The organism is Bacteroidota bacterium (assembly GCA_016718825.1).
Taxonomy (GTDB): domain Bacteria; phylum Bacteroidota; class Bacteroidia; order J057; family JADKCL01; genus JADKCL01.
On the sequence record JADKCL010000067.1, the window covers coordinates 1 to 57671 of the forward strand.

Here is a 57671-nt window from a genome sequence, read left to right on the forward strand (position 1 = left end):
TCGCGAAACGTGCCAATGCCCGTCGGGAAACCAAGATCCCCGTCTTCGACGCGAATGCCATCCAACCTTCATATTTCCAAACGAACTCTTGGTGCATCCGATCCCCGCAGATACCCAAAATCATATTTCAATCGCGTCCTTTGACCATAGAAATTGCATCAATTCCCTGATAAATGCCTTCGTAGCGAATTTCTCCATAAATCCCGACGGCTCCGGCCCATTTGGAAGGATCGTCGCCGATGAAGTAATTGTTGTATTGCGGATGTTTTTCTGATGGCGAAATGACGGGATTTGCGCTTGCACCTTCGAAGACCAATTGAAATGCATGACCACGGTAGTTGATCGGGGTGAGGTCACGGTTGGTCGGGCAACGAAAATAGTCGTCGTGCAAATGGCTGAGGTCCTGGCAAGTTGTAGGTCAATTTGCCATCCTCAAAACACCTTTCCCCGGAATGCCGGTTTCATAGCGAATATAGGAATCCCATTGGCCCTTGTTTTCAACGAAATTGACAATGGAAGGCAATTCAGGCGCAACTGCCGGAGTTTTGTACTTGGCTTGAAGGGCGGAAAGTTGGCACGACAACAAAGCAGGCTCAGGAACCAATGGCGAACAGTCATTTCTTGAATTCAGCAGTAAGAAAACCCAAATGGGAAGGTAGCGGATTTTGATGCCAAAATGTAGCATTCCAGCGCTGAGCGGTCAAAATCGAGGCCTGAGCGGACTTTTGGAATGCAATGGGTGGGTGAACTTGTGCACTGCGGCAGCTGTATCAAACCCATCCGGCCCGACTAAACTTGCATCATCAGTCTGGCATTCCCCAAAATAAAACACACTTTGGCGCGATGTCGAAAAACGCGCATTGGAGACGATACAAGCGCCCATCGCCGAGGAATTGGTACAATTTGAAAAGTACTTCCGGGGAGCGATGAAAAGCCGCGTGATGCTGCTCGACCAGATCATGCAGTATCTCATCAAGCGCAAAGGCAAGCAGATGCGTCCGATGTTTGTTTTGCTCAGTGCCAATCTCGCTAGGCGGCATCACTCCGAGCACCTATCGCGGTGCAGCCCTCATCGAATTGCTCCACACCGCCACACTCGTCCATGACGATGTGGTCGATGATGCCGACGAACGCCGCGGCTTCTTCAGCATCAACGCGCTTTGGAAAAACAAGATTGCCGTGTTGATCGGGGACTTCCTCCTGAGCAAGGGCCTGCTCATGTCGATGGAGCACGACGATTTTCAGCTCTTGAAAATCACCAGCAATGCCGTCAAACTCATGGCTGAAGGCGAATTGCTGCAAATCGAGAAGGCCAGAAAGCTCAATGTCGATGAGGCGGTGTATTTTGATATCATCCGGCAGAAGACCGCGTCGTTGATTGCGAGTTGCTGCGAAGTCGGAGCTGCAAGCGCGCGGCCTGACGATGCGCCATTCATCGAGCAGATGCGCCTCATGGGCGAAAAAATCGGCATGGCCTTCCAAATTCGTGACGATCTCTTTGACTACGGAACGGCGGATGTCGGCAAGCCTCTGGGCATCGACATCAAGGAAAAAGATGACCCTGCCGCTGATCCACGTGCGCCGAACAAGGCAAGCTGGGCGCAGCGCCGCAAGATCATCAACGTCGTCAAACGCCACAACACCGACAAAGCTGCGGTCGACTGGGTCATTCAATACGTGATCGACCATGGCGGTATCACCTACAGCGAGCAAGTCATGAACAACTTCTCAAAGAAGCCATGGACATCCTCGACACCTCCCCGAGTCACCCAGCAAAACAAGCCTCCGCGCCTTGGTGGATTATTCCGTGGCGAGGGAGAAGTAGGGATGAGGCGAGGCGGCGGCCTCTGGCCGCACGTCGCCCGAACGACTGGCCTCTGGCCAGAATAGACGGAAATACAGAATCGAACCACCCCCGCCGAGATTGCATTTCTACAACTGAAGTTGAATTTTAGGAGAATCAGGCTTGCGGTTCCATGGTGTCAAAACGTTTGCACCTGATACATGTTCCCTAAATTGTTGCGAGCTTTCCGGTGAATAGAATCCGAATCTTCTTCAATTTCAATTGATGAACCCATGACACCCTTCGCCAAAGCACTTCTTTTCGGCTTGTTTCTCCTTACGTTTTTAATACCACCGCGCGCTGGTCTTGCACAAAAATGCCACCTGGATATTGCAATCGAATCCGGGGTTGTGGTACCAAACGGCCAATTCCGAAAGCTGAATTTGTTGAAGGCAGGACCTTATGCCGGAATCGGGGTTGATGTTTCGTATCCGATAGGAAGTAGATTCGGCTTGTTGTTTTCCATCGTCCCGACGATCTCATCTGCCACCAAAAACAATTTCAGGATGGCCTCGGATTGCCTTTCCGAACCCTGCGTGACCTATCTCACGACCCAGGATTCAGTGCGGGGAAGGGATATGCGTTTTTGGGACATTGCCGTGAGTGCCGGTGGGTCATTCTCTTTCGCAAAAACGTGGAAAGTAAAATTGTCTGCTGGATTTAGTTGGAATCCAGTGGCCTGGGTGGAATCAGGTGGATTTGTCGAAGATGTTCCAAAATATCGATTTATCAAGTACAAGCCCGATCCCTCGGTGACCTACAAGCGCACGACGGGCATCTTGCGGCTCTCCCTCGTCAAGTATTTGCAGGTTCACGAAAAGGACAGGCTGTTTTTGGAATTGGCCAGCCAAATTGGAATGAGTCCCAAAATGCGTATTCCAGGCCAGAAAATGTGGAAGGGGGATTTTCAATTCAGGCCATCCTTGATTGGAATTGGTTTTGGTATACAGCTGTAGGTCCCAATACGAATGGATGGTAGGTGACACTACGTCGGTTCCTGACTTGAAACGAAACCGATTCGACTCAAAACTCAAATTCCAAACTTTCCCATTCCCTGCCTACCTTTGCACCTCGGATGGAAGTTCAGAAAATCATTGAGGCGCTCATTTTTGCCGCCGACGGCCCCTATGAAGCCGACACAGTTCCTGGAGATTTTCCAGAATGAGGATTTTTTTGGGATCAAATTCGATGAGGATGTCCTCAACGACGCGCTCGCAGCGCTCTTGGCCAAGTATCAGAGCGACGAATTTGTCTTCGAACTCAAGCAGATCGACGGCGGCTACCAGTTTTATACCAAAAAGGACTATTATCCTTTTGTAAAGCATGCCGTTTTGGCCAAAAGCACCCGGCGGATGTCACGGGCGAGCTTGGAAACCCTGTCGATCATTGCCTACAAGCAGCCCATCACCAAAACTGAAATCGAATTCATCCGCGGGGTGAATTGCGACTACGCCGTGAGCAAGCTGTTGGAAAAGAACCTGATCGAGATTCGCGGTCGCGCCGAATTTGCAGGCAGACCTTTATTATATGGTACGACGCCGTTTTTCATGGAGTACTTCGCGTTGAATGACCTCCGTGACTTGCCCAAACTCGACGAATTGAATTCGGAGGAGAAGGATTTTCAGGCGCAGTTCAAGGTGTATGTAAATGACGACGAAGCCGAAGGTGATGGAGAAGATCTTGTGGAGCAAATGGAAGCCGCGGATGAATTGCATCAAATGACGGTCGAAGAAGACGAGCCAACCGATACAATAGACGAAGAAGCCACCTTCCAACGCCTGGAAGGGGAATTTAGAATCAAGGATTTGGAGGAAGAATAATCCGTGGAAGAGAAAACAAAAAGACAGCAGCTGCCAAGACATCTACCAAGAAAGTCGAAGCCGTGAGCCCCAAAGAAAAGCCGACCGCCGCCAAGGCCGTGAAAGCCGCCGCAACCGAGAAGTCGGTCGCAGCTACAAAAGCAGCACCCAAGGCCAAAGCCGTCTCCAAAGCCAAACCTGTTGACCCTCCTGTCGCTGCTGAAAAACCAGCCGCCAAGAAGGCCTCGGCTTCTAAAGCTAAACCTGCTGATGCGCCCGTCGCTGCTGAAAAACCAGTCGCCAAGAAGGCCGCCGCCTCCAAAGCCAAATCCGCTGATGCGCCTGTCGCTGCTGAAAAGCCAGCCGCCAAAAAGGCCGCCGCCTCCAAAGCAAAATCCGCTGATGCGCCCGTCGCTGCTGAAAAACCAGCCGCGAAAAAGGCCGCCGCCTCCAAAGCCAAGCCTGTTGTCGCGCCCGTCGCTGCTGAAAAGCCTGCTGCCAAAAAGGCCGCCGCCTCCAAAGCCAAATCCGCTGACGCGCCCGTCGCTGCTGAAAAGCCAGCCGCCAAAAAGGCCGCCGCCTCCAAAGCCAAATCCGCTGATGCGCCCGTCGCTGCGGAAAAACCTGCTGCTAAAAAGGCCGCCGGCAAATCCAAGGCAATAGCCGCAGAGCCGACAATCGCTGAAACGAAAACGCCATCCGGCGATGAAGCGTCTTCTAAAGTTCGCTCAAAGCCGCGCCGCCGCGAATTGAAGCGACTGGGATTGCTCAAACCAAAGGAAAACAAAAAGCAAAAACGCTTCGATGACGCCCAAAAGGCACGATTGGAAGCCAAAGAGGCCCCAAAGGCAAAGGGAAAAGACAATAAAAAGCCTGCTGAAATTCGACAAGAGACAGCAGCATCCGAAAAATCGGTCGCCGCGCCGCAGATTGTCAAAGGAAATTCCGCCAACAAGTCAGCGCAGGCGTCTGAAGGCAAGTCCAAGCGCGACCACAAAGCTGAGGATCGCGATGAACCGAAGGCAAAGGTCAAAGGCAAAGACAGCAAGTCCAAGCCCAAATTGATGCCCGAGGAGTTTGGCGGCTTCCAAAAACAGATCAGCCCCAAGGCTGAACGTAAAAACGAGCGCCGCAAGGAGCGGCAGGAAAAAGCCGAGCGGGAACAAGACCAAAGCCATGGTTTGTTTGAAGAGCCGATTCGCCTCAACCGTTTTGTCGCCCTCTCCGGAATTTGCTCACGCCGCGATGCCGACGGACTCATCAGCGACGGAAAAGTCAAGGTAAATGGCAAAGTTGTCAAGGAAATGGGCTTCAAAGTGCAGCCCGGCAAGGACAAGGTTGTCTTCAAAGACCACGAGTTGCGGATCAAGGTGTTTGTCTACCTGTTGATGAACAAGCCCAAAAACAAGCTTGCAACAACAGAAGACGATCTTGGTCGCGATACGGTCATGGAAATTGCCGAGCGTTATACCAAGGCACGCGTTTATCCTGTTGGCAGGCTCGACCGCAATGCAACCGGCCTGCTTTTGTTGACCAACGACGGCGACTTGACGAAAAAGCTGACGCAGGCGGGAAGTAAATTCACCAAGATCTACCATGTACGCCTCGACAAAGAAGTTTCCGAGACCCAAATTTTGGCGATGAGAAAAGGAATTTCACTTGAGGAAGGCGTCGTGAAGGCCGACAAAGTTGAATATCTTTCCAACGGCGGACTCAATGAGCTCGCCATTCAAATTCAAAGCGGTGCCAACCATGTGGTCAAGCGGATGGTGGAACAGCTTGGTTTTGAGATCGTAACGTTGGATCGTGTGCAATTTGGCCCGCTTGACAAAAGAGGCTTGCCGCGCGGCACATGCAGGTTGCTGAGCGAAAAGGAAGTCGGATTCCTCAAAATGCTCTAAAAAAGGGTAAAGAAAATTGCACTGCTCAGGTAATCTGAAGGTGCCCTTTCTGAAACATCAGGCATTGTTTTTTACCCTTTGGCCCATGGTTTGTCCGCCTTACTGTGTAATGCACGCATCAAATTGCGCGTGCAGAGTTTGGGGGATCGCCGTTTTATTGTAACAAGTTTGCTGCTGGAAGACATGTGGGGCCAATTTTTTCAAAAATCTTTGCGATTAAAAAAGATCAAGCTAACTTGAGCGTTCATTTCAAGAAATTCATTGTATTCACTTTTCTTCCTTAGCAAAAGATTACTGGATTCATCCAAAAACTTTGAATTAGTAAAAGCGTGATATGAAAACTGTAGGTACCGGTGCTGGCGATAACGGCCGCACAATCAAAAAATCTAATCCTTTGAAGTCTTGGTTCCCTGCCCTGGTCATCGTGCTGGCATTGGTGGTAGCCTTTGTGGTGTTCAAATATGTCTTCGGTTCACCAGACAACTTCGAGGGCGGCAAAGAAGCTGCTGCACAAATGGATGCTTGGAAAGCGGCTGGATCAGTCGGTGAAGCTCCAAAGCACTGGACAGACGGTCACCCCTTGGATGGCAACATGCAAGGCACCATCTACAAAGGTGGTATCATCGTTCCGATTGGTATGTCTCTCTTCTTGATGGTATGGGTGTTTTTCATCGAGCGCCTCATCTCTGTCGTATTCATGGCCAAGGGCTCCGGCTCCGTGGACGTGTTTGTACAACGTGTGCGCCTTGCCTTGCGTGATGGTGACATCGACGGTGCGATTCAGGCTTGTGACAAACAGCGCGGCTCTGTCGCAAATGTGGTCAAGGCTGGTCTTACCAAGTACAAGGAGGTCGAAGCCAATCCAGTGCACGACAAGGAAACCAACCGTGAGGCCATCCAGAAAGAACTGGAAGAAGCCACCACCTTGGAACTTCCTATGCTTGAGCGCAACCTGCCGATCATTGCAACCATCGCATCCATCGGGGTGTTGGTCGGTTTGTTTGGTACGGTTTTGGGTATGATCAAGGCCTTCTCCGCACTCGCCGTCACCGGAACATCCGACTCGACCGAGCTTGCAACAGGTATTTCCGAGGCACTTGTGAATACCGCTATCGGTATCGGAACTTCCGCTTTGGCAATTATCTTCTACAACTTCTTTACGGTTCAAATCGACTCCTTGACTTATCAGATCGATGAGGCCGGTTACAGCATCGTGCAGACGTACGAAACGACGACGACGCACAAGTGATTTTTCCGCTGACCCCTACAATAAATAGGTGTCAAAAGGAGTTGTAACCTTAAAAGGAGGGTATTATGCCTAAGGTAAAACCAAAGAGGAAAAATCCGTCAATTGACATGACCGCGATGGTGGACGTTGCGTTCCTGCTGCTGACCTTTTTCATCATGTCTGCAAAGTTCAAGGCTTCTGACAAGGTGCTTGTCGATACCCCGACTTCGATCTCGACCTCGGAATTGAAAGACAAAAACTTGTTTATCATTACCGTGGACAAGAGTGGAATGGTGGTAGTCGGCGTTTCGCAGGAAACCCGGAAGGGCATGCTCGAGAAGATGATCGAAACCTACAGTCTGCCAGTATCCGAGGAAGGGATGACCTTCTTTGCCAATCAGCCAAGTTTTGGCGTGCCATTGGCCGAGTTCGGAAATTGGCTGGGCACAAAGGATCTCGACAAAATCAAGGAGTATCCCTACCATGGTATTCCCGTGAATACCGAGCGTGGACAGGTCAATGAGCTCAAAGAATGGATCAACGCTGCAAGGCGTACCAATTATGAGCTTCGCTTTGCCATCAAAGGCGACAGGGATGTGGCCTTTGAGAAAATGGACAAAGTGATTGCCACCCTGCAAGAAGTGAACATCAATCGTTTTAACCTGATCACGGGCTTGGAGGCTGACCCCAATGCTCCCCAAAAGAAAGCTGCTGAAGCCGAAAGTGCCGAAGCTCCTGCCGAAAAGTGATCATTTCATCTAGGAGGATTATAAAATGGCTGAAGTAGATACCGGCGGAGGTGGGGGGAAACACAAAGGTGGTGCCCCCAAGCAAAAGAAAAAATCCACACGCATCGACATGACCGCGATGGTGGACGTAGCCTTTTTGCTCTTGACGTTTTTTATCTTGACCACCACCTTGGCCACACCCAAGGCGATGGAATTGATCAAGCCGCCCAAATTGGATAAGCCCGAAGATCAGCTTGAAGTAGCTGAATCGAAGGTGATGACCATTCTCTTGGGTGAAAACGACAAGGTGCACTACTACGTTTATCTGAACGGGAGCAAGGAGCCAACGATTGAAACCACTGACTTCTCGGCAACGGGAGCAAGGGAGGCGATTCAAAAGCACCTTAACCGATTCCCCACGAGATGTCCAAAAGGGGCCAAGATTGAAGAAATCAAGGCCAGCAAATGTTGGGATCCGATCATCGTTTTGAAACCCACCAAAGTATGCAAATACAAAAACGTGGTGGATATTCTTGACGAAATGCGCATCAACAGTGTGCCTAAATACGCACTCGGCGAAGTGTCGCCAGACGACTCCTTGTTGATGGTGAAAAATAATTTGAAATAATCTCATACGAAATCTGTTGTCCCTATCGTTCAACAGAAAAAGCGCATCAAGAATATGAGTGAAACAATCTACGCTGACCTCGATGAAATTGTCTTCGAGGGACGCTCAAAGGAGTACGGGGCTTATGAAATGCGCAAGAAATACAATCGTTTCTTGGAACGATCTGCGTTGATTGCCTTTCTGCTGTTTGTTTTCTTTACCGGATGGCCTAAAATCAGTGGATGGATTTTCCCGGAAAGCGAAGAGGTCGTAGAGGAATTTGAGTCGATCACGGTCGACCTTTCCAACCTGCCACCTCCTCCTCCCTTGGATGAGACACCACCGCCACCTCCTGTAGAGGCACCGCCACCCGTCCGCGCGCAAATCGAGTTCAGGGTACCTACCCCAAAACCCGATGATGAGGTCGAAGAGGAAACCATTGAAGAAATGGACAAACTCGAGGAGACCGAAGCCGATATCGGTACCGAAACCGTCGAAGGCACCACTGGGGCCTATGACTTCGGCGACATCGAAGGCACAGGTGTAGAAGAGGTTGTCGTCAAGGATGATAAGGAAGTGGGTCCCAACGAGTTTGTGCTCTTGGAAAAGGAACCCGCTCCGGTCAACCTGGATCAGCTCAAAGGGTTGGTCGGATATCCTCCGATGGCCAAGGAAGCTGAGATTGAAGGCAAGGTGATCGTGCGTGTGCAGGTCGACAAGAATGGTGATTATGTCAAGCACTTGGTGATCAAGGATCCTCACCCGATCCTCACGAAGGCGGTAACCGACAAGATCAATATGCTCAAATTCACCCCCGGTATTCAAGCCGGCAAACCGATCAAGGTTTGGGTGACAATTCCATTCGACTTCAAGCTGCTCAAGTAAGCGCTCGAAATGAAATAGAAAACGGCGATTCGGAAACGGGTCGCCGTTTTTGCGTTTGGTAAAATATTCTTTTGCTAGTCAATACTTTATGTGCATCTGCGGCCGTTTTGATGGAAACACCAAAGAAAACAAGATATGGCAGAAATCGAATCCGGCGGAGGCAAGCACCAAGGTGGAGCCCGCCGACAAAGAAAGAAATCCACCCGCATCGACATGACCGCAATGGTGGATGTCGCCTTCTTGCTCCTGACATTTTTTATCTTGACCACCGCCTTGGCTTCCCCCAAGGCAATGTTGCTCACGCAGCCTGAAAACGCGGAGGTTGAGGTCGCACAGACCAAGTTAATGTCGATTTTGCTCGGCGCAGATGACAAGATTCTCTACGTGACCTACGAGAATGGCTTGGAGGCTCCTACGGCAAATTCCACGGATTTCTCCGCTGAGGGTATTCGTGCTGCGATACAGACCCACCTGAATCGACGCGCCGACCGCTGCCCGCCCAATTCCAGTGCCGAGCAAATTCGGGCAAGCCAATGCTGGGATCCGATGTTTGTGATCAAACCTTCGAAGGGAAGCAAATACAAAAATGTGATTGACATTCTGGACGAAATCAAGATCAACGATGCCTTGAAGTATGCACTTGCCCCATTGACGACCGAGGATTCGCTGCTGATGGCGCTGCATGCTATGAAGTAGCAATCGTATTCAAAGAAAGCCAGGGCGTTGCATCCCATTTGGTCGCGACCTTTTGTGGTCGCGATCTCTTTTTGGGAGGAAGTGATAAGTCTCATCTAAAATATGCTCAGGATTCGGCCTTTCTGTCGTTTTGGAGATTGGTCAGGCAAGTTTCGGTTGCTATCTTTGATGCAGGTAATCGTTTCTGTATGAAAAAGCTGCTTCTCGTTTTGGTTTGCGCACTTCCGTTTTTCGCTGCTGCGCAGAGCCCAATTACAATCACCAACAACGACATGCCGGAGCCGGGGGATACCCTGCGCGTGAGCAATACGGATGCGATGTTCATCGATGTGAGCAGTACCGGCGCCAACCATGTTTGGGATTATCGCAACCTGCAGCCCTTTTCCCAAGATCGCAGCGACTATGTTTACTCCTTGCAGACCGTCTATGCCTTCTATTTTTTGGGCGTGAATCAGTACGGAACCAAGATTGCCGACTCCCTCGGAGGCGGTCCCTTTCAGTTTACGGATGTTTACAATTTCTACCGCAGTGCCACCAATGACTTTCGGGCAGAAGGTGTCGGATTTCGGAACCAAGGAATCCCGTTGGCTGCTTATTACAGCGACGAAGACGAACTCTTCCAATTTCCTTTGGATTATTTGGACAGGGATACCACGACCTATCGCTTCAGCGTAGACCTGGGCACGGGGCTTTCGTTTTCACAACAAGGAACGCGTTACAACGAGGTCGATGGCTGGGGCGTGATCATGACCCCCTATGACAGCATCGAATGTTTGCGGGTTGTCAGCGAGACCGATGGGGTGGACAGTGTTTCATTCAACGGATTTCAATTTGGCATTGCCAACGTGCAGCGTTCGATCAAATTCCTCGCCAATGGCGTGCACATTCCGATTCTGGAGATTACGGGCCGTGTGCAAATGGGCAATTTCCAGCCACAGCGCGCCAAGTACCGCGATGAATACCGGAATTTGGTTGCAACTGCCGAGCCCCGCTCCACGGGTATCCGGTTTTATCCCAATCCGGCCCAAAACTTCCTCACCATTGAAAGTGAATTGCAGGAGTCATTGTTGCTTACGGTGACCGATATGCAAGGAAAAACCATCGCTTCGCAGTCTTTGGAAGGTTCCGTTTTTGTCCATTCCGTCGCGGAATATCCCAATGGCGTTTACCTCATGCGCATTACGACCCTCGATGGTGCTGTGATTGAGACGGCCAAGATTGTCGTAGGCGGTCGCTGATCACAAGTAGTTTGGATCGTTGATTTTTGATCCCATTGCGCTATCCTAGGATGGAATAGGCAAATATTTGGCTGAATATTCGTTTGTTGATTGGATTTCTCGCAACAATCCGTGAAATTGTGTCTGCTGAAGATGCTCGATCCTCAGCAATGAAGGAATCAAAAATCAGCACGAATATGAAAAGCAAAGCACTTTTACGCCCGTTTTTGGCCATCGTTGGCTTACTCGCAATTTGGAGTTGCGAAAAGGAAATTCTGTCAGAGGAATCCAATCGGCCGGAAGGGCCCTCGATACAAGGCCTTACCTTGGATCCGGTTTGCGACGCTTATCAATTGCCATTAGCCGATGAAACAGGCAATTTGATTGTCGACTTCTGCAATACGCAAAACACGCAAGTCGCTTGTCCACCCGGAATGCCCAACTGGGGCTCGATGATGGTGTACAAAACATCGCAAGGATTTCCTTTGTCTTCCCTCTATATGGAGGTACAGCTCGCTCCTGGTTGGTTTGCACAAGCTTACAATGTCGTGGTTGCGCCAAACGGACCCATTCAAACCAATGGCAACTTGCCGGTGGTTAACAATGATTGGCGCTATGATCCTTTGACACCGGCACGAAATGCTTTTTCCATTTCTACACCGTTGCTTTCCTCACAGTATCCAAGTTCTTGCTTTGATTGGGCCATCGAGGTGGAGGCCATCAAATACAACCTCTTTGGCGCGGTGGTGCCAGGCTCCCTTCAGATTTTGCGGGCCTATGATGCAAATGGATCGGGTTCGCCTTTTGTGATCGACAGGTGCTATGCAAGCTGCCCGATTCCGGACTTGACCCTGACCGACGGGAGCTGTCAAGGATGCAGGAGCCAAGTAACCGTCACATTTCATGGCTGCGAATCCGTCGATGTCGTTTCCTGTAAATCGATCCGGCAAGTAGTGATTGTCTATGATGACTGCAGCAGGTCCTACCACGACAATCTCAGCGGCACAAGTTTGAGCTTCCCCTCGAATGGAAAGAACATCTCGCACGTTTTTGTCCGTTCCGGTTGCCGTGCCAACACTGGCAATCCCGCCGATGACCAGATTGACACCAACGGCTATTCCTACCCAAATGTTGGGCGGAAGCGGTTTGATGCACATTGTCTTGCCTCGGGTTGCAACTAATACTGAAAATTTCTCCTCGCAAATACCTCAAAGGTCACCCACAAGGTGGCCTTTGTTGTTGTGTCTGCTTGTAATCTGGAAATTCATTCGACCAGCAACCTGCAGAGTGCCAAGGAGTCTTGATAAGAAATCTTGTATCCACTTCGTTCAACCCCAAAAACGAAGTCATGCGAAAATCCCAAAAGTTCATTCTGCCAGATCTTACCGGCCTTGCCGATATTGCTTGGCTGCTGATCGTGTATTTCTTGTTCATTGGTCAAGAGTCTGGGCACGTTGTGGTTCCTGTTGATCTTCCAACGTCGAGCTACGAAGGGCATACACATTCCTATCGAGCTAGCCTCGTATTTTGGGTGGAGAAGAACGGGCGAACGTGGGTCGACCTTTCTGCGACGAATCCCAAGGGGGCCAAATGGGTGGAACTTGGTGAATTCCTGAACAATCCTCCTGCCACGTTGCGAGATTTTCGGGTTGTGATTGTCGCAGATCAGAATGCGCAGTATTCCGCCATCCAACAGTTGTTTCAAGTATTTGCAGCCTATGGAATTCAAAGAATTTCTTTGGTCACAAACCTCGAAACAGACCCCGCTGCATCGATTTAGGAAGATTTCTCAAAAAATACTTCGAATAAATCAATACTAAATCTCAATACGGTCGCGTTAGAAGGGAAAACCACGGAAGAATATGAATACTCCAATTTATGCTGATCTCGATCAGATCGTCTTCGAAGGACGGTCCAAGGACTACGGTGCCTATGACATGCGCAAGCGTTACAACCGTATCCTCACCCGCGCCATGCTCATCACTTTTCTACTTTTCATTTCCATCACGGGTCTCCCTAAAATGATCGCTTGGATCATGCCCGAAACGGAGGAAGTGGTCAAGGCCGATGACACGGTTTACTTTTCCCAAGAGGTGGAACTCGAAGCCAAAAAGATCGATGAGCCCCCTGTTCCAAGTGTGCCCGAACCACCTCGACCACCTGATGTGGCAACGGTAAATGCCACGGTGCCAGTTCCAACCCCGGAAGACTTGCTCAAGGACGACAAGTTTGTCGCTGAAATTGATGCCCTAGACAGTGTGGCGCTCGGAACGGTGAACAAAGACGGCGACAAAAATGGTGATTATCCATGGCCAGACATCACCAATGAGCCCTGCTCCAATTGCCCTGTGGCTGTGACTGAACTCCCAAAAGAGGACGATGACCTGAAACCTGATACGTTCATCCTCCTCGAAAAAGAGCCCCAAGCAGTCAACCTCGACGAATTGGGCAAGCTGATCGGTTATCCCGAAATGGCCAAAGAAGCAGAAATCGAAGGCCGCGTCACCCTCCGCGTGATGGTCGACAAGATGGGCAACTACGTCAAGCACATCGTCCTCAAAGACCCGCATCCGATCCTCACCCGTGCGGTCACCGAGAAAATTCACTTGCTCAAAATGACGCCCGGTATCCAAGCCGGCAAGCCGATCAAGGTTTGGGTCACCCTGCCGTTCAACTTCGAGTTGAATCGTTGAAAAGAGTCTCACGTGCCAATATTTCGAAATGGTCACCTCAGCGGGTGGCCATTTTCTTTGGTGTCCCGCTCGGGCAAAAGCGTTTCTCTGGCCCGGCAATTCTGGGATTTCGGTCGAATTGCTCAAGCTGAATCGATGTTTCCTACGGCAAAGTCCTTTATCTTTGGCCCATGAGAATCTGGATGCCCGCCCTGATGCTGGTGCTGCTGCTGGGAACATTGGCCTGCAGCAGTTCGCCTGAATCCCAAAATCCGCAGCCGCAAACCGCCATTGAAACATTGGCAACTGCCGTTGATTCGCCCATTGCCCTAATCGACAGCCCGATGGTGGACACGATTTCATTGGAAAAGCTGCTGGGCAAAATCAGCCCTGCCAAGGACACGGACTTTGTGCCGATTGCGCAAAAATACACGACCAAATCAGGCATTTACTTGCAGCGGGAGGCCTTATGAAGCCTTCGAAAAAATGCATGCCGCGGCCGCGGCGGATGGCGTGAAGCTCGTGATCCTCTCCGCCATGCGCAATTTCAATGACCAAAAAGGAATCTGGGAAAACAAATGGTCGGGGCGCACCCTCGTGGGTGGCAAAAACCTGAGTACTGCCGTTTCCGATCCGGCTGAACGTGCAAAGGCCATCCTGCGTTATTCATCCATGCCCGGTTCTTCGCGCCACCATTGGGGCACAGACATGGACCTCAATAGCTTGGAAAACAGCTTTTTCGACACTGGAACGGGCAAAAAAGTCTACGAATGGTTACAGGCCCATGCCGCGGAATATGGATTCTGTCAACCCTACTCCGCAATGGGTGCCGATCGGCCCAACGGCTATCAGGAAGAACGCTGGCACTGGAGCTACATGCCCATTTCCGCGCGTTACCTGCGTGCCTACCGTGCGCAAGTGAAGCTTTCCGACATCAACGGATTTCTCGGAAGCGAAACCGCCGTACCGCTCAATGTCATCGAACATTACGTTTCAGGCATCGCCCCTGCCTGCCGCGACTGGAAATAGTGATTTTTCACTACCTTTGACCGCAAATGCGCAGGATTCTCCAACAGATCAAAGCCCTCAAGGCCGAAGGCAAAAAGGGTTTTGCAATCTTGATCGACCCCGACAAGTTGGAGGTGGATGCATTGCCTGCGCTCGCCGCTAGAATCAATGCCGCAGGAATCGACTTTGTCTTCGTGGGCGGAAGCCTGCTATTGAACGAGCGCATCCGCGTACTCGTACCTGCGCTCAGGCAGGTGCTGCGCCCGCCCGTGATCCTCTTTCCGGGCAATCTCAACCAAATCAGCCCCGGTGCGGATGCCATTCTGTTTCTTTCCCTGATCAGCGGCCGCAACCCGGATTTGCTCATTGGCAACCATGTCGTCGCCGCACCGCTGCTCAAACAAAGCGGCATGGAAGTGCTCCCGACCGGCTATATGCTCATCGACAGCGGACGCCCGACCTCCGCCCATTACATGAGCAACACCATGCCGATTCCGCACGACAAGCCTGAAATCGCAGCCTGCACGGCCATGGCCGGCGAATTGCTCGGATTACAATTGCTGTACATGGATGGCGGCAGCGGCGCAGAACGCACCATTTCCACCGAAATGATCTCGGCTGTGGCAGGCGCAGTGGAAATTCCGCTGATTGTCGGGGGCGGCATTCGCAACAAAAAGCAAGCAGAAGCCATTCTCAAAGCGGGTGCAGACATCATCGTGGTTGGAAATGCATTCGAAGCAGACGCCGAAAGCCCGTTGATGCAAGACATTCCGGCATTGATTGCGCAATTCTGATTTTTTTGTCGAATCGGTTTCCCGCCAACACGAAGTACCTCCCCGAAATTCTTTTTCAATACGGATAGCCATTTTCCCGTTTGCACAGTTATGGTTACGCATGTCAATTTCCCGACGATGCATTCGAAATGAAAAAATTCTTCAAAAGACTCTTGAAAATCACCGCTTGGATTCTCGGAATATTGCTCGTCAGTGGCACGATCGGCTACTTGGTGCTGGACAAAAGATTGCCTGAGGGCGTCGAAGGGGCAGAAGCCGAGGCGCTGACCGACAAAATGTTGGCTGCCATCAACAAGCCCGCTTGGGATTCGCTCGGTGTGCTGGAATTCACCTATTTCAAGGGCGGCCACCACATTCTCTGGGACAAGAAGCGCAACTTGGTCAAAGTCGAATGGAGTGACAACCTTGCTTTGGCCGATCCCAGCACGATGACGGGTTTGGCCTGGGAAGACGGTGTCAAATTGGAAGGCGAAGCCGCAGACAAAGTCGTGCAAAAAGGCATCACTTGGTTTTGGAACGATAGTTTCTGGTTGATTGCGCCCTTCAAGGCACGTGATCCGGGAACCATTCGGAAGACGGTTACGAATGATGACGGTACAAAATCATTGCTTGTGACCTATGGCGGTGGCGGACGCACCCCGGGCGACAGCTACCTCTGGCATTTGGATGCGAATGGGATGCCCAATGCCTGGCAATTTTGGGTGAAGGTGCTGCCCATTGGTGGCGTCAGATTAGGTTGGGGTGATTGGCAGACCCTTCCTGGCGGCACCAAAATTTCCGGACTGCGTAGCAGCGGCCTGGCCGATTTGAAATTCAAGGACATCAAGGGTGGCCAAACCTTGGCGGATATCGGCATCACCGAGGATGTGTTTGCGCCTTTGTTGACCAAATAGGAAACAATTGTCGGCAGATTGCGGATTTGCCAGAACGTTGAACAAAGAAAAAGCCCGCGCATCGTTGGATGTGCGGGCTTTTTCCTGTGGGGTCAAACCAATCAATGGTGATGACCGCCGGGTCCGTGAACGTGACCATGGGCCAATTCCTCGGCACTTGCATCACGCACTTCGATGACGATTCCTGAGAAGTTCAAGCTTTTGCCAGCCAATGGATGGTTGAAGTCCATCACAACGGCGTCAGGCCTGATTTCGGTGATTGTTCCGAAGACAGTATGGCCATTGAATTCCATGGGAAGCGTAGCGCCGACCACGATGTATTCGGCTGGAGCCTCGGCAAAAATTTGCGGGTCGAGTTCCTCGATGCGGCTATCGTCATAGTGACCATAACCTTCATCTGGTGTCAGGCGGAATTCGTAGAGATCGCCAGCGACTTTGCCCAAAAGTGCAGTGTCAAAAGCTGGCAATACCTGCCCTGTGCCATGGATAAAAGCAAAGGGATTTTCCGTGGTGGCCTCCTGTATCACGAGTCCATCATCGCCCTTCAAAAGGTAGGTCACGACTGCAACCCGGTTTTCTTGGATTTTCATTTTCAATCAGATAAAATTATCGGCGGCAAAGTTAACCAGATTTGCCGAAAACGGAAACCCTACCGAAAAGGCCTACGGATTGAAATTCACCATCAAAGCAGGTGCAAATCTCAGGCAGCTCCTTGTTGGGATTTACGGGTTTTCAGTCTGAGCATTGTCATGGATTCGCAGCGAAAAAATGCCGAACTTGCAGCATCAATTTTACCCTTATGAAAAAGTTTGTCTTCGCATTGTTGTTGTTGATCGGGTCGCAATTGCAGGCCCAAACTGGGAAAGATGAGGCATTGGAAGCGCTTGGCGGTTCTGGCGGATTGTTGCTGTACGACACATACCTTGTGATCGGCGAGGCTGCAGATGCCTTCACGAAGGATACCTATACTGCTGAGGAAGTCGAGAAGATCGTACAAGAACAAATTGGCGGCATTGAAACCGTCCAAGGGCAATACGATGCCTTGCTCGCAACCAAATTTCTCTCCGATCCTGCGGATTCAAAGTTTCTTCGCGAATTGACCGATGCCTTTGATTTAGTCGTTGCGGAAGGCAAAGCCTTGATCGAATACGTACATTCAGGAAGCGAAACAGATGCGGGACTCTACGAAGACAATCGCAGTGCCGCTTGGGCTGAGATTTCGAGGTTGCTCGGATTTGATGAGTAGTCACAGGGACGGAATCGCCTCCTGAAGCCGTTATTTACACCCTGTAAATCCTCATTGATTTAGCCGAAATGGAAGATCGCGGCCCTTATATCAATTCCTGGGAATGGAGCACAGGTTCGGGCATTGACTCGGTGACCTTGTTTGAGCGGGAAGTCGGTTGGTCCACGCGCGCATCCGGATTTTCCATGTTTGAGACGGGAGAAAGCCAATCCTTGGTCAGCTATCTCGAAAAGGGGCCGGTGTGGGACGCGCCGGGTTATATTCTCCAACAGCTCAATGAGGAGATCGAAAAAATGAACACGCGCAAAAAGAAGGGGAAGCCTGCTGATGGGAAGTGACCTTTCGAATGGAATTCTTGCCTACTTTGGCAGCCAAACTGAAATGTCATGCCCATCATCAAAACATTGAAAGGCTTTACGCCGAAACTTGGCAATCTCGCATTTTTGGCTGAAAACGCCGTGATCATCGGTGACGTCGAAATCGGCGACCAAAGCAGCGTCTGGTACGGCGTGGTCATCCGCGGGGATGTGCACAGCATCCGCATCGGCAAGCGCAGCAATATCCAGGATTTGGTGATGGTGCACTGCACCTTTGAATACAGTCCGACGATCGTCGGCGACGATGTGACCGTCGGCCATGGCGCCGTGATCCACGGCTGTGAAATCAAGGACCGCTGCCTCATCGGCATGAATGCCGTCGTGCTCGACAAAGCCGTCGTCGGCCCCGACGTGATCGTCGCCGCAGGCTCGGTTGTCTTGGAAGGCGCAGTGCTCGAACCCGGATTTTTGTATGCCGGCATTCCTGCAAGGAAGATCAAGCCCCTTTCGCCCGCGCAATTGGAGGGGTTGAACCGGAGCGCGGAAGCTTATGTGAAGTATTCGAAGTGGTATGAGTGAAACAGTGTGAGGCTGAAGTGTGAGGGCGAGATGTTGTTTTTGTCACTCCCCCAAAACCACCAGTTTCCAGGTCCCGATCAAGCCATCCGACAAAGTCAATTCCACAAAGTAGATTCCAGCTTTGACGCCATCTAGCGCCAAATCAAGGCTGAATTCGCCAGGATTGACCTCGACGCTCCGCGCATACACCAGCTTGCCCGAAACATCGCGCACGTGTACGCTTACGCTGCCTGCTTGCGAGGCGTTCGCCGAAATCGTCGTCTGCCCACTCGCAGGATTGGGCGCGATGGTTATCCCCGACATTGGAAAATCCGCCTCCGCTATGGCAACAGGATCCAGCGTGCCGGCATATTTGAAGACGCCCACCCGGTTGCCGCCGCATTCGGCTTGTTGATAGGCGACGTAGTGGCTGCCGTGGGCATCGACGGTGCTGTGAAGTGGACCGAGCAACAAGGGATGGATCGTATGGCTGAGCGTGCTGTCGATTTGGCCGGTGTTGGTGATGCGCCAATGTTGCGAGACTTCTGACATGCCTTGCGCGGGTTGGCAAGCCCAGGTGCTGATCCAGAAATCGCCAGAGACGTCTTGGGTCAGGTTGTTGGGCGCACTGCATGTCGGATAGGTTGGCGTTTGGTTGCTCCACAAGAGGCTACCGGCCGAATTGTACTTCCGCACGACGGTGGACGATGGGTTCCCGAAGTTGCTCGAAACCCCTTCGACGCCGAGCCAAAGGACATCTCCATTGCCGTCGACCAAAATGTCTTTGGAAATTTCACGTGCGGGCGCCGCGCTGTTGTACACGTCATGCGTGACCTCGATGCCCGTATTGATGTCGATGAAGGTGATCGCGGCATCGCCCGTGTCGTTGCTCGCATAGTTGGTGTAATTGTAGGCTTTGCCGGCCAAGACGAGGTTGCTGCCTGTGAGGGTGGCATACCGATAATTGGTCAGCGGCCTTGGACGCAGCCACATTTCCTGTCCTGAAGTGCTGATTTTGCGTGTATTCGCCAGAATGTTGTGGCCATTGGGTGCAAGGCTGTCGCTCGAATAGCTCACATAGAGATTGTCATTCGCATCCAAGACAGCCGCGACATCCGAACAAATCTTGGGCATGGGGTAGGTTTTGGTCCATTGCAGGGTCAATGCTGCATCAAACTTGCTGGCATACAAAATGGGTGAAGTGTCAAACGGGGATCCCTGCGAATAGACAAACCAGACTTCATGGTTCGCATTTTGGATGATCCTCCAAGGCGTTGCCTGCCACCAAATCGTATTGGCTTTGTAATTCACCATTGTTCCAGCGGTGTCATAAACTACGATCGTCGCATCGGCATAGCCATTGGCCAATGGATAGGTGATGGCGCCGATGACAATGCGATCATCCACGACGCTCAGATTGCCCTTGAACCAACCTGCGGAGAACTTCTTGCCGGGAATATCGAGTGTGTCGTGCCAAACAATACCGCCCGCAGGACTGATCTTGGCGAGGTATTCCGCATGGGCATTGTCGTGGTCGATCCACAGCAAATAGGTATTTCCGTCGGAATCCGTATGCGAATCGATCAGGCTGTAAATGACATTGCCAGGGGCGATGAAGTTCTGCTCCCAAGCGGCATTGGATTGCGCCTGACCGATTTGAGCAAACAGAAGCAGAAAGGCAGCGACGACGAATGATTTCATTTTCGGGACATTTAGGAAGAGAAAGTTAGGCAATCCACCGCAGCTTTCACCCACCGAATTGATCCACTGAGCGGCCAATTGTTGCGGTTTGGAGGGTTACCCCGCCCGCTTCCAAAAAAAGTAAATCGGAATTCCCACCAAGACAATCGCCAATCCGGGGACGCTGTACTCCGGTTTCATATAAAGGAGAATAGCACAAAAGGCAGTCGCCATCAGGAGGTAAATCGCGGGAATGACGGGGTAACCAAATGCCTTGTAGGGACGCTCTACATTCGGGCTTTTTTTCCGGAGAACGAAAATGCCCAAGATCGTCAGGATGTAAAAGAGCATGACCGCAAACATGACGTAGTCGAGCAATTCGTTGTATTTGCCGGAGAGACAAAGCAAGGAAGCCCATCCGAATTGGATCCACAAAGCCACGCCGGGCACGCCTTTGCTGTTGTTGGCGGTCATTTTTTTGAAGAACAATCCGTCGTTGGCCATGGCTTGATAGACCCGCGCACCCGACAGAATGATGCCGTTGTTGCAGCCAAACGTCGATATCATGATGAGTACCGCCATGATGGTGACGGCATTGCCACTGAACATCTGCGAAACCGCACCCGTGGCCACACGACCGCTTTCGGCGTAGATGATGCCTTTGCCCATGACGTCTGCCGCAGCCGGATCACCGTGAAAAGGCAACAAATTCAAATAGGCAAAGTTGACCAAAAGGTAGAGTGTGATGACCAAAGTCGTTCCGTAGAACAAGCTCAGCGGAATACTCCGCTTTGGATTCTCCACATCTCCCGCGATAAAGGTCACATTGTTCCAAGCGTCGCTGCTGAAGAGCGACCCCACCAATCCGACCCCCATGGCCAATATCAGCCCGAATGTCGATAGATTGGAAAAGGTCAATTTCCCAGCTTCGTCGGTGCCATAACTGCCGATTTCCCAAAAGCGCGCAACATTGGCTTCCCAAACGGCAGGATTTCTAAATACCAGCAATCCAAGGATTATCAGGCCAAAAAGTGCAATCAGCTTTGTAGAAGTGAAGGCACGCAGAATGATTTTTCCGTAGTTGATGCCCTGCGAATTGACCAAGGTGAGGACGAAAATGGAGAAAATCCCGAGCAACTGGGCCGCTGTGAGCTTGAAGCTGCCAAACTCCAGCAAGATGTTTTTCTCGCTGAAAACCGGAAAGATCTGCCCCGTGTATTTGGCGAAGGCCACTGCGACCGCAGCGATCGTTCCTGTTTGGATGACGGCAAACAAACTCCAACCGTATAGGAAACCGACCAAGGGGTTGTAGGCTTCCTTCAAGTAAATGTACTGCCCTCCCGCGCGTGGGAACATGCCTGCGAGTTCGCCGTAGCTGAGCGCAGCGAAGATGGTCATGATGCCGGTAATCAGCCACAAAACCATCATCATGCCGGGCCCGCCGACGGATTTGCCCATGTCAGCTGCAACAATAAAGACACCGGATCCGATCATGGAACCTGCCACGATCAGCGTGGCATCGACGACGGTGAGTTTCTTTTTGGCCGGGGCAACTGTATCCTTTGTATTCATTTCTTGGGACTTCTTGGTGGGAAAGTACAGAAAAACAATCCGAATGCGGACCAATCCTGTCAAAATTTACGAAGATTCGTGTCTGCAGCTGTTTCGAAGTATGGGTTGGAATCGTTTACTTAGGGGATGCATCGAAGGCATTCCGGTTCTTGGAACAAGGTGAAGTTTTTGTTGAGTGGACTGATCTTCGCCGCCATCAGCATCAATTTGTCGTTTGCGCAGTTGGAAAAAAACGCCTCGCCGCGCCTGAAAAAGCTTTCCAATTTGGTTTTTAAAGAGATAAACGGGAACCCCGAGGCAGTCTTCGATTCAGCAAGGATGCAGGTCCGCTTGGCCCAGGAGGAGAATTTACTTGGGTTTGAGGCACAGGGCAATTGTAATATCGCAGGGGTCTGGAATTGGCGCAACCAACTCGACAGTTCCCTCCATTATGCGCGGCGCGCACGCGAAGTCGCTTTGCGTTCAGGGTTGCCCAAACAGATATCCACCGGCTACAACAGTCTGGGCATCGTTTTTGAATTGCGCGGCCTTGCCGACTCTGCGCTTGCTGCATACAACAAGAGTTTGGAATGGTCCCAAAAGTCAGCGGACCACAAAGGTGAGGCACGTGCATTGCTCAACATCGGGATGGTTTACCGCTCGAAGGGTGAATTCTACAAAAGCCTGCAGAGCCTCCACCTAGCAGAGAAAGCCTGCCTTCGCGGGAACTTCGTGGGCTATCTTGCCAACCTATACTTGAGTATTGGGCAGGTCTATCTGCTGATCGGTGAACAAGATTTGGCTTTTGAAAATTTGCATAATGCCTTGAGACGTTCTCGAAAAGTGCCCAGGTATCGCATTAAGACGGCTGCGATGGAAGGACTTGGTGACCATGCTGTTGCGATCGGCGATACCCTGGAAGCTTTGTGTTGGTACGAGTCGAGCCGGCAGATTGCACATGATGCTCGGCTGACCGCACAAGAAGGACAGTCAAGTGCAAAGGCCTCAGGCATTTACCTTTTGCTTGGGCAAATGGATGCTGCCACGGATGCGGCGGAGTTGGCTGTGAATCTTGCGTTGCGTGACCATGATACGTTGACACTTGGGCGTGCCTACCATGCTTTGGGATTGGTGGATTTAAGGTCGGGCAGATACAACGCTGCGGTGCGAAATTGCGGGGTAGCGTACACTTATGCTTCAGAATCCGGACAAACCAATGATCTCGTAAAGGTTTGTGATTGCCTTTGGCGCGGCGCAGAAAAGGCTGGTCAGCCTCAACGCGCGCTCCGCCATTACCGTGAATATATCGAGCTGCGGGACAGTCTTTTCAACAAGGAAAACAACCTGGCGATCGCCCGACTTGAAGCCCGTCTCGATTATGAACGGAAGCACGCCTCAGACAGCTTGCTGCAAGCCGCCAAAACGCTGCAGCAGGAAACGATTTTCCAGACGAGGCTCACCCTTGAGCAAGAACGCAGCAGGTGGTTGATCGGGCTGAGCATTGTCGCCGCATTGCTTGCGTTTTCAGGCGCGATCGTTGGCATTGTCTTCAAGCGGCAAAATGGGCAGCTTTTTGCACAGAATGCATTGATTCACCAACAAAAGGAGTCGATTGAATCGGCCTTGGGCGAAAAGGAAGTCCTGCTCCGAGAGGTGCATCACCGTGTCAAAAACAACCTGCAAGTCATGATCAGCCTTCTCGAAATGCAAGCGGCCAAAGTCGCCGACCTCGCAGCACTCGACGCCTTGTTGGCCAGCAAAGGGAGGGTGCAGGCCATGACGCTGATTCATCAGAAGTTGTACCAGCAACAAAACATTGCCGACCTTGAATTTGATGCCTATTTGCGCCAACTCGTTTCGGCGGTTTGCGAATTGTATCCTGATGGCAGCCACGTGAATGTGGTTTATGCTGTGAATCCTTGCAGCTTTGGCATAGACACTGCAGTTCCTTTGGGTTTGATCCTCAATGAATTGGTTACAAATGCCTTCAAATACGCATTTGCCCACCGAGACGAAGGTACCTTGAAGGTGAGCTTTATGAGTGGCATGCAGGATTCCTTTGAATTGACCGTCGAAGACGATGGACCAGGCTTGCCCGAAGGTTTTGATTTGCAGCGCACGGAATCCCTAGGGATGCCATTGGTTCAAGGCTTGGCCCGTCAACTCAAAGGTACATTGATGGTCGGAAGGTCAGATTTGGGAGGAGCATTGTTTGTGATTCATTTTAAATCCTTGGGCTAATGTCGGGAAAACGCATCCTCATTGTAGAAGACGAATTTATCATCGCTGCAAACCTGCGGCAGGTGCTCGTTGATTTAGGCTACGATGTGATCGGCCACGCCTTCGATGCGCAGGAAGCCTTGGACCTGCTTCGGCAAAATGTGGCGGACCTTGTCTTGATTGATATTCGGCTTGGCTCGGGAATGGACGGCATCGAACTCGCCGCATTGATACGCGCAGAATCAGCAGTTCCATTTGTTTTTCTGACATCCCATGGCGATTCCAATACTGTTTCGAGAGCGAAAGAAGTGCATCCTGCGGGTTACCTTTTGAAACCCTTCAACAAGGCCGAAGTGTTCGCCACCCTCGAAATTGTGCTGGCAAACCGCGAGGCTGCCAAACAGACAGACCATATCTTTGTCAAGGTCGGGACTGCGCTTAAGAAGGTAAGATTCGCCGAAATCACAATGTTCAAGGCCGATCGCGTTTATACGGAGGTGCATCGAACGGAGGGCGCTCCGCTGCTTGTACGTGAAAGTCTGAATGCTTGGGAAGAGAAGTTGCCAGCAGGTTTTCTTCGGGTCCACCGGAGCTATATCGTTCACCTTCTTTTTGTAGAAGCAGTCGATTCCGGGAGCATTACCGTTGCGGGCAAGGAGATCCCCGTAACGCGACAGGTTAAGGAATTGATCCTCGGGAAATTGGGCCGTTGAAGAGATCGGTTCCTTGCGAATGTGATGTATCATTTGTCGGGATAGCTTGATTCGGAACATTAAACCAAGATTTTGGAACATTTTAAAAATGCTTTCAATCCAAATATTACCTTTGTAAGAATCGACAACTATTTGGAAATCTTGTCATTCGCGTGTGAAAAAGGGCTTTTTATTGCTCGTGATTTTGTTTTTGGCTGTATCGGCGTTGCGAGCGCAGGACGAAGGTCCTGACTGGAAACATCCGATTCAGGTTTCTGGCGGCTTAAATGCCACCACGGGATTCTATACGGCGTTTGGAGCACCCAGCCGCCGTCCACCTTTCACCTATGGCTTGAACGCCAACCTCAATTTCAAGGTTCTCGGCATGATCGACGTGCCATTTTCGGCGAGCTTCAGTCAGCAGCAAAGCAATTTCACCCAGCCCTTTAACCAATACGGCATTTCACCCAAATACAAATGGGTGACGGCGCACATTGGCTACCGCAACATGACTTTTTCGGACTTTACGCTCGCAGGTCACACTTTTCTCGGTGGCGGCGTGGAATTGACACCTGGCAAATGGAAAATTTCTGGGGTCGTCGGGCGTTTCCGGAAGCCGATTGAGGAGGCGAGGGCCTTGGCCGAAGGTGCCACCACTTCCTTTGGCCGCGTTGGCTACGGTTTGATGGTCGGCTTCGAAGACAAAGGCAACAGCATCGAAGCCTCGGTTTTCAAGGCCAAAGACAATATCAATTCGATCGATGCACCGACCCAAAGCCCGGATGTGACACCGGAGGAAGGTTTGGTATTGGGCATCAAGGGCAAGAAAAAGCTCGGCAAGAAATTGGACATCGAGGCCGAATATGCCCGCAGTGCGGTCACCCGCGACATTCGCGGGCCGATTGCCATCAACGAAGGTGGCGGTTCAAGCCTCAGCTATTTCGGCCCATTTTTCCAGCAACGCAGTGGATCCGCGAGCCATGCCGCCTACCAAGGCAAAATCAGCTACAAAGCCAAAGCGGGCAACCTGAGCCTCAAGTACAAACACATCGACACCGACTACCGTACGTTGGGCGCCTACTTTTTTGCCAATGACGTCGAAGATGCCACCTTAAATGGAAGCACCTCGTTTTTCAAAAGCAAAGTAAGCCTCGCTGCCAGCGTAGGTGCGCAGCGCAACGACTTGGCACAGATCAAAGCGACGCGTAACAGCCGCCTGATTTACAGTGGCAACCTTGGTTATGCGCCCAACGACAAATGGAATTTCAGTCTCAATGGCAGCAATTTCAGTTCGTTTCTCAAGGTCGATCAAGACATTCTCACGGATTCCCTCAACTTCTACCAAGTTACCCGCAACGCAGCATTTAACGCGATGCATCAGTTTGGCGGCGACGAAAACAAACAAAGCCTTTCAGGGAATGTGAGTTATCAAAATGCAGTCGGTCGCAAGGAATACAGCATTATCCCCGACAACGTCACCGACTTTTTTAATGTCGCCCTCGCGCATACGCTCAAGCTCAAAACCCTTGGATTGGACATCAGTTCGATGGCGAGCTTCACCCATACGATTCTGCCTGGAACCACGACATCATTTGTCGGTCCATCCGTTGGCGTAGGAAAAAGCCTGTTTGAAAAGAAGGCAAAGGTGATGTTCAGGACATCGTACCAAACCGTTTTTGTCGATGGCAGCATCAGTTCGACGGTGTTTACCAACCGCCTGAACGGCAATTACAAACTCGGCAAGCACCATGGCATCACGGCAAGTATCGAATTTTTACGGAAGTCGGCGATTGCAACGACGGCGACTCAATTTTCTGAAATGCGGGGCTCCGTCGGTTATTCATTCAACTTTTAAGGCATGAGAAAGCCAATGCACGATCATAAATCGCTTTTCAGTCCTGCAAGAATGGTCCAATGGCTTGCCATCTTTGCTGCATTTAGCTTTGTGCTCGCCCATCGCGTGAACGCGCAGGCCTATCCTGCCGTCGTGACGGTCGTGATGCAGCCGCCTTATTCGCCCTATCTCTCCGATTTCTTGCAGCCTGGACAAGAGCGCATCATGCTCAATGTCAACTTTTTGGACCAAAGTGAACCGTCTTGGGATGCCAAAATCCGCCTGACCATTGAAGGCAACGGACTCACGCTGCGCACGTCACAGCCGTTTTACCAGCGCATAACCTTGAGCCCGGGTCCAAATATGATCGACCTGCTTGAGTTGGAGCAACTCTTTGACTTCAGTAAAATGGATGTGCAAGGGACCAACAAAAACGACCTTGTAAATGCAGGTCGTCTGCCCGAAGGGACTTATACTTTTTGTGCGGAGGTGATTGATGCTGGTCGTGAAGTTCCGTTTGCGCTGCCTGGTTGCGTTACCGCGACGCTGATTCAAAACAATCCTCCACAGCTGACTGCACCTGAATGCGGTGCGGTCATTTCCGCCGCGGGTGGGCAAAACATCATCTTCAACTGGATTCCGATGCACGATCCATCGATCCAAGTGGAATATCAAATCAAGCTCGTACAGGTGCCTCCTGGGATGAACGTGAATGACGCGGTCAACAATACTTCATTCCCTATCCTCGATTGGCAACCCGTCAACGGCACAAGTTTTGTCTATGGCCCAGAACAGGTTCCCCTCGATCTGAATCAAAAATATGCTTTTCAAATCCGAGTGGTCGACATCAATGGCTTGACCACCTTTGAAAACGATGGCAAAGCGCCCGTTTGCTGGTTTACCTATGGCTACAGCGACGATGGCACGATTGACCTGACAGCCCCCGCCCACCAAGTCCGCGTCGAAGACCCCGAACGGGTAGATTTTGCTTGGGGAGGCCCGAGCAATGCCGTCAATGGTCAGCCGCTGAAATACCATCTCAAAGTCGTCAAGCTCAATGCTGGCGAACGCGTCACCAATCAATCTGCCGCTGCGGCCTATATGGACCGCACCCAAGGCGTTTGGTACGACGATTCGACCAACATCATGCCAAATATTTATGGTGGCTCGGTCACCGTGGAGCAGCCTTTGGAGCCTGATGCCTACTATGCCTGGCAGATCAAATCCAGTACGGATGGCTTTAAGACCGCCAAGTCAGAGATATGGGAGTTCAAGGCTCCGCCGGTGGTGTATTCCTTTTGGGTGGCTGATGGTGCTTACATGATCACGGTCAACAGTACGACCAACATCACGAAGATTAGCAATACGAAATACAGCAACCTTGCAGGCACCGGCACAGTGGTCTTGGCCTCTGGTGAGCAACCTACTGAGGTGAGCTACACGGGTCTCACGGTCGAGATGGTCGCCAACAAGTGGGTGCTCAAAGTCGGCGAAGTTGTGATTCCCAAGACCGAATCCAAAGAGCTGGACTTTGGTGACTACGGCGATGGCACCTATGACATCAATGCCTGGGTGCTCACTGCCATGGAGTTTTTGGCCCAAGGGCAGGTGCGGTGGCGGTTTCCTTTGTCGGTAAATTCTCCAGGGAATGCCGTGGTCGTATCGCAGGAAAATGTGCGACTGAATTATCTCAACAAGGTGCTGAGTGGTGCTGTCGCATTTGCAGAAAACCAAAGCTTCAACTTGCTCATCCCGATGGGCTTCTCGGTGAAATACAAGTTGCCTTCGCAGTTCATTGTAGCTCCTGGAGGCGCCACGACCCTCAAGATGTATGGAAACGTGATTTTTCCTTCCAACCTCAAGACGGTTTCTGGTGACGCATTCAGTGTGCCGTTTGAGAATATTTCCAATCCATGGTACATGGTTGTCGAGCGACAAGCCGGCGGGGAAAAGCTGGTTTTGTTTTCCAACACCAAAATGAGTCTGCAACCCAAGAGTTTTGTAGTCGACTTCTCTGGTTCACAGTCACCTGCAGGGCTTTTCTCCGGTACTCCGGAATGGATGGGGGTATACATTACGGAACACAATATTTTCTTGCCCTCTGACTTTGACGAAAAGGCACAGCTTTCACTCACGGAACCCATCGTCCTCACATACGTTGCTGGTGAGCCAGGTTTTCAGCCGGCTTGGATCACCGCCGGCGGATTGAGTCTGGATGTCTCGGCAACGTTTGAAAGTGCCAATTCAGAACCCTACTACGCAAGGATCAATACCTTCAAAGGCAAGCTTGCCTCCCTTGCGTTGAAGATCGAAGACAATTCGCTCAGCAACAGCAAATTCACTGGCTTCCTGAAGGTGCCATTTTTGGATGCCAACCGTAAGCTGGATTGGGTCGCACCCATTGCTGCCAATGGCATCCAAACTGCCTACTTCCATGAGGACTCCATCAGGGCCTTCGGCAAAACCTACAACCCGCTAGACACCTTGTCAAAGGTGAAATTGGAGATCAACCAAGCCGTGTTTGGCGGCGGAGACCATATCAAGATGAATGTGAATCTTGAATGGCCCGCGATGAGTGTGAGCTTGAACAATGTTGCCGGGCTCAAGGTTTGGGGCAACGGCGATCTTGGCTTTGGGGAACCCAACGGAAAAGTGGACTTGACCGCGCAGGTTCCGGTTGATATTGGCGGCATGAGTGGAACTGCCACAGGCGTGGGCGCATTTTATGAAAGCCTAGTGTATGGATTTGCCATGCATACACAGATACAACTGCCTGGAGGAATCACCTGCTCGGCCGCTCCGCTCAAGGTTTCAGTCGCCGGCTCACAGGGCGAGTCGGCTCCACCGATCATCTACACGCGTGTCGACGGAAAGGAAATGTCTGCCAAAACCAGGATTGGGCCGCTCAAAATCGCGATCGACAACAGCCTGATACAGGCCGATCTTTTTGCAGATTATGTAGACGATGATCCCGCATTTGGGTCAAGATTCGAGGCGAAAGGCAATATTCTCGTCAAGCAACCCGACAAATTTGTCGCAACAGCGAGGTTGGTGATCGCTGAAAAGGACGGAACAGGTTTTTGGTACACACGCTGTGCGGCCCAAGGGCTCAACAAGGTCATCGAGGCCTATCCAGATTTTTCCCTGAACGGATTTGACTTTAAGATCTATCACCACTTGGCCTCCCGGCAAGGAGCGGCATTTGACCAGCCCAATCAATTCAACGATTTCTGGAATTTGAATGCAACTCCCGATGGCGCAAATTCGATCGAGGGCCATGATATCAATGCAAATGTGGCTTTGGGGATGTATGGTCAAATCGGCCTGCACGATACTTACAGTGGCAAAAAACAAAAAAGTGGCCCGATTAACATCACCGAAGGATTGCCCAGCCTTTCAGACATCTTGCCTGACATCCCAGGTGTATGTGAACTTCAATACAGAGGAAAAAGCGTCTGCTCCTATTTTGAATTTCCTTGGGAGGGCCTGAACATTTGTGATATCAAGGTGCCCTACATTTCCAATGGTATGGCTGGCACCAAGAGCATTTGTGAGGTGAACCTCTTCGATGTCAATTGGCCGAGTCTTGAGTTTTGCGATTTGATGATGCCAAGCGGAAAAAAACTCGGCGACTTCACGCTCGGGCAGTTAGGCTTCAGCGACATCAATATTTGCGACCTCAAGTTGCCCAATGGCTCTGGAATCTGTGAATACTTTGATATCAGCGGCAAGTTTTGCGATATCCGCGATCAAAACGGCCCGATTTGCGAAAAGAAATTGTGCGACTTGATGCCTGACCTTCCTCCGGTTTGCCAATGGAAATTTCCCGGGGTAAAGGCCATCTGTGATTTCAAGATCGGAGACATCATCCCCAACATAGACATGTGTGCATTCTTGAGTCAAAATGGAGGGGAATCCATTTTCTGCAACTGGAATTGGCCTGACATTGTCCCTGAGATTCCCAATCCTTGCGACCTCCGTCTGCCAAATGGCACCAAGCTCTGCAGCCTTACTGCAAATTGGTGCGACATCATCGTGCCCGTGGTGCGCAATGGCAATCCGCAGCTGATTCCGCTTTGTCAGGTGAAATGGTGGGAATTTGATTGGTCGATGGGGAATGTCTGCGAATGGAAAATCGGTGGACAACCGCTTTGCAGTTTTGACCTGAAGTTTTGTGACCTGAGGTTTCCGCTTACCGATCAGAAACCCTGCGACCTGATCCCCAATTTCTGCGACCTTGTGGATCCTATTTCTGGCAAGAAAGTTTGCGAACTCGGCCTTTTCGATATCCCTTGGCCCGATTTCAATTTCTGTAATCTCGTTTGGCCTGGAACCAACCGCAAGGTATGTGACGTGAGCTTCAAATACTGCGACCTGCGCAATCCAATCACCAATGGCTCACCTCCTTTGTGCAACTTTAAGTGGCCCAACCTGCCTAGTCTTCCGAGCCTTCCCAACCTCTGCGACATGCAGATCAAAATGCCCAATGGCTCCATTAAGAAGCTTTGCGATATTGGTTTCAACCTGGAACTCCCCAGTATTTGCAACCTGCAGCTTCCCAACAACGCGCCGCTCTGCAAAATCAAGCTGCCAAATTATAATCTTCCTGTACCCACCATTCCCAATGTTCCCGGTATCCCGGGTCTTCCGGAAAACATGTACCAATGGTTGTTCATGACAGGGGTACGTGCGGAAATCGAAAACAGTGGCGCCATTCGCCAACTCGCACTGAATGGCTACGGATGGTTGTACACCTACCGTTTGGATCCAAACTCTTCCTATTTGGCAAGAGGTTTTGGTGGAATCGAAATGTGGCCTGCACAGAAGAAGGTGCAATTTCACTTGGAAGCAGAGGCTGGTTCTGTGAAGACCGATTTGGGACGCATCAAGCCTGTCTGTGGTAGTGGTGAGGCCAATGGACAAATGACTCCGCAAGACTTCTACATTGATATCGGTACGCAGTCCAACCCTTGGGAGATGGAGCTTGGCTGTATCAGTGAATTGCGGAACTCAGGCTATATTAAAGCAAGACCGTCGGGTATCTTGGCGCATGGCGAAATCAATCGAGAGGCCGTGACCTCCTACGGGATAGACATCGACGGTGTCGCCGAAATCGATTTCCGGGCTGAAGCACATCTGAATGTCGCAGTAGAAGTTGGGGTTTCGTTTGACAATCCCGCCATTTTTGGATCCATTGCCGCTGATGCAGGAGCAGAAGTGGGCATGGAGGTGGATCCCGATGCGGGGGAAGACTTTGACGTGACGTTTGCGAGTGTCAACGTCGGCGGCGAGCTCAGCTTCAAGATCGACGATGAATTTTGCATGGCTGGGAAACTCTACGGCGAGGTTTCGGTGCTTGGAGTTGGAGTGGACATCCATGTCGGTGTCGAAATCAAGGACGGGGACGTCAGTTTCCCCAAAAATCCCGATCGCTGTTATGATTGAGAATCCCGTGAAGGGAATGATAAGACCTTTGAAAATAAAGAAGAGCTGAACAATTGAGAAGTAAGAATGCGTTTTGAAGTGAGACATATCATTCTGGGAATGACCGCATTGATGCTGTGTTTTTCAGCAGCAATCGGGCAGCGTACGGTGCTCGCAATGCCCGACGATGGTGGCGTTTGGGTGCGATGGACCTCGCCGGATTTGAAAAGTACAAATGGCATCAATGTCTATCGGCAAGAGAATGGCGCTGGGGAATGGAAACTGCTCAATGCGCAACCTTTCACCTATGGTCAGACCGACATCAGCGGTTTGATGGCCCAAAACAAAGACATCAAAAATGCAAAGGAGATGGCCGATGGTCTCCGGAAGAAGAACCAGCTGGAAGGCATTGGCTTGGCCCTTGTCCTTACCAATGCGGTCGAGAGCCGTGAGTTCTCCTCCTATTTGGGCATCATCTACCACGATAAATCCGCTGAGGTTGGCAAAGAGTACCGGTACGAGGTCAAGGAGGTGCGCGGAGGCAGCGAGAGCAGCTACGGCGTTTCCGCAAGTGTGAAAGCTGGCAAACAGAAGCCGGGCGCAGCAGTCAAGGATATCAAGACCAAAGTAGGAGATGCAAAACTTTCCTTTTCCTGGAATCCGGAGCCTGATCGCCTCACGGGTGCCCACGTTTACTACAAGATTGGCGGCAGCAACTGGCAGCGCCTGAACAAGAAGATCATTTTGCCCAGCAAAATGGTCCAGAAAAACGGGGAGAAGGCGTATCCTGAATGGCTTTTCCTTGCAGACAGCCTGCAAAACGGCACCACCTATACCTGTATCTTGAAGGGAGTCGATTTTTTCGGGTTTGAAACGGAAGCCAGTCAGGAGTTTAAACTGACACCGCTTGACAAGACCCCTCCTCCGCAAGTCTCGAAATTTGAACTGAAGTCGAATGTTGACAGGGTGACTGCTACCTGGGTCCTTCCAAAGGGGAAGGGAGTGGAAGGCATCAACGTATATCGCCTGAAAGGAATGGACACGGTTTGGGTGAAAGTGAACAAGCAACCGTTGCCGCCATCGGCTATAAAATTCGAGGATGAGGTGAATGAACAAGGGGTAACCTATACCTATGCCATTGCGAGTTTTGACAAAGCTGGCAATGAGAACCGCACTGTGGGCCAATTTGTAACGGTTCGTGATGTAAAGCCCCCGTTGCAGGTTCGCAATCTCAAGGCGGTCGCCGATACCGGCGTGATCAAACTCACATGGTTTCCAAACCCGGAGAAGGACTTGAAGGGTTATCTGGTCTACCGCATGGCCAAGACCAATGGGTCGGCCGATACCATTCAAATTACCACCTCGGCAGTTGCCGCCAACAGCTACAACGATACCTTGCCCAAAGTGGCCAAAAACGCATTTGTCTATTTTGTCAAAGCTGTCGATACCAGTTACAACGTCAGTGTATTCAGTGCATCGGCCACTGCATTGTTGCCTGACCCCGAGCCACCGCAAACACCGACCATCAAGAGTATCCGCAAAGATGCGGAGGCACTAAGATTGGTATGGTTACCTGGAATGGAAACAGACTTGGCAGGGTATTTCATTTATCGATCCACAAGCGAAAAAGGACCCGACAGTATTTGGAAGCCCTTGATGGAGCGGCCCCTGAGCGCGAAAGACACTGCTTACAATGACCGCACCATTGCTGCCGGGCAAGTGTACTACTATTCCGTACAGGCCATCGACAATGCGGGGAACCGATCTGGCAGGTCGGAGTCTTTTTCAGGCAATGTGACGACGATGCGCTTGAAGGCGGTACCTCAGGATATCGAGGTCAAGCATGGAAAGGGCAAGCCAGAGGCAACGATTACATGGTCATTGCCGCAAGGTGCCGATGTGATCGGATGCATGGTCTATCGCAAACAGGGAAAGGAAGAGTTTCTACCTGTTTCGGGTTTGGTTCAGGATTTCAAAGTCGTGGACCAGGGCCTCAAAAAAGGAAACACCTACTATTATGAAATCCGGGCATTTGACAAGGTGGGAAACTTTGCCAAATCAGCCCCTGTTACTTTGACGGTTGAAGCAGAATAATATTTAGCGCGTATGAAAACGATGTTTACATCCTTGAACTTTGCTTATCGGCTCTTGTTCCTCCTCTTATTGTCGGTCCCAGCCCTTACCATTGCACAGATCGGCGTAGGGACCACCACCCCTCACCCTTCATCGATGATGCACATCTCGCCGGGGGCTGGTAACAACAAGGGGTTCATTTTGCCCAAGATCACCTCGGGCAGCCGTGTCGTGTTGGACAGTACCCAAAACATCGCGCATGGACTCATCTTTTTCGATACCGACCTTCAGAAGTATTATTATTTCCATCAATCTCCCCGGCAATGGTTTGAGTTGGATCATGACTGGATCCGCAAAGACATTCCTGGCGCAAGCCCCGTGGTAGGCAATCACATCTATTCAGGTGTCACAGGTAACGTAGGAATTGGTACAGGAACGGCTTTTGATCCAACCGAAAAGCTCACCGTCGTAGGCAATGTGAGCATTGGAGCTGCAGCTTGGGCCCAGGATTCCAACATTACCACATTTACCAGCGGAGCCTTGGCTGTGGACAACTGGATCGGCATCAATACCATCACCCGCACGGGAGGAGTCGAGTTTGATGTCAAGGGGCAGGCCAATATATCAAGTACGTTGACGGTAGGTGGAGATGTCACCGCCAACAAGTTTAACGGCCTGGGAATCGTGCCGATCGGCACCGTAGTGATGTGGAGTGGAATCATGAACACCGCCACCAACTTTGACGCCAACGGGACAGGGGTCGTCGGCACACAGTACGAAGGATGGCAACTGTGTAACGGATTTCCAGGTTCACCCGACTTGAGAGGAAGGTTTGTTGTCGGTGTGCTTGAAGATACGACCAGAGGACAAGTACGGCAACCGGGTACAGGCACTGAATACAACAATCCGGATTATCGGTGGGGTGGTATCAAAGGTGGGGAGCGGGAGCATACCCTCACGATTGCTGAAATGCCTTCGCATGCCCATGGGGGAAATACGCAAGATGCTGGCAATCACAGGCATGGTTTTAATGATAGTTACCGAGACATCAATGACTACGATGTCATCGAGGATGCTAATGGAGCAGGGAATGATCTTCCTTACAATATGACTTCATCAAATGACCTTACGGATTTTGACGGCATTCATAGTCATGGCATCGATGCCCAAGGTGACGGCCTCCACATGAAAACCGCCCTCCCTACTACGTTCTCGCCTTCATCATCAGGAAGCAATAAGCCAGTTTTTGGGTCCCCAAATTGATTTCGCCATGAAATACCTACGTCCGCCGAAAAGCTTGCTCAGGGGAAAAATCCTTGGAATCCTCCTCGCACTCACACTCCCACTCACACTGCATTCACAGGTGGATTTGTACATTGCGGGCGACATCGTCCTCAGCGGGATCAATGACACGCTCTACGCCCAAGGCAATATCATTTACAATGCGGGCGCAGGCAAGATGAATCAAGTCGTGAATTCGGCGCTGTATTTCACTGGCAATTTTCAAAACAACAACCTCACGCAGCTGCCGTTTTACGTGGACCTGAACCCATTGCTGCGCTCACGCGGAGCCGCCATCGCCGACCAGGGCTTTGCCCAGACCATCGGTGGCGCAGGCAAGATCAACTTCTACAGCCTTGAAATCTCCAAGGTCCTCGCTACCCAAAAGGTGGATCTGAACAATCAGATCACGATGTTCAACAAGCTGAAAATGAATACGGGCGATCTCAATGTGGGCTCGGCCAGCATCATCTTCAACAACAAGGACACCGCCTCCACGATCACCGGCGAGACCGACATCAACCGGATTTATGGTAGCACAGGCTACTTGCAAGTGAAACGCTTCGCCAATAGTAGCCTCGTTTCGCCAGCACGATTGGGTTTGACCTTCAACAACTTGCAAGACTCCGTATTGGTGAAGCGCTATTTTGTATCGCAGGCCACCGCCGCTGATGGCGGCATCGAACGCTACTATGAGGTCCGCAACAGCAATGGTTCAGTGGTAGGCGCATTCGGCGAATCGGTCTACCTCGACAGCACAGAAATCAATGGCTATGGACAGGAAGCCAACCTCCGTTTGTTCAAATCCGCAGACAATGGCCTGACATGGAATATTGTTCCGAGCTCCGTGGACATCAACCAAAACAAAGTCACCGCCAACAGCATCCAAGGTATCACCACCGACACCCTGCGCTATACATTGGCCGACTTTGCATGCGCCAATCCGCCGATAGATAGTTTGGGCGCGGATACCAGCTTTTGCAATGGGGATTCGCTGCAGTTGAATGCAGGTACGGGTGCGGGATTCAGCTATCTCTGGAACACTGGGGATACAACCCAAACCGTTTGGGTCTCCAATACCACGACCTTGTGGGTCGAGATCACCAACAACCGCGGTTGCGTCACGCGAGATACGATTGTCGTCACGGAAAACGGCTTGCCATTTGTCAACTTGGCTTTGGGACAAGATACCGTTACCGCCTGTGCGGCGATTCCACTGGGATTGGATGCAGGAAATGCCGGAGCCAGCTTTCTTTGGAGCACCAACGATACGACACAGCTCATCAGCCTGTTGCACAACGATACGACCGTCGGTTATGACACCGTTTGGGTTGTGGTCACCGACAGCAATGGCTGCGCCAACAATGATTCGGTCATCTTTGAAAAATCACCCGCACCCGTCGTCAATCTCGGCGGCACCCGCAACATCTGTGGCGGCACCAATGTCGTTTTGAACACCGCCTTGTCTGGCGCATCCGGGAATGTGGGTCCAACCTTCCTTTGGAATACGGGGGCAATCCTCCCCAGCATCACCGTCGGGATCACTGGTCAATATGACGTCACCGTGACCAACAGTTACGGTTGCCAGTCCGCCGATACTGTGCAGGTGAACGTAGCGCCCAGCATTTCGGCAAATACCTCCGCCACGGATGTTACCTGCAATGGCTTGGGCAACGGAACGGTTTCGTTGAATGTTACCGGCGGTACCCCCGCATTCACATTTCTCTGGAGCATTGGGGCCACCACGCAAAACCTCACCAACCTGGGCCCTGGCACATTTTTGGTCACAGTAACCGACCAAATGGGTTGCACCGCAAACGCAAGTGCGACCGTGACGCAGCCTGCAGCACTTACCCAAACCATTTCTGGCACCAACGTCACCTGCAACGGTGCTGCCGATGGTGTAGCGAGCATCACGGTTGGGGGCGGGACACCTGCTTACACCTACTTGTGGAGCAATGGTGCTACGACATCCTCCATCACCAACCTTGGTCCAGGCACATATACTGTGACGGTTACAGACGCCAATGGCTGTACGGTCACCAATAGCCGCACGATTACCCAGCCACCCATTCTCACGCTCAGCCTCGCCAACCAACAGAACATAGGTTGCAACGGCGGCGCAAATGGGCAAATCGACATTGCAGTTACGGGCGGAACCACCGCTTATACCTATCTCTGGAGCAACGGTGCCACCACGCAAGACGTCACAGGTTTGACGGTCGGAACCTATGGTGTGACGGTCACCGATGCCCATGGTTGCACCGTGAACGCCAGCTTTACATTGACCGAACCCGCTGCATTGACCTTGAACGAAACCCATTTGGATGCCACTTGCAATGGCGCTTCGACAGGCAGCATCGACCTCACCGTTGCTGGAGGTACCTCGCCCTTCACCTACCAATGGTCCAATGCGGCGACTACCGAAGATATCAGCAATTTGGGTGCAGGTTCCTACACCGTGACTGTATCTGATGCCAACGGATGTACTTCCACGGTTGCTGCCGTGATCAACGCACCTTCGGCACTTGTTCTAACAGTTTCAGCCTACAGCGCTGCCTGCGGTCAGTCCGATGGTTCAGCAGCTGTTCACGTAACCGGTGGTACACCCGGCTATACCTACAATTGGCCGACGGTCGGAAGCACATCCGATTCGATTGCGAATATTCCGGCAGGCATCTACCCTGTGTTTGTGACGGACGCCAATGGGTGCTTGGATTCGGCCACGGCCGCGGTCAGCAACACGGGAGCGCCGACGGTGAGTCTGGATTCGACGGCCAACGTGACTTGCTTTGGCGGAACGAACGGTTATGTTTCGGTGACTTTCAATGGCGGTGTGGCGCCTTTTACCTATCTCTGGACAAACGGGGACACCACGATCGCTGCCTCAGGTTTGGGCGCAGGCACATACAACCTCACCGTAACTGCGGATGACGGCTGTCTCGCCTTTTTCAGTCAGCTGATTACCCAACCGTCCGCGTTGACGGGTGCGGGAATTGTCACCAATGCCTCCTGCTCGGGAGCCAATGACGGTGCCATTGATTTCATTCCGAATGGCGGGACCTTGCCTTATGCCTTCCTTTGGTCCAACTTGGCAACGACGGAGGATTTGACCGCCCTTGTCGGTGGCAGCTATGATGTCCTGTTGACCGATGGAAATGGCTGCATTTTGCGAGATACCTTTTTGGTCTCCGAACCGAATGCGCTTGTTTTGTCCCATGTCTCAACGAATGTGTCTTGCGGTGGTGGATCAGATGGAAGCATCGATTTGATCGTGAGCGGCGGTTCGCCGGCGTATTCCTACACCTGGTCTTCGGGCCAAATTTCGGAAGACTTGACGGGATTGGTTGCAGGAAGTTACCTCGTAACTGTGACCGATTTGTTGGGTTGCGCCGCCTTGGATACTGCGGTGGTTTCCGAGCCGACACCCATTAACTTGGCATTGGACAGCATTGACGTTCAGTGTAATGGCGGGGCAAATGGCGAATTGAATTTGTTGGTGAATGGTGGGACTGCTCCTTTTGCTTTTGCTTGGAGCAACAGTGCGACCACCCAAAACTTGGTGAACTTGTCGCCAGGCAGTTATGCAGTGACGGTCACTGACTCCTTAGGTTGTGTGGCCAATGCGGCCTCCACCATCAATGAGCCGGCTTTGCTCAATTTGGTGCTCAATGCCACCGATGTTCATTGTGGTGGGAATGCCAATGCCACCGCATCTGCCATCGTGACAGGAGGAACAGGTGCCTATCAATTCGTCTGGAGCAATGGCGATACCACCGCCAATCTTGCGAATTTGGCTGCTGGCAACTACACCTTGACGGTCACCGATGACAATGGATGTTTCGTGAATGGCAGCGTCAATGTGATTGAACCACCCACCCTTACCTTTGCCGCGACCATCGTAGATGTGACCTGCCAAGACCAAACAGATGGTTCGATCCTGACGACTTCGTTTGGTGGATCGCTGCCTTACAGCTACGCTTGGAACAACGGCGCGACGACCCCCAACTTGGTGGGTGTTGGCGCTGGCGAATACATTTTGACCCTTACCGACTCGGCGGGTTGCACTTTCAGGGACACCCTGACCGTGGACCAAGGCGACAGCAGCTTGCAAGGGCGCTTCCTGATGGCTTCGGTCGTCAATTCGGAGGATACCGTTTATTTCCTCGAATTTTCAACCCCGGTACCGACTGTCATCGATTGGGATTTTGGGGATGGCAGCACGGATTCGATCAGCTACCCATGGCATGTGTATGCAGATGTCCCCAACGTGGACACGAGTTACTATGACGTGCAACTCGCCGTCGCGAATGCTTGGTGTACCGACACCGTGGTGAAAACCATCAAGGTGGTCAACGGCTCCGGCAAGGTCAATCAGGGCCCTGGGCAGAACGGTGTCGGCGACATCCTCACTGTGGCAGTTTATCCGAATCCCAACATGGGAACCTTCCAAGTCGACATCTTGCTCCGAAAAGATATGGATGCAAAAGTTCAAGTAATAGATTTGCAGGGCCGAATCGTAACGCAGCGGAGCTTGGCCGGAGACGATACTTACAAAGTAGAATTTGCCTTGGACAATAAAGTCGCCGCGGGCGTGTATCTGGTAAACATTCAGGTGAAGGAAAGCCAGAAGATTGTGCGGATTGTGAAATTTTGATAGAACCTAGGAATGCGAAGCAGCATGAAAATATTAAAAACGGGCGTTGTGGGATTGCTAATGCTTTGGCTTTGGTGGCCAAATCTGGCCAATGCACAATGCACAAAGCCGACCTACCTCCAATCGGTGACGGTGACCAACCCCAACCTTACGCCACTGACCAACTACGTGGTGAAGATGACCATCAACACCACAGCTTTGCAAGGAGCTGGCAAGCTCAACAATAAGTTCGGGTTTGTATTTTACGACTCCGATTGTGCAACACAATTGCGGTATTGGCCAAGTGATGCGGACGCATTTCCTAGCACCTCAGCCTCCTACTACGTCAAGATTCCGAGCATTCCAGGAGCAGGGAGCAAGACAATTGTGATGTACTATGATGCGGTGACAACCTGCTCCACGGCAATTGGCAACGTATTTTCCTTTGTAGGGGACACCGCGGCCATCGGGATCCCTGTTGGATTTTCAGCAGCCACCACGTGGGAACTCTCCAACCGCACTTTCCCAGCGAATTCGCAAACTTTTCGTTGGCAGGTAAGGGCAACAGGGACAGGAAATTTTCGCCCCAAGACGACCTACAATGTCTCCGGTACGCAGTACGTTCAAGCAGAGGGGACATCACGTGCCATCGCTGTTGGCATGAACCGATTTGTCCAGGAATTGGATGTCGATGCCGGCGGACATCCGGGGTTTTTTACCACTGCATTGCTTCCGATTGGCGAAAATTGTGGCCTTTGTAACACCTTTGCTACGGGTAGTGGCGACATTCCGCCGACCTCAGCACCCTTGATTCCCTTTGCCAACAACGCCAACCAAGCGCGCGTCGGCGTCTATTATCGCCCCCGTGCAGCTGCCGAACCTACCGTGGCATTTGGATCCGAATTTAACCGCACAACCCCAGTCACAATTAGCCCTGCAGGGCCGGTGACCGCCTGCGAAGAGGACATTCTGAACTTCACTGCCTCCTCGCCCTATATCAATTACCGTTGGTATGTTGACAACGTATTTCAGGGTGCAAATCCCGCCATTACGAAAACAATCAACACTTCTGGTCTTTCCAGTGGCGTCCATGTCCTGAAAGTCGTGGCCTATACCAGCGCATGTGATTCGGTAGAAGCCACCAAAAACCTCACCATCAACCCAAGGCCTGACATCAATAGCCTCAGCCCGGACAATGGTTGCCAGTTTTCTCAATTGACTTTTGGTTCCAATATTGGCTTGAATGGTTCGACCTTGGTTGCGCACGATTGGAACTTCGGGGATGCAACTACAGGCACCGGCGCTACGCCAACCCACGCCTATTCAGTCGCCGCATTGTTGAATGTCCGTTTGATTGTGACGACCAACTTGGGTTGTAAAGACACCCTGACCGAGCCGATCGAGGTGTATCCCAAACCGACCATCAACACAGTCACCGAAACCGACATCTGCTGGCCCAATGCAGTGTTGTACAGCAACAATACCACGATCCCCAGCAACTGGAACAGCAGCACGATTTCGACCTTCGAATGGCGCTACGGCGACGGGAACAACGGTTTTGGCAGCAACAGCAGCCATGCATTTGCAGTGCCCAATCAATATGCCGAGTCGCTGATCGTCACCACCAATGTCGGTTGCAGAGACACCTTGACGGGCTCCGTAGACGTTTGGCCCAAGCCCAACATCATCTCGGTTACGGATCCGAATATCTGCTGGCCACAAGCCGCTAGTTTCAGCAACAATTCCAATATACCCAACAACTGGAATTCAGCCACGATCCAAACCTACGATTGGCATTTTGGGGACGCCACCACAGGACTGGGTTCGGTGACGACGCACCCTTATACGATTCCTGGATTTTACAATGACAGTCTTGTCGTCGTGACGAGCGATGCCTGCCGCGACACCTTTGCCGAAACCATCAGCATCTGGCCCAAGCCGGAAATTGATTCGGTAACCGTACTCGACCAATGTTGGCCCAACGGCACCAATTTCACCGGCTTCCACCACATCGCCAACAACTGGAACAGTGCCGCGGTCACGATTCACGACTGGCGATTTGGCGATGCCACGACAGGCAATACCAACCCTGTCTTCCATACCTACGTTTTGCCCAACAATTACACGCATACGCTTTTCGTAGAAACGGGAAATGCCTGCCGCGACACCTTGGTCGACCAAGTCAACATCTGGCCCAAACCTTCGATCAATTCGATCACGGAAATTGATATCTGTTGGCCCAACGATGTCGCCTTTTCCAACAATACCACGATCCCCAACAATTGGGATGCAGCAACGATCGCACAATGGGATTGGCGCTTTGGCGACGGACAGACGGGCAACGTCCCGACGCTGTTGCACAATTATGCGGTTCCCGACCGCTACTTCGACACGCTTTACGTCCGCAGCTCCGACAATTGCCGCGATACCCTCACAGGTTCGGTCGACGTCTGGCCCAAGCCGCAGATCGACTCGATCATCACAGCGGACGTTTGTGATCCCGAGACGGTCTTCTTCACCCAATCCACGCAGATTCCAGATAACTGGAACAGTGCTACGATTCCATCGTATCTCTGGGACTTTGGCGATGGCAATACCGGCACAGGCGCAAGCACCTCCCACCAATATGCCATTCCGGGTGCGTACACAGTGCGCCTGATCGTGGTGACAAGTGACGCTTGCCGTGACACACTGCTCAAGACGGTCAACGTCTACCCCAAACCCACCGCCCAGTATGCGGTCGGTGACATCTGCTACGGTGACAGCTTGCTCCTTTTCAGCGGATCGACGGTTTCCAACGTCCTGGGAACCTTCATTGCAGACCATCAATGGATGTTTGGGGATGGCGACAGCAGCCATATCATCAACCCGACGCATTTTTACAACTTCGACGGATCGTACACAGTGACGCTGGTGACGACCACCAACCACGGCTGCAAAGACACCTTGGTGCAACCGCTGACCGTTTTCCCAAAGCCCAATGCCTCATTCAACTTCCCGCGCACCTGCCAACCCGATGCCGTGAATTTCATCGATGCATCGACGGTGAGTTCGGGTACGATTGCGGTTTATGATTGGGCCTTTGGAGACGGCGGATCCTCCTTGTTGCAAAATCCTTCGTATGCGTATGCCGCCGCCGACACCTACCTCGTGCAGTTGATCGTGACAACAGACAACGGCTGTTTGGACACCTTGGAGCGTGCATTGGTCTGGAATCCCAAGCCTTCAGCGCTGTTTGATTTCCAGAATGTTTGCTTTCCCGATAGTATCGTTTTTGCAGATCAATCCACTTTGCAATTCGGGAATTTCTTGCGCTGGGAATGGGCCTTTGGAGATGGCAACACCTCCCTTGTCCAAAGTCCGACGCATCAATATGTGACGGCTGGCAGCTACAATGTGCAATTGATTGTGACTTCCGATAGCCTCTGCATGGACACGTTGGTTTTGACGGCGACTTCGAATGAAAAGCCTAGCGCCAATTACAGCCCCAATACCATTTGCTGGCCAGACAGTGTGCCCTTCCAAGACCTCACAACGATCGGCGGACAGGCACAGGTCACGGGATGGCAATGGGTATTTGGCGATGGCGACACTGCTACGACGCAAAACCCTGTACATTATTACGTCCATCCCGATACGTTTGATTTGCAGTTCATCGCATGGAGCGATTCGGGTTGCACGGATACGTTGGTTCAGAAATTTGTGGCCTTCCCCCGTCCCGGCTTGCAATTGGGACCCTATTTGCAGTGGCTTTGCCCATTCAATACCGTCACACTTCATGCCGGTCCTCAGTTTGTGAGTTACAACTGGCAAGACGGCGCGACCGATTCGGTGTATGTCGTGAGCGTTCCGGGCATCTATACGGTGACCGTGGTCGATACCAATGGCTGCGTCCAAAGCGACACGGTCGATTCGCCATTGGCACCCAAGCCGGTTTTGTCCGTGGCGCCAAATGATACCGTTGAGTTTTGTGTTGGCGAATCCATTTCTGTCGACGCGCAAACGTCCTTAATTTTCTCCTACATCTGGAACAACGGCATCACAAGCAGCGACTTGCTCATTGATTCGGCAGGCACTTATACCGTCATCGGCTGGAATCAATATTTCTGTTCGGATACTTTGGATGTCGTGGCGATTGAGAATGCGCTGCCGGTGCCTGACCTTGGAGCCGACCGCGAACTCTGCGCCGGCGACACCGTGACATTGGATCCGGGTGTATTTGACGGCTACGCTTGGTCCACGGGTTATACCGCCCAAGTGTTGAGTGTCTGGTACAGCGGATCTTTTGCGGTCACGGTGACAGATGGCAATGGCTGCGAAGGAACAGACGTTGTGGAAGTGGTACGCCACGAATTGCCGTGGATCAACCTTGGAATCGACAGTTCGCTTTGCGCCGGAGATCAAATGACCTTCGATGCAGGGGCTGGCTTTTTGAACTACTTCTGGCCAGCGTCGGGCGAGACAACCCAAAGCATTGTCGTCGACAGTCCCGATTCGATTTCAGTCATCGTCACCGACATCCATGGCTGCTCCAACGAAAGCAATGTGGTTTGGGTGAGTGTGGATCCACTGCCCGCACCGGCGATCATTACCAAGGGCGATATGGAAATCGATCTGGTCTCTTCCTCCGAGGCACAGTATCAATGGTACCATGACGGCCAAATTGTGCCGGGAGCCACCAATCAGGCGATTACCCCGACGGAAAGCGGTAATTACCAGGTGATGGTCACCGATACCAACGGGTGCAGCATGATTTCCGGAATCTTCCATCTGGATCTGGACATCTACGACGCCGAAATGTACCAAGGCATCAGTCCCAACGGCGACGGCGTCAACGATCATTTGACCATTCCGGAGATCGAATACTATCCCGACAACCAATTCATGGTGTTCAACCGATGGGGGGCGCAGGTCTTCGGCCGAAAGGCTTACTTGAATGAATTCGACGGCCGTGACGATGGCGGACGCGACTTGCCGGATGGCGTGTACTATTATGTGCTTGACCTCGGAAATGGTTCCAAGCCGGTGAAGGGTTACTTTGTCATCAACAGATAAACGAGGGAAGGAACAATGAAGCATCAAATTACAACATTGAAGCAACTGCGAATCCCAAGCTTGACGATTCTCGCACTCACGCTCGCACTCACACTGTCGCTCGCGCCCTCAGGCGCAAAGCGCAGCAGGAGGCCCAATACAGCCAATACATGTTCAACAGCCTGTTCATCAATCCTGCCTACGCAGGTAGCCGTGATCAGGCGAGCATGAGCCTCATCGGCCGCAATCAATGGACCGGCTTTGCCGGTGCTCCCCGCTCGGCGGCGTTTGCCCTGCATGGCCCAAGCGCCAGCATGAAAAGCGGATTCGGCATGATGCTCACCACCGACGGCATCGGCCCGATCGCCTCCACCGGTCTCAGCGCGCAATACGCCTACCGCATCAAACTCGATGCCGACCATACCTTGGCCTTTGGCTTGCAAGGTTCGCTCGACTACTACCGCACCAACTTCGGTGGCTTGCATTTGGAGGACGAAACCGACCATAGCTTTGCCGGACAGGATGTGCGCCGATGGTTGCCCAATGCGGGCGCCGGCATCTACTTCAATGGCAAACTCGGCTACCTCGGTGCAGCTGTTCCGCGTTTGATCACCAACCGACTCAGCCCCACCAATGCCGATACGGTTGCCCGGCAAGCAAGACATTGTTTTGTCACCGGCGGACTCGTGCTGAAGATCAGCGACAATGTCAAATTCCGGCCGAGCACCTTGGTCAAGGTCTCCTCGGGAGGCGGTGCCAACATCGACCTCAATGCCAGTTTCCTCTTCAAGGAAAAATTGTGGCTGGGAGCAAGCTGGCGCAGCGAGGATGCCGTCGTCTTCATGGTCGAATTCTGGCCGACACAGCAACTGCGCCTCGGGTATGCTTATGACCTGACCACGTCTGCACTGCGCACCTACAATACTGGTTCCCACGAACTTTCGCTGGGCTTTGATTTTGCATTCAAAAAAGGAAGAGTCGTTTCCCCAAGGTATTTCTAATCATGTCAAGGATCTCCAAAATCATTTTGTTGTGCGCCGTTTGGGCGGGGGCTTTTTCTTTTTCAATGGCCCAGAATCCTGCTTTCAAGAAGGCAGATCAAATGTTTGAAGCCGAGGCCTACCCTGCCGCGGCAAGGTTGTACTTGCTCAAGCTGGAAAGCGAAGGGTTTGATCAGCAGGCCTGTGAGCGTCTTGCCAAGTGTTATCTCAACACAGGCAATATGGAAGAAGCTGCCAAATGGTATGAAAAAGCCGCGACCAATACCAAGCGTGCAGATGTCGCCTTCGAATACGCACAAGTGCTCAAGACAGGCGGCAACTACAAGCGCGCCGCGGAAATGTTTGACAAATACGGCGAACTCTCCCAGAAGTATGACGAGGCCCGCTTGCAGGCCGAAGCCTGTGAGCGAATTGAGTTGATCAAGGGCGATGGCAAAGGCTGGAAGGTCAATCCGACGAACCTCAGTGGGGCGGAATCGGATTTCGGACCGACTTACCGTGGCAATGAATTGGTGTTTGCCTCAGCAAGGAAGCGTGGATTTTTCACCCGCATCCTGAATTTGCGCAACGAAAACCTGTTTTACGATGTGTACATGGCGCCGATCCAAGGTCCGGTGACATTCGGCAAGGCCAAACTTCAAAAAGCCAGCCTCAAGACAAGGTTTCACGATGGTCCTGTCGCCTTCAGCCGTGACTTGAACCGCGCACTGATCACAAGGAGTAACATCAAGCATGGAAAATTGCAGCGCGATGCTCAAAAAAGGGCTCATTTGCAGCTTTTTTCGGCCACGTTGAGCAAAAACAAGTACAAAAACGAGGTGTTGTTGCCGTTTAACGGCGATGCGTATTCGACGGGGCATCCTGCGCTGACACCTGACGGACAAATTTTGGTTTTCGCATCCGACATTGCCGGCGGCCAAGGTGGCAGCGACCTGTATTGGAGCAAGTGGGAAAACGGCGGATGGACGACGCCACAGAATTTGGGCAGCGATATCAATACGCCCGGAGACGAACTGTTTCCCTTCATCACCAATACCGGCATGCTCTGGTTTGCTTCGAATGGGCATCCCGGACTCGGTGGACTCGACATATTCTTTGCCGCTGCGAATGGAAAAGGTGGCTGGGCGAATGTCAAAAATCCGGGTGGACCACTGAATTCCGGAAGGGACGATTTTTCGATTTGTTTTGACAACCGCGGGCAAGGCTATTTTGCCAGCAACCGTCCCGGTGGCAAGGGCGAAGATGACATTTACCATTTTCAACGGATCATCCCCGTCGAGATTATCGTGACCAACGAAGGCACAGGCGTGCCTGTGGAAGGTGCCGGCATTCGCATGCTGAGCAGCTCGGGCAATGAAATTCTCTTGAATACCGATGCCGATGGCAAAGCCACCAACTACCTCGATTGGGGCAAAAGCTACAAATTTGAAGTCGGGCGAGACGGCTACCGCTCCGGCACGGCGCAACTCGATGGCACAGGAGAACAGAGCGTCGGCGGACAGGAAGTGCGGGTGAGCCTTTACAAATTCCCGACGGTCGCGATCGATGGAAATGCCAATTCGGAGAAAACCAATACAGGAATTGCCGATGCGCAAGTGCGTTTGGTAGGAGAGCAACGTGAGCAGTCATTCGTCTCGGATGGCAAAGGAAAATTTGGCGGAAGAGCAGATACTGCCAGCGTCTACACGGCGATTGTCCAGAAGACGGGCTATTTCCCGGCTTTGTACGACTTCTCAACTTATGATGCCAAAGGGGATTTGGTCGTGCCCGTTTGGGTGACCATGCGCGAAGGTGGTTCGGTACTGGTGGAAGGCACAACCGTCGACAAATCGACGGGCGCCATTTTGCCGGAAACCAATGTAAGGGCCATCACATCCGAGAATGAAGTGGTCAGCGGACCGCGGAAGTCACGGAAGGATGGAAAATTTTGGCTTGTTATCGACCGCAGCAAAACCGCGGACCTGCTGGCATCCCGCGACGGCTACTTTTCCGCCCGGGTGACCATGCCAGACAATAAACTCCTGAAAGCGGATTCTGTAGCGGTTGTCAGAATCGAAATGGTTCCCGCCAAGGTCGGCGAACTCGTCAAGATCATTTATTACGATTACCGCGAAAGTTATTTGACCGTCAAGGCCAAAAACAACCTCGACGAAATCGTCTACTTTTTGTTGGACAATCCCAACGCGGTCGTTGAACTCAGTGCGCATACCGACAGCCGCGGCAGCGACGAATTCAACAATACGCTCTCTGAGGCGCGCGCAAAGGCCGCTGTCGACTATGTCATCTCCCGAGGGGTCGGGGCAGATCGCATCAAGGCCAAGGGTTATGGCCGCAGCCAACTCATCAACGATTGCATCGAAGGGAAAGAATGTACCGACGAGCAGCATGCCCCCAATCGCCGTACGGAAATCAGGGTCACAGCGATTAAGTGAAAAGTGAGTAGTTAAAAGTGAAAAGTGGATGGGGTTGTTTTTGAGGGAGTTGTAGGGTGTTGCGGGGATTAGAATTGGTTATTTTATTGGTAGTGAACAGTTTGGAAATGAGAATAGATCACATCAACCGAAATCTGGGGCGTTTTTTGCCTCTAGGGACCTTGCTGATTTTGCTGGGCAATGGCTTGTTCGGGCAAAATCCAACCATTGATCCCCCGCGGGATTGGGCAACGACCGTCGGCGGTGTCAATTTTGACTTCATTACCGATGCCGTAACCGATGGACAAGGCGGACTCTATGTGACGGGTTATACCAACAGCCCCAACTTCCCGACGACGCTTGCCGGAAGTCCGGGCGCTGGCTACGATGCTTTTGTGGCGCGCTTCGACAGCCTTGGGAACGTGCTTTGGAGCACCCGCTACGGTGGGTCGGGCACGGATTATGGCAATGCCATTGCCCGTGATGCCGCAGGCAACATTCTCGTAGCGGGCAAATTGGGCGGTCAAGGCACCTTTGTCACCGACAGTACATACAAAGGAACGGGTGACGATATCCTTGTCTTAAAACTCAATGGATCGGGTGCTTTCATCGCAGCGTTGCGTTATGGCGGATCCGCCGCAGATGAAGCGGTCGGCATTTCCACGGATGCCAACAATCAGATGGTTGTCGTCGGCAACAGCAGCAGCAGCAATATCCCTACGACGAACGTAACCTACAACGGCACAAGCGGAGATGCTTTTGTCTTGCGTTTGCGCAGCAACCTCAGCCGTCATCTCGCCTTCCGCTATGGTGGAAATTCCTTTGACAAGGCCAATGATGTGGTCATCGACAGCCAAGGCAACTTCTACGTTGCTGGCGAGACGGGAAGTGCAGATTATCCGCAGACGATCAGCACCTACCAAGGTGGCGGCGGGGCCAAGGCATTTGTGATGCGCTTCGACAGCTTGGGCGCGCGCACTTGGGCGCAGCGTTATGGGGGCGCAGGTGTGGAGCGCGCGTATGCGCTGGAACTGCCCACAAACGGAGGCCTGCTTGTGGCGGGCTATACGACGAGCACCGATTTTCCGACGACCATCAACGGATTGGGCGGCTCTGGACTTGACGCATTTCTCTTGCACCTCAACCTTGACGGCACCCGCGACTACGCACGCCGCTTGGGGGGCAGCCTCGACGACCTTTGCCTCGATATTGCAACGGATGCGTCCGGCAACGTCTTCATGGCAGGGGAAACCCAAAGTCTCAACTTCCCAAGCACCAACAACCGCTTCAAAGGCCAGGGCCGTGACCAATTCCTTGCCAAATTCAGCCCTGCAGGTGCCTTCGAATGGTCATTCCCCTACGGAGGAACACAAAACGACTTCTCCGGTGGCGCACTCACATCGACCGCGGCAAGCCTCTATCTTGCTGGCCATACCCAAAGCATCAACTATCCGCAGACCTTGACCGGCACCGGTGGTACGACAGCCCGCGGCGCTGTCTTGCGTTTGCGTGACTGCCTCGGTCAGGACGCCAACTTCAGCTTTCAACATGTCTGCGAATTTGACACCGTTCATTTTCAGAACCTCTCCGTGAGAGGCACATCCGACACATTGGCCTACCGTTGGTGGTTTGGGGATGGGGACAGCACCGATGTGATTCATCCCTCACATTATTATGCAGTTCCCGGCATCTACCAAGTGACTTTGCGCGTGACGAGCCCTTGCGGAGTGGATTCGTCCATCACCCAATCGGTCAATGTCTATCCCGGGCCCCGCGCCGACTGGACCCATGCCAATGCCTGTGCCACGCGCTACACCGATTTCATGGACAGCACCACGTTGGACACCATCGTCGGGAGCTACGAAGACGATTGGACTTGGGACTTTGGCAATGGTGACAGTTCGACCTTGCAGAATCCGACTTATATCTATCCTGCACCCGGCACATACACGGTACATTTTACCGTCATGACCAACCATGGCTGCGTGGATACTGCGGCGCATACCGTTGTCGTGCACCATCGCCCTTATGCTGATTTCCTGACTTCGGATGTCTGCTTGCGTGACACGGCCTTTTTTGCCGACAGTACCCAATTGGCTGGTGACAGCCTTGTTGCTTGGTCTTGGGACTTCGGCGATGGCAACAATTCGACCGTTCAGCATCCGAATCACCTCTATTTGGTCGCCGATACTTTTGTCGTGGACCTGATTGTCACCACCAATGAAGGTTGCACGGACACGGTTTACAAACCCATTAAAGTGCTGCCACTGCCGGTCGTAAACTTCGGGATGACTGCCATCTGTTGGCCCGATACCGTTGCCTATTCCGACAGTAGCACCATTGTCGGGGATTTGATTTCCGCCTTCGAATGGCATTTTGGAGACAGTTTTTCCGATACCCTACAAAATACCTGGCATGCCTATGCTGCCTCAGGAACTTATGATGTCGTCCTTTGGGTGTACACCGCAAGTGGCTGCGCAGACAGCTTGCTGCAATCCTTGAAGGTGAACGACAAGCCGACCGCGCAATTCACCGCGCAGGATGTCTGTTGGCCGGAGGCGATGCAATTCAACGACGGCTCGTCGGTGCTTGCAGACAGTCTTGTTATGTGGAACTGGACCTTCGGAGATAGCACGGGAGATACCGTCCCAAGCCCAAGTCATACCTACGTCGTTGCGAATACCTATTCCGTGAGTTTGGAAGTGGTTTCCGCCTTTGGCTGCCGCGACACGGCTGTTCAAAACGTGACCGTTTTCCCAAAACCCGATGCCTTCTTTGCCCCGGCAAATGTCTGTTTTCCGCTCCCGATGACCTTGGTCGATGGTTCGACGGTACAGGGCGGTACCATCACGCAATGGCAATGGGATTTCGGTGACGGTACGACGGGCTTCCTTCCTTTTACTGCGCATCCCTATGCCAACGCCGGTGTTTATCTCGTGACGTTGGCGGTGCAGTCTTTGGATGGTTGCCGGGATACCATCATGGATTCGGTTGAAGTTTACCCGCAGCCGGTTGCCGATTTTGTAACGGAGAATGTCTGTGATGGCGATACCGTGTTTTTTACGGATTCCTCGTCCATCAGCAGCGGCACGATTGATACCTACGCCTATACATTCGGGGATGGCAATGGTTCGGCCTCGGCTGACACGGCTTGGGTCTATGCCCAACCTGGAACGTATGTGCTTTCACTGATGGTCACAAGCAATCACAATTGCATCAATATGGCCTTTGGCAGTGTGACTGTGCATGCCTTGCCAGATCCGCAGCCGGCTGTTGTTGGTTATGCAGACATCTGCATAGGCGACACGGTTGTGTTGCAGGAGGCGCAGCCGTTTGCCCAATACGAATGGGAAACGGGAGAAACGACTAGTTGGATCAGCCTGCAAGGACGCAGCGATTGGGTGGTATTGACCGTCACGGATAGCAATTCCTGTGTGAATTCCGACTCCGTCGAGGTGAGATTCCATCCTGTGCCACGTCCAAATGCTGTGATTACGCCTGGACCGGAGGTGTTTTCCTGTTCCAATGATTCGCTGTTTCTCAATGCAGGCGGATCCTACTTCAGCTATCTCTGGAGCAATGGATCGACCAACGACATGCAATATGTGGCGCAATCCGGCCCGCTTTCGGTTTTGGTTTTCAATGGTTTTGGTTGTGCAGACACGTCTGATACGGCGATGGTCACCATCCTTGCCGCTCCGACTTCACCTGTGGTGACCCAAAACGGCAATGTGCTGACGTCTGACTCTGCCTCCGCGTACCAGTGGTACTTTGAAGGCTTGCCAATTCCCAACGCGACCGGTCAGGTGCATACCGCAACGGCCACCGGCAATTATGTTGTGCAAATCACCAACGCAGCGGGTTGCTCCGAGTTTTCCAATGCGGTTTCGATGTTGGTAGGGACAAGTAACCTCTTCGTCTCTGACTTTACGGTTTTCCCTAACCCGTTTGGGAATCAAGTGCGATTGACCGGCTTGCTGAAAAAGGGTGGTGAATTGGAAATCAAACTTCTGAGCACCACAGGCCAAGTCGTGAAAATCGACTCTGTTTCGGTAGCTGCGGGAGCTTTGGATGTGAATCTGGAAACCTCATCATTACCTGCGGGCTACTATTTCTGCGAAATCACGCTGGGTGCGGATCGGATGTTGAAGGCAATGGTGAAGCAGTAGGGGTAGGGGGGGGGGGGGGGGCGGTGCTTGCGGGGGGGGGGGGGGCGGCTGCGTACCGGCAAAGAACTCGAGCAAAAAGAAAAGGCTGCCTCATCACGAGACAGCCCTTTCTTTTTAATCCAGTCCCGATCAGGGTTGCGTACACTCGTAGCCCACGATGTCGTTGCCGCACCAGAAGACACGACCGATGATCATGTCAGCAATGGCTGGACAAATTTCACTGCGGCAGTGGTAGGAGGCGACCACGAGATACACATCGCCGGTCCCGTCGATCGCTGGACCTACTTCGCAGCGCACCGTCATCTCGTAGGTCGCCGAAATGTCCCAGGTGTTTCCTTGAAAGAAACTCGCGGCGCAGCCGCTCTGACGGATTTCGTTGATCGAACGTGATGCTTTGCTGTTGCCCTGTGCGGACACGGTGGTCGCCAAGCCTAGCAGGCAGACCATCAAAAACATAAATTTCCTCATAGTTGCAATTGATTTAAAACGAAAGATAGATTTCGGTTTTCAATTTTGCAAAGGGATGTTTATCAGCGATCAAGGAATAAAGATAAGTCCGATGTGTTGATTTAAGAGGGTTCGTTTTGTAATTGAAGAAGGCGGACAGTTGCCCGCCCGCCTTCTTGAGATACCAACTCAAAATTCTTGATTATTTATTCGGCTGTGGGGTCATCCGCAAATAGGGGCGGATCACTTCATAACCTTTCGGAAACAGCTTGTCTGCATCCGCATTGCTCACCGCAGGCACGATCACACAAGGCTCGCCATCTTCCCAATTGGCAGGTGTGGCGACTTTGTGATACGCTGTCAATTGCAACGAATCAATCACGCGCAGCAACTCATGGAAGTTGCGGCCCGTTGATGCCGGATAGGTCAACGTCAATTTGATCGTCTTGTCAGGGGCAATCACAAATACCGAACGGACAGTGTGCTTGCTGTCGGCATTCGGGTGGATCATGTCATACAAAGTCGAAACCTTACGGTCACCATCGGCGATGATCGGAAAATTCACCGTTGTATGCTGCGTGTCATTGATGTCCTTGATCCAACCAAAGTGGTCGGCAATGGGGTCGACGCTCAAGGCAATCGTCTTGACATTGCGCTTCTTGAACTCGTCCTGCAATTTTGAAACCATGCCCAGCTCCGTTGTGCAAACGGGGGTATAGTCGGCAGGGTGCGAAAACAACACGCCCCAGCTATCGCCGAGCCATTGGTGGAAATCGATGGTGCCTTCGGTGGTTTCGGCTGTAAAATTGGGTGCTACATCTCCAAGTCTCAGTGACATATACAAATGATTTAGGGTGGGAAATGATATTGAAACACCAATTTAATTCGAATGTTTGAAATATTGGAAGCTTCGGAGAAATAAATTCTATTGGATTGGTAGGAGTTTTGAGTTTTTGCCTTCGTTAAAGAAAGTGCCCTTCTATCCCGAACCCATTAGTGCGAATCCCCTGCACTGGCCGAATCAACTGCCCACTTGTCAATGTCGACTTTGAACGTCTTCTCTCCATCGGTAAGTTCAAATGCCGCCCCAGACCAATTGCCATAAATCCCTTCACTACTACCAGATTCCCCGGCGCAATTGCAGGGGAAAAAGAGCCTGCGTTTCAAGTCTGGCAAACTGAAAAAATAGGCATTGAGCCTTTCTTCATTTTTCTCATGTCCTATGACCAGCAAGGAATGCTCGTTGAGCGTATCGGAGGCAAAGCCCTTGCCAGGCCCACCTTTCAAATCGATCCATTTCCTCGATTTCATGTCCAAGATGCGCCCACCTTCCAGTACACGGCGACCGTCCAGTTGAAGCAAAGCCGTTTGTGTATAGGTATCGAATATCGGTGCCAAGCCATTTACCTCATTCCCACTACCATCGAGACAAAACGTCGACACGGGAGCAGCCGCACCCATACCTACGACATTTTCCGTGCAATTCAGTATCCATAATTTGCCATCAGATGCAACCGCGGTGAACCAGCACGGCCCTAGATATCCTTCCCAACCTCCTCGCAAATCGGCTACCATGAGCAGCTGGTTTCCGCTGAATCCTTCCACTTTCATCCTTGCCGTATGGCGCGCCTCGGCATCCAGAAAAGTGTCGAAAAGCATGTAGTCAACCGTCGAAACCCTAGCCCAAAGACCAGGTGCAGACGGATTGCCGTTCACCGTGTCGCAGGTGTAGATGCTGTCATTGTCGATCGTTTCCACCTTTGCTGCATGAGCGTCCACAAGCTCAACATCCTTTTGCGGTAACTCCGCTGCGGATTCTGACAGGCCCTGCTTTTGATTCACGGAGGAGTGGCAGCCCAACAGGACCAACAGGCCAATGCAAGTCATGGTACGTTTCATTTTTGCGTATTTGAGTCGTGAAGTGTCATGAGGGCAGCTGCGATTCCAGATTTGAAATCTGAAAATTGATGTTGCTGTGTTTCAGTGGCAAGAATCATGGAAAATTTCTGAGATGCTGAACTGTATCAAAAAGAAGGGTAGGATCAAGATTTCTCCTATTTAGAAGAATCGCAAGTTTCTGATGCCAATGACAAAGTTAGGAGGGGCGTTCCGACTTTCTAAGCAGCAACCAAAAATGCATGGTGTCAAAGGTGTAAAGCTCATGCTTCGACCCAAGAGTAGGTTCGCCTTATCCTCCACCTACAAAGTTCGGTGGTCTCACACATGACCTATCCAGATGCTTCGGATTAAATTAATTCTACCAAATTGGCAGGAGTTTTGGGTTTCGATTCTATTTCCGAGTATTGAAGACGGAAAACCAAGGACTCATTTGATGTCAACGGAACTCAAAAACGGAATACCGACCTTCTATGCGCCCGATCAAGCCGCGTGGCGGGATTGGCTTGCCACCAACCACGACCGCCTCGAAAAAGTATGGCTCATCATCTACAACAAGGGCAGCGGCGTGCCCAGCGTGACCTATCCTGAATCGGTAGACGAGGCGCTCTGCTTCGGGTGGATTGACAGTGTCGCCAACAAACGGGACGCCCAAAGCCGTTACCAGTTTTACAGTCGTCGCAAACCCAAAAGTGTCTGGAGCAAAGTCAACAAAGCCAAAGTGGAGCAGCTCACCGTACAAGGCAAAATGATGCCTGCCGGGCAGCGGATGATCGACATCGCCAAGGAAAACGGAATGTGGACGCACCTTGACCAAATAGAAGAGGGAATCATGCCGGATGACTTGGTGGCAGCTTTTTCATCCGATCCAGCAGCAAGAAGCAAATTTGAAGCTTTTCCTCCTTCGGCAAAAAAGGGAATTTTTCAATGGATTATCAGCGCCAAAGGGGTTGAGACAAGGGCCAAACGCATTTCGGAAACCGTAGAAAAGGCAGCCCTCGGGCAACGCGCCAATGCGTGGAAGCCCAAATCGGCAACCGATCTGATCTAGCGCGCCACCAATATCCTGCCCCGGAGCACGCTCGTGGCGGTGACCACTTCTATCAAATACATGCCTTCGGAAATGGGCTTCAGGTCGAGTTGGCAGGCCGATGTTTCCGTTTGGAGCGAGTTCAAGACCTGACGACCCTGCAAATCCCGCAAACAAACCGTCGCCATGCCCAACTCCTTGCCCCAGATCACCTTCACCGCATCGGCAGCAGGATTTGGGTAGATGGACAGGCCGGTTTCTGGACCATTCTCCAAACCGACCATCGTCACATCGCGCAAGACCATGCTATAATCCTCCACCTCCCCAAAATACCCATTGCAAGGATCCGCCACAAGGTTGGTGCCATAAACACTGCGAATGCGCATGAGCACTGTATCCGGAATCATTGGCACATGAGGCACTGTAAACGTCCCCGAGCTTTTGTGGGAGGCGTCCAAGTCGCTCATGATTACCTGTTCATTGCTGAGGAAATCGCCGTCGTGGTTCCAGTCGACCCACATAAACATGGAGTCCAGCGCAAAGGAGTAGTTCAGCCAGGACGTCAAGGTATAACTGCTGTCGCGGTAGAGATCGGTGTAGATATTCCGGAAATCGCCATAGTATTCCTGACCGCTCACATTGTTGAGTCCGGCAACCCTGACGGTATCAATAAAATCGTAGGTCGTGCCTTGTGTCCCGGTCGCCGCACAGGGGATGGCTTCTTTGACCAGGTACATCAGGCGCTCGGTGCGGGCGCTGTCACCGTTGGGCGCCGTTCCGGTGATGCGGTAATAAATATGGGTACCCTGCGGATGGGGTGGAATGTCGCCCCGAAAGGTGTCGCCTTGTACATGTGCCATCGCCACTGTGTTGTTAATCAGTCCGATACTCGTTCCCCAGCGTAGCGTTGCACCTTGGATGCCACCCTGATTGCGGATCACGGCGGTGATCTGAACGGTATCTCCCGGCTTGGGTCGCAGGCCATACGAGGCAGGATCGGCAATGACCTTTACAATTTGAGGCATGCCCTCGCGGCCCGGAATCGGAGCTTCCCACACACCGCGTCCCCATGTGCCGACACGCAACAAACCCGCGCCATTCAAAACCTCGATATCATTGATGACAACGGCAGGAAGGCTGTCGGCATACAAAGTCCATGCATTCGTGCCTGCATCCGCATAGTAAACGCCTACGTCCATACCCACAAACATGCGCACGGGTGGGCCTTCGGCCCATGCAACTGCATTGGCAGGAAGGTTGGGCAAATTGCCGCTGATATTGGTCCAATTGGTGCCACCGTTGGTGCTGTAAAACACCTTGTTTCCGTTGCTAAATCCGCTTTCGCAGACCAGAACCTTCATGGGATCATCGGGATGAACGGCAATCCGGTTGATGAAATAATTGGCTAGCCCAGCATTGATATAGGTCCAAGTATGGCCGTTGTCCGTGCTGCGTCTAATCACGCTTCCCTTGCTGATGTACAGCACATTGGAATCGCTCGGGGCGATCGCGATTTCGTCGAAGTTGCCGCTCAGAAAACCAGCCATCATTTGCCAATGGTCGCCGTTGTCGTTGCTTTTGTAGATCGTATCGTAGGCAATGAAAATGGTGTTTTCGTTGCTCGGATCAATCACCGAAGGTGTGACCCAACTGCCATCGGTGCCTGCTGAGACATCATTCGCGTTTTGTCCGGCATCCATGGTGCGTTGCAGATTTCCAAATTGAATCGTCCCAAACCAAGTCTCAGGATTGTTGTAGTCAAAATGGGCCTGCATGCCATCGGCGCCGATCCATTCGTGCCAAACGCCGTCTTGCATCACACTCGTGCCGTTGTCTTGCGATCCGCCCACAACATCCTCGGCATCCATGGCGCTGCATCCGATCCGGTAAAATTCCTTGA

39 protein-coding genes and 1 pseudogene (1 of these 40 running past the window's edge) are annotated in these 57671 nt (G+C 51.9%); 32 read left to right on the forward strand and 8 right to left on the reverse strand.

Annotated features, from left to right (window positions below):
- Nucleotides 1–127: 127 nt before the first annotated feature.
- Nucleotides 128–391: a hypothetical protein gene (locus IPN95_30420; protein MBK9453629.1), complete on the reverse strand. Its 264-nt coding sequence runs from the start codon at nt 389–391 to the stop codon at nt 128–130.
- Nucleotides 392–926: 535 nt separating this feature from the next.
- Here IPN95_30420 and IPN95_30425 point away from each other — a divergent pair.
- From IPN95_30425 to IPN95_30505, 17 genes and pseudogenes are all read left to right on the forward strand, one after another.
- A pseudogene (locus IPN95_30425) lies at nt 927–1825 on the forward strand (polyprenyl synthetase family protein).
- A 251-nt stretch (nt 1826–2076) separates the two neighbouring features.
- On the forward strand, nt 2077–2799 hold the full coding sequence (locus IPN95_30430) for a hypothetical protein (GenBank protein MBK9453630.1): 723 nt from the start codon (nt 2077–2079) through the stop codon (nt 2797–2799).
- A gap of 171 nt (nt 2800–2970) precedes the next feature.
- On the forward strand, nt 2971–3663 hold the full coding sequence (gene scpB / locus IPN95_30435) for an SMC-Scp complex subunit ScpB (GenBank protein ID MBK9453631.1): 693 nt from the start codon (nt 2971–2973) through the stop codon (nt 3661–3663).
- A gap of 62 nt (nt 3664–3725) precedes the next feature.
- Nucleotides 3726–5543 carry a pseudouridine synthase gene (locus IPN95_30440; GenBank protein MBK9453632.1) on the forward strand — a complete coding sequence of 606 codons (1818 nt, stop codon included), beginning with the start codon at nt 3726–3728 and terminating at the stop codon, nt 5541–5543.
- A gap of 334 nt (nt 5544–5877) precedes the next feature.
- Entirely contained in the window at nt 5878–6792 is a 915-nt protein-coding gene (locus IPN95_30445; GenBank protein ID MBK9453633.1) for a MotA/TolQ/ExbB proton channel family protein, read from the forward strand.
- Between the two features lie 65 nt (nt 6793–6857).
- Entirely contained in the window at nt 6858–7520 is a 663-nt protein-coding gene (locus IPN95_30450; protein ID MBK9453634.1) for a biopolymer transporter ExbD, read from the forward strand.
- A gap of 25 nt (nt 7521–7545) precedes the next feature.
- Nucleotides 7546–8127, forward strand: coding sequence for a biopolymer transporter ExbD (locus IPN95_30455; GenBank protein MBK9453635.1), 582 nt, complete (start codon nt 7546–7548; stop codon nt 8125–8127).
- A gap of 54 nt (nt 8128–8181) precedes the next feature.
- On the forward strand, nt 8182–8991 hold the full coding sequence (locus IPN95_30460) for an energy transducer TonB (protein MBK9453636.1): 810 nt from the start codon (nt 8182–8184) through the stop codon (nt 8989–8991).
- A gap of 135 nt (nt 8992–9126) precedes the next feature.
- The gene (locus IPN95_30465) at nt 9127–9687 is read left to right on the forward strand and encodes a biopolymer transporter ExbD (protein MBK9453637.1); all 561 of its coding nucleotides are present in this window, start codon (nt 9127–9129) and stop codon (nt 9685–9687) included.
- Between the two features lie 188 nt (nt 9688–9875).
- The gene (locus tag IPN95_30470) at nt 9876–10925 is read left to right on the forward strand and encodes a T9SS type A sorting domain-containing protein (GenBank protein MBK9453638.1); all 1050 of its coding nucleotides are present in this window, start codon (nt 9876–9878) and stop codon (nt 10923–10925) included.
- Nucleotides 10926–11101: 176 nt separating this feature from the next.
- Nucleotides 11102–12085 (forward strand): hypothetical protein, encoded by a 984-nt coding sequence (locus IPN95_30475; protein ID MBK9453639.1) that lies wholly within the window; start codon nt 11102–11104, stop codon nt 12083–12085.
- A 167-nt stretch (nt 12086–12252) separates the two neighbouring features.
- Nucleotides 12253–12684 carry a biopolymer transporter ExbD gene (locus tag IPN95_30480; protein ID MBK9453640.1) on the forward strand — a complete coding sequence of 144 codons (432 nt, stop codon included), beginning with the start codon at nt 12253–12255 and terminating at the stop codon, nt 12682–12684.
- Nucleotides 12685–12766: 82 nt separating this feature from the next.
- Nucleotides 12767–13597 carry an energy transducer TonB gene (locus IPN95_30485; protein MBK9453641.1) on the forward strand — a complete coding sequence of 277 codons (831 nt, stop codon included), beginning with the start codon at nt 12767–12769 and terminating at the stop codon, nt 13595–13597.
- A 170-nt stretch (nt 13598–13767) separates the two neighbouring features.
- The gene (locus IPN95_30490; protein MBK9453642.1) at nt 13768–14049 is read left to right on the forward strand and encodes a hypothetical protein; all 282 of its coding nucleotides are present in this window, start codon (nt 13768–13770) and stop codon (nt 14047–14049) included.
- 13 nt (nt 14050–14062) lie between these two features.
- Nucleotides 14063–14605 (forward strand): M15 family metallopeptidase, encoded by a 543-nt coding sequence (locus tag IPN95_30495; protein MBK9453643.1) that lies wholly within the window; start codon nt 14063–14065, stop codon nt 14603–14605.
- A gap of 26 nt (nt 14606–14631) precedes the next feature.
- Nucleotides 14632–15378 carry a geranylgeranylglyceryl/heptaprenylglyceryl phosphate synthase gene (locus IPN95_30500; protein ID MBK9453644.1) on the forward strand — a complete coding sequence of 249 codons (747 nt, stop codon included), beginning with the start codon at nt 14632–14634 and terminating at the stop codon, nt 15376–15378.
- Between the two features lie 128 nt (nt 15379–15506).
- Nucleotides 15507–16271 carry a hypothetical protein gene (locus IPN95_30505; protein ID MBK9453645.1) on the forward strand — a complete coding sequence of 255 codons (765 nt, stop codon included), beginning with the start codon at nt 15507–15509 and terminating at the stop codon, nt 16269–16271.
- 101 nt (nt 16272–16372) lie between these two features.
- On the opposite strand, the gene IPN95_30510 is transcribed toward IPN95_30505, so the two are convergent.
- Complete coding sequence (locus IPN95_30510) at nt 16373–16861, reverse strand: FKBP-type peptidyl-prolyl cis-trans isomerase (GenBank protein MBK9453646.1); 489 nt, start codon at nt 16859–16861, stop codon at nt 16373–16375.
- Between the two features lie 209 nt (nt 16862–17070).
- On the opposite strand from IPN95_30510, the gene IPN95_30515 reads away from it, so the two are divergent.
- The 3 genes from IPN95_30515 to IPN95_30525 all read left to right on the forward strand — a co-directional run bounded on the left by IPN95_30515 (nt 17071) and on the right by IPN95_30525 (nt 18413).
- Nucleotides 17071–17517, forward strand: a complete 447-nt coding sequence (locus IPN95_30515; protein ID MBK9453647.1) for a hypothetical protein — start codon at nt 17071–17073, stop codon at nt 17515–17517.
- Between the two features lie 68 nt (nt 17518–17585).
- Nucleotides 17586–17855: a hypothetical protein gene (locus tag IPN95_30520; protein ID MBK9453648.1), complete on the forward strand. Its 270-nt coding sequence runs from the start codon at nt 17586–17588 to the stop codon at nt 17853–17855.
- A 48-nt stretch (nt 17856–17903) separates the two neighbouring features.
- Entirely contained in the window at nt 17904–18413 is a 510-nt protein-coding gene (locus IPN95_30525) for a gamma carbonic anhydrase family protein (protein MBK9453649.1), read from the forward strand.
- Between the two features lie 42 nt (nt 18414–18455).
- On the opposite strand, the gene IPN95_30530 is transcribed toward IPN95_30525, so the two are convergent.
- Together IPN95_30530 and IPN95_30535 are read right to left on the reverse strand one after the other, a co-directional pair.
- A complete protein-coding gene (locus tag IPN95_30530) occupies nt 18456–20093 on the reverse strand; it encodes a T9SS type A sorting domain-containing protein (protein ID MBK9453650.1) in 1638 nt (545 codons plus the stop codon).
- 96 nt (nt 20094–20189) lie between these two features.
- A complete protein-coding gene (locus IPN95_30535) occupies nt 20190–21644 on the reverse strand; it encodes an amino acid permease (protein ID MBK9453651.1) in 1455 nt (484 codons plus the stop codon).
- 126 nt (nt 21645–21770) lie between these two features.
- On the opposite strand from IPN95_30535, the gene IPN95_30540 reads away from it, so the two are divergent.
- The 11 genes from IPN95_30540 (at nt 21771) to IPN95_30590 (ending at nt 52398) form a co-directional block, all read left to right on the forward strand.
- Nucleotides 21771–23864, forward strand: a complete 2094-nt coding sequence (locus IPN95_30540) for a tetratricopeptide repeat protein (GenBank protein ID MBK9453652.1) — start codon at nt 21771–21773, stop codon at nt 23862–23864.
- A complete protein-coding gene (locus IPN95_30545; protein MBK9453653.1) occupies nt 23864–24556 on the forward strand; it encodes a response regulator in 693 nt (230 codons plus the stop codon). Before IPN95_30540 ends, IPN95_30545 begins: the two co-directional genes overlap by 1 nt.
- Nucleotides 24557–24710: 154 nt before the next feature.
- Complete coding sequence (locus tag IPN95_30550; GenBank protein ID MBK9453654.1) at nt 24711–26390, forward strand: hypothetical protein; 1680 nt, start codon at nt 24711–24713, stop codon at nt 26388–26390.
- A gap of 3 nt (nt 26391–26393) precedes the next feature.
- Nucleotides 26394–31814: a hypothetical protein gene (locus IPN95_30555; GenBank protein MBK9453655.1), complete on the forward strand. Its 5421-nt coding sequence runs from the start codon at nt 26394–26396 to the stop codon at nt 31812–31814.
- Nucleotides 31815–31892: 78 nt separating this feature from the next.
- Nucleotides 31893–33887, forward strand: coding sequence for a hypothetical protein (locus IPN95_30560; GenBank protein MBK9453656.1), 1995 nt, complete (start codon nt 31893–31895; stop codon nt 33885–33887).
- Nucleotides 33888–33899: 12 nt separating this feature from the next.
- A complete protein-coding gene (locus IPN95_30565) occupies nt 33900–35129 on the forward strand; it encodes a hypothetical protein (GenBank protein ID MBK9453657.1) in 1230 nt (409 codons plus the stop codon).
- Nucleotides 35130–35136: 7 nt separating this feature from the next.
- A complete protein-coding gene (locus IPN95_30570; GenBank protein ID MBK9453658.1) occupies nt 35137–39804 on the forward strand; it encodes a T9SS type A sorting domain-containing protein in 4668 nt (1555 codons plus the stop codon).
- A gap of 24 nt (nt 39805–39828) precedes the next feature.
- Nucleotides 39829–44838: a PKD domain-containing protein gene (locus tag IPN95_30575; GenBank protein MBK9453659.1), complete on the forward strand. Its 5010-nt coding sequence runs from the start codon at nt 39829–39831 to the stop codon at nt 44836–44838.
- Between the two features lie 149 nt (nt 44839–44987).
- Complete coding sequence (locus IPN95_30580; protein ID MBK9453660.1) at nt 44988–45818, forward strand: type IX secretion system membrane protein PorP/SprF; 831 nt, start codon at nt 44988–44990, stop codon at nt 45816–45818.
- A 65-nt stretch (nt 45819–45883) separates the two neighbouring features.
- The gene (locus IPN95_30585; protein ID MBK9453661.1) at nt 45884–48250 is read left to right on the forward strand and encodes an OmpA family protein; all 2367 of its coding nucleotides are present in this window, start codon (nt 45884–45886) and stop codon (nt 48248–48250) included.
- Between the two features lie 107 nt (nt 48251–48357).
- Nucleotides 48358–52398 carry a PKD domain-containing protein gene (locus tag IPN95_30590; protein ID MBK9453662.1) on the forward strand — a complete coding sequence of 1347 codons (4041 nt, stop codon included), beginning with the start codon at nt 48358–48360 and terminating at the stop codon, nt 52396–52398.
- A gap of 129 nt (nt 52399–52527) precedes the next feature.
- Here the strand turns inward: IPN95_30590 and IPN95_30595 are convergent, their stop codons facing one another.
- The 3 genes from IPN95_30595 to IPN95_30605 form a co-directional block, all read right to left on the reverse strand.
- Complete coding sequence (locus IPN95_30595) at nt 52528–52866, reverse strand: hypothetical protein (GenBank protein ID MBK9453663.1); 339 nt, start codon at nt 52864–52866, stop codon at nt 52528–52530.
- 181 nt (nt 52867–53047) lie between these two features.
- The gene (locus IPN95_30600) at nt 53048–53683 is read right to left on the reverse strand and encodes a peroxiredoxin (GenBank protein ID MBK9453664.1); all 636 of its coding nucleotides are present in this window, start codon (nt 53681–53683) and stop codon (nt 53048–53050) included.
- A gap of 155 nt (nt 53684–53838) precedes the next feature.
- A complete protein-coding gene (locus IPN95_30605; protein MBK9453665.1) occupies nt 53839–54744 on the reverse strand; it encodes a hypothetical protein in 906 nt (301 codons plus the stop codon).
- Nucleotides 54745–55177: 433 nt separating this feature from the next.
- Here IPN95_30605 and IPN95_30610 point away from each other — a divergent pair, with 433 nt between their 5' ends.
- A complete protein-coding gene (locus tag IPN95_30610) occupies nt 55178–55792 on the forward strand; it encodes a YdeI/OmpD-associated family protein (protein ID MBK9453666.1) in 615 nt (204 codons plus the stop codon).
- Here the strand turns inward: IPN95_30610 and IPN95_30615 are convergent.
- Nucleotides 55789–57671, reverse strand: the 3' portion of a protein-coding gene (locus tag IPN95_30615) for a T9SS type A sorting domain-containing protein (GenBank protein ID MBK9453667.1). Its footprint extends 1312 nt past the window's final position; 1883 of the gene's 3195 nt are visible here — the last part of the coding sequence; the start codon falls outside the window, past its right edge; its stop codon occupies nt 55789–55791. The genes IPN95_30610 and IPN95_30615 overlap by 4 nt on opposite strands.

Coding starts and splice junctions, on each gene's coding strand:
- IPN95_30430 (MBK9453630.1), top strand. CDS start 2,077: ATGACACCCTTCGCCAAAGCACTTCTTTTCGGCTTGTTTCTCCTTACG.
- scpB (MBK9453631.1), top strand. CDS start 2,971: ATGAAGCCGACACAGTTCCTGGAGATTTTCCAGAATGAGGATTTTTTT.
- IPN95_30445 (MBK9453633.1), top strand. CDS start 5,878: ATGAAAACTGTAGGTACCGGTGCTGGCGATAACGGCCGCACAATCAAA.
- IPN95_30450 (MBK9453634.1), top strand. CDS start 6,858: ATGCCTAAGGTAAAACCAAAGAGGAAAAATCCGTCAATTGACATGACC.
- IPN95_30455 (MBK9453635.1), top strand. CDS start 7,546: ATGGCTGAAGTAGATACCGGCGGAGGTGGGGGGAAACACAAAGGTGGT.
- IPN95_30460 (MBK9453636.1), top strand. CDS start 8,182: ATGAGTGAAACAATCTACGCTGACCTCGATGAAATTGTCTTCGAGGGA.
- IPN95_30465 (MBK9453637.1), top strand. CDS start 9,127: ATGGCAGAAATCGAATCCGGCGGAGGCAAGCACCAAGGTGGAGCCCGC.
- IPN95_30470 (MBK9453638.1), top strand. CDS start 9,876: ATGAAAAAGCTGCTTCTCGTTTTGGTTTGCGCACTTCCGTTTTTCGCT.
- IPN95_30475 (MBK9453639.1), top strand. CDS start 11,102: ATGAAAAGCAAAGCACTTTTACGCCCGTTTTTGGCCATCGTTGGCTTA.
- IPN95_30480 (MBK9453640.1), top strand. CDS start 12,253: ATGCGAAAATCCCAAAAGTTCATTCTGCCAGATCTTACCGGCCTTGCC.
- IPN95_30485 (MBK9453641.1), top strand. CDS start 12,767: ATGAATACTCCAATTTATGCTGATCTCGATCAGATCGTCTTCGAAGGA.
- IPN95_30490 (MBK9453642.1), top strand. CDS start 13,768: ATGAGAATCTGGATGCCCGCCCTGATGCTGGTGCTGCTGCTGGGAACA.
- IPN95_30495 (MBK9453643.1), top strand. CDS start 14,063: ATGCATGCCGCGGCCGCGGCGGATGGCGTGAAGCTCGTGATCCTCTCC.
- IPN95_30500 (MBK9453644.1), top strand. CDS start 14,632: ATGCGCAGGATTCTCCAACAGATCAAAGCCCTCAAGGCCGAAGGCAAA.
- IPN95_30505 (MBK9453645.1), top strand. CDS start 15,507: ATGAAAAAATTCTTCAAAAGACTCTTGAAAATCACCGCTTGGATTCTC.
- IPN95_30510 (MBK9453646.1), bottom strand. CDS start 16,861: ATGAAAATCCAAGAAAACCGGGTTGCAGTCGTGACCTACCTTTTGAAG.
- IPN95_30515 (MBK9453647.1), top strand. CDS start 17,071: ATGAAAAAGTTTGTCTTCGCATTGTTGTTGTTGATCGGGTCGCAATTG.
- IPN95_30520 (MBK9453648.1), top strand. CDS start 17,586: ATGGAAGATCGCGGCCCTTATATCAATTCCTGGGAATGGAGCACAGGT.
- IPN95_30525 (MBK9453649.1), top strand. CDS start 17,904: ATGCCCATCATCAAAACATTGAAAGGCTTTACGCCGAAACTTGGCAAT.
- IPN95_30530 (MBK9453650.1), bottom strand. CDS start 20,093: ATGAAATCATTCGTCGTCGCTGCCTTTCTGCTTCTGTTTGCTCAAATC.
- IPN95_30535 (MBK9453651.1), bottom strand. CDS start 21,644: ATGAATACAAAGGATACAGTTGCCCCGGCCAAAAAGAAACTCACCGTC.
- IPN95_30540 (MBK9453652.1), top strand. CDS start 21,771: ATGCATCGAAGGCATTCCGGTTCTTGGAACAAGGTGAAGTTTTTGTTG.
- IPN95_30545 (MBK9453653.1), top strand. CDS start 23,864: ATGTCGGGAAAACGCATCCTCATTGTAGAAGACGAATTTATCATCGCT.
- IPN95_30555 (MBK9453655.1), top strand. CDS start 26,394: ATGAGAAAGCCAATGCACGATCATAAATCGCTTTTCAGTCCTGCAAGA.
- IPN95_30565 (MBK9453657.1), top strand. CDS start 33,900: ATGAAAACGATGTTTACATCCTTGAACTTTGCTTATCGGCTCTTGTTC.
- IPN95_30570 (MBK9453658.1), top strand. CDS start 35,137: ATGAAATACCTACGTCCGCCGAAAAGCTTGCTCAGGGGAAAAATCCTT.
- IPN95_30575 (MBK9453659.1), top strand. CDS start 39,829: ATGAAAATATTAAAAACGGGCGTTGTGGGATTGCTAATGCTTTGGCTT.
- IPN95_30580 (MBK9453660.1), top strand. CDS start 44,988: ATGTTCAACAGCCTGTTCATCAATCCTGCCTACGCAGGTAGCCGTGAT.
- IPN95_30585 (MBK9453661.1), top strand. CDS start 45,884: ATGGCCCAGAATCCTGCTTTCAAGAAGGCAGATCAAATGTTTGAAGCC.
- IPN95_30590 (MBK9453662.1), top strand. CDS start 48,358: ATGAGAATAGATCACATCAACCGAAATCTGGGGCGTTTTTTGCCTCTA.
- IPN95_30595 (MBK9453663.1), bottom strand. CDS start 52,866: ATGAGGAAATTTATGTTTTTGATGGTCTGCCTGCTAGGCTTGGCGACC.
- IPN95_30600 (MBK9453664.1), bottom strand. CDS start 53,683: ATGTCACTGAGACTTGGAGATGTAGCACCCAATTTTACAGCCGAAACC.
- IPN95_30605 (MBK9453665.1), bottom strand. CDS start 54,744: ATGAAACGTACCATGACTTGCATTGGCCTGTTGGTCCTGTTGGGCTGC.
- IPN95_30610 (MBK9453666.1), top strand. CDS start 55,178: ATGTCAACGGAACTCAAAAACGGAATACCGACCTTCTATGCGCCCGAT.